This window comes from Streptomyces vilmorinianum, assembly GCF_005517195.1.
Lineage (GTDB): Bacteria > Actinomycetota > Actinomycetes > Streptomycetales > Streptomycetaceae > Streptomyces > Streptomyces vilmorinianum.
Genome location: NZ_CP040244.1, coordinates 2,705,244 through 2,762,043, shown reverse-complemented (window position 1 = coordinate 2,762,043; position 56,800 = coordinate 2,705,244). Strand labels below are relative to the sequence as shown.

The window sequence follows — 56,800 nt, the reverse complement described above, 5'->3', positions numbered from 1 at the left end:
CAGTACGGCGGCATCGGCTATCTCAACACCGACTGGGCGTACCACTACTTCCGCGGCTCGATGCCGGCCGGCCGGATCAACATCGGTCTGCCCTACTACACCCGCGGCCACAAGAACGTGCAGGGCGGCACCGACGGACTCTGGGGCAAGGCGGCGGCGACCACCTGTCCGGCCGGGTCCGGGCTGACCAAGTGCGGTGACGGCGCCGTCGGCATCGACAACCTGTGGCACGACAAGGACACCAACGGCGTCGAGTCGCCGGCCGGTTCCAACCCGATGTGGCACGCGAAGAACCTGGAGAAGGGGATCGTCGGCGACTACGTCACGCAGTACGGCTTCCCGGCCAACACCACGCTGACCGGCACCTACGCCCGCAAGTACGACGCGACGCTGGTCGCGCCGTGGCTGTGGAACGCCGAGAAGAAGGTCTTCCTGTCGACGGAGGACGAGCAGTCGGTGGCCGCCAAGGCGGACTACGTCGTCAGCAAGGGCATCGGCGGCACGATGGTCTGGGAGATGGCCGGCGACTACGCCTGGAACGCGGGCAAGGGCCAGTACGAGATGGGTTCCACGCTCACCTCGCTGATGTACGACAAGTTCAAGGCGGCCGCTCCGTACGGCGCGAAGAAGTCGAACGCGGCGCTGCCGGCGCAGGCCGTGAACGTGGGCGTGGAGTTCACCGAGTTCAAGCTGGGCGACTCCAACTACCCGATCACCCCGAAGATCAAGATCACCAACAACACCTCCGTCGCACTGCCGGGCGGCACGGAGTTCCAGTTCGACTACGCGACCGCCGCTCCGGGCAACGCCTCCGACCAGTCCGGCTTCGGTACGAAGGTGATCAGCAGCGACCACACCGGCAACAACGTGGGCGGTCTGAAGGGCGACTTCCACCGGGTGTCGCTGAAGCTCCCGGCCTGGCAGTCGCTGGCCCCGGGCGCGACGGTGGACGTGGCGTTCAACTACTACCTGCCGGTCTCGACCCCGTCGAACTGGACGGTGAACATCAGCGGCACGACGTACGCGCTCGCCGGTGACCTGGCGCGCGGTACGACGGTGGTGGAGCCGGGAACCGGCTCCACTCCCACCCCGACGCCGACCCCGACGCCCACGCCCACGGGCCCGACCCCGACGCCGACTCCGACGGGTGGCACCTGCACCGCGCCGGCGTACGTGGCCGGCACGGTCTACACCGGCGGCAGCGAGGTCTCGCACAAGGGCCACACCTGGAAGGCCCAGTGGTGGACCCAGAACGAGGAGCCGGGCACGACCGGCGAGTGGGGTGTCTGGAAGGACCTCGGCGCCTGCTGATCCCCGGCACCCCTGACAGAAACGCCCGGCGGCGGTCTCACGGCCCTTGCCGCCGCCGGGTCCTCCCCCGCCTTCGCCGCGGCCCGCCTGTGCGGGCCGCGGCGAAGGCGTTTCACGGCGGGGGCGGACGACGAGCGCCGAGCGCGGCGGGCCGGACGCCCCTCACGCGGCGGGCCGGACGCGCGTCAGGGGAAGAGCGCGTCCTGCGCCGCGTCGCGGGCGGCCAGGAGGGCGCCGCGGAGCACGGCAGTGTCGCCGAGTTCGGTGGCACGGACCGCGGTGCGCAGGGGGGAGAGCGCCGCGAGTTCGGCCTCGACGCGGGCGGCGAGTTCCGGGCCGCCGCGGTGGCCGGTCTCGCCCCCGAGGACCAGGCAGCCCGGGTCGAGGACGGAGGCGACGGCCGCGGCGCCGACGGCGAGGCGGCGGGCGAGGGCGTCGAGGAAGGGGCCGTGGCCGGAGGCGAGCGCGCCCGCCGGGTCCAGGCCGTGCTCGACGGCGAGGGCCTCGACCGCGGCCGCGCAGGCCAGCTCGTGGAAGCCGCCGTCGCAGCCGGTCGCGGACGGCAGTCCGGAGGTGCCGGGCACCGGAAGGAAGCCCAGTTCGCCCGCGCCGCCGGAGGCACCGCGGCGCAGCCGCCCGTCCAGGACGACGGCCGCGCCCACGCCCTGGCCGAGCCAGAGCAGGACGAAGGTATCGCGGTCGCGGGCGGCGCCGGCGCGCTGTTCCGCGACGGCCGCGAGGTTGGTCTCGTTCTCGACGAGCACGGTCGCGGGCAGCCGTTCCTGCAGCGTGGCGATCAGCCTGCGGTGCCACTCGGGGAGCTTCGCGGAGTCGCGCAGCTCGCCGGTGTCCGGGTCGATCAGTCCGGGCGCCCCGACGGCGACGCTGTGCAACTGCTCCACGCCCGCCGACTTCGCGGTGTGCTCGAGGAGCGCGACGGCCTTCTCCACCGCGGGTCCGGTGCCGTCCTCCCCGCCGATCGGGGCCGAGGCCTCGGCGAGCGTGGTGCCCAGGAGGTCGGCGACGGTGAGGGAGACCGAGCTGGTGCGCACGTCGAGCGCGGCGAGATGGGCGCGGTCGGCGACGATCCCGTACAGCTTGGCGTTGGGGCCGCGCCGCTCCGCCCCGGACTCCCCCACGACCCTGACGAGTCCCGAGCCCTGGAGCCGTTCGACGAGGTCGGCGACGGTGGGCCGGGAGAGGCCGGTCAGGGTCTTCAGCTGAGTCGCCGTCAACGGGCCCTCGTCCTGGAGCAGTCGCAGGGCGAGCCGGTCGTTGATGGCCCGGGCGGTGCTCGGAGATGCGGCCATGCCGGGATCCTCTCAGACTTTCGTACGCGGTCTCTGCCACCGATCTATTTATCAGGCAGGGTTCCTGATAGTTTACGGCCCACCACACTCAGGGAGGGCACATGGCGGGCGAGACCGTCTTCAGTACCGAGCGGCTGCGGCGGGCCCGATACGCCGTCGCCGCGGTCTTCTGCGTCCACGGCGCGGTCACCGGTAGTTTCGCCACCCGCATCCCATGGATCCAGGACCACGCCGGCGTCAGCGCGGGCCAGCTCGGGCTCGCCCTCGCCTTCCCCGCCATCGGCGCCTCGCTCGCGATGCCGCTGGCCGGGGCGATCAGCCACCGGTTCGGGGCCCGCACGGCGCTGCGCGGACTGCTCGCGCTGTGGACGATGGCCCTCACCCTGCCGTCCCTCGCCCCGAACATCTACGGGCTGTGCGCGGCGCTCTTCGTCTTCGGCGCCACCGCCGGCATGTCCGACGTGGCGATGAACGCGCTCGGCGTCGAGGTCGAGAACCGTCTCGACAAGTCGATCATGTCCAGCCTGCACGGCATGTGGAGCGCGGGCGCGCTCCTCGGCTCCGCGGCCGGCACCGTCGCCGCCCACCTCGGCGGGGACGCCCGGCTCCACCATCTGATCGCCGCGCTCGTCCTGACCGCGCTGGGCCTCGCCCTCTGCCAGGGCGTACTCGATCTGCAGAGCGCCCCCGACGAGGAGCCGCCGCCGCGCTTCTCGCTGCCGCCGAAGTCCGCCCTGATCATCGGCGTGATCGGCTTCTGCGGGGTCTTCGCCGAGGGAGCGAGCCTGGACTGGTCGGCGGTCTACCTGCGGGACGAGCTCGGCTCGTCGGCCGGGGTCGCCGCCGCCTCCACCACCGCCTTCGCGCTCACCATGGCCGTCGCCCGGCTGGTCGGCGACCGGGTCGTGGACCGGTTCGGAGCCGTCCGTACGGTACGGGTCGGGGGCGTCGCCGCGACCCTCGGCGGGCTCCTGGTCGTCCTCGCGCCGCACGCCGCCCTCGCGATGACCGGTTTCGGTCTCATCGGCCTCGGGGTCGCGGTCGTCGTCCCGCTCGCCTTCGCCGCCGCCGCGCGCAGCGGCCCGAACCCCAGCCAGGCCATCGCGGGCGTCGCCACCATCACGTACACCTCGGGTCTCATCGCCCCCTCGGCGATCGGCGGCATCGCGGACGCGACCTCGCTGGTGTTCTCCTTCGGCCTGGTGACGCTGCTCGCGTTCGGTCTCGTGCTCGGCGCCGGGGTGCTCAGGACGGGACCCCGTCCGGCGACCCGGGGCGCGGACGCGGCGCGGGAGGCGAGCGCGAGGACGCCCTCCTGACAGGGGCTCGGGGGCCGGTGGCGCATTACCATGTGGCTGATCATTTTCGGCCCTGACGCGGCCGACGACACCGGAGAACTGGAGCGACCCCATGAACCTCGGCGTGCGCTGGACCCTGCACGGCGACGGACGAACACCCGCTCCAGGCGCCGTCGTCCGGCCGGACGAGCGGCTCTCCTGGCCCCGTACGGCCGGCCTCGGCGCGCAGCACGTGGTGGCGATGTTCGGCGCGTCCTTCGTCGCCCCCGTACTCATGGGCCTCGACCCCAACCTCGCGATCATGATGTCCGGTGTCGCGACGGTGATCTTCCTGCTCGCGACCCGCGGCACGATCCCGAGCTATCTGGGCTGTTCGCTCTCCTTCGTCGGTGTCGCGGCGGCCATCCGGGCCTCCGGCGGCGACAGCGCGACCGTGACCGGCGCGGTGCTCGTCGTCGGCGCGGTGCTCTTCCTCGCCGGTCTGGCGGTACGGAGGTTCGGCGCGCGGATCATCCACGCGGCGATGCCGCCGATCGTCACCGGCGCCGTCGTGATGCTGATCGGCTTCAACCTCGCCCCGGTCACCGCCGCCACCTACTGGCCGCAGGACCAGTGGACGGCGCTGCTGGTCATGCTGTTCACCGGTCTGGCCGTGGTCTGCCTGCGGGGCTTCTGGTCGCGGATCGCGATCTTCCTCGGCCTGATCTTCGGATACGCCATCTCCTGGGTCTTCGACCTCGCCTTCGGCAAGATCCACTCGATGTCCCCGGGCGGCCAGGTCACCGACCACTGGCGACTCGACCTCTCCGGCGTCTCCCAGGCCGACTGGATCGGCCTGCCCACCCTCCACGGCCCCGGTTTCGAGTGGTCGGCGATCCTCGTCGCGCTGCCCGTCGTCATCGCGCTGATCGCCGAGAACGCCGGTCACGTCAAGGCCGTCGGCGAGATGACCGGCGACCCGCTGGACGACAGGCTCGGCACCGCGATCGCGGCCGACGGCGCCGCCTCCATGCTCTCGACCGCCGTCGGCGGCCCGCCGAACACCACGTACTCCGAGAACATCGGCGTCATGGCGGCCACCCGCGTCTACTCCACCGCCGCCTACTGGGCCGCGGCCGGCTTCGCGCTGCTCTTCGGCCTCTGCCCCAAGTTCGGCGCGGTCGTCGCCGCGATCCCGGGCGGGGTGCTCGGCGGCATCACGGTGATCCTGTACGGCATGATCGGCCTGCTCGGCGCCCAGATCTGGATCAACGCCGGGGTGGACCTGCGCAACCCGCTCAACCTGGTGCCGGCGGCGGCGGGCATCATCATCGGCGTCGGCGGCGTGAAGCTGACCTTCACCGACACCTTCGAGCTCGGCGGGATCGCGCTGGGCACGCTCGTCGTGATCACCGGCTACCACGTGCTGAGGGCCTTCGCCCCGGCGCACATGAAGGAGCAGGAGCCCCTGCTGGACTCCGGCACCAGCTCGTATGAGACGAGCACGGACGAGACCGGCACGGACGAGGTCGGCACCGACGCCGCGTCCGCCACCAAGTCGTAGGGGTATTCGCCCGTTCTGGGGAAGCCGGGCCCGGACAGTTCCCTCCCGGGCCCGGCTGCTGAAACGCTGCCCTCATGGCGCAGACCCAGCAGATCGGTCAGTTCACCGCGATCGACCCGGTGGTGGAGCGGATGCGTACCATCCGCTCGGCCTGGCATCCGACCGACGGCGTCGCCGTCTTCAACCGTGTCTACCTGACCGTGACGGAGGAGATCGGCCGGGCCATCGAGTCGGGCACCTTCGCCGACCGGCAGGCGGCCGCGACCCTCGACGTCCGCTTCGCCGAGCGCTATCTCGCGGTCGTCGACGCCGTCGCCACCGGCGGCCCCGCCCCGGCCTGCTGGCGGCCGCTCTTCCACTACCGGCGTCACCCCGGCGTACGGCCGCTGCAGTTCGCGCTGGCCGGGATCAACGCGCACATCGGTCACGATCTCGCTCTGGCCGTGGTCGACACCTGTCAGGCGCTCGACTGCTCGCCCACGGACCTGGAGGACGAGTTCGACCGGGTCGGCGACATCCTCGTCCTCCTCGAGGAGCGCATCCGCGAGGAGGTGATGCCGGGCCCGGACCTGCTGGAGATCACGGATCCGCTGACCCATCTGCTGGGCTGCTGGAGCCTGGACCGGGCGCGCGACGGGGCCTGGCTGGCGGCCCGGTCGCTCTGGCAGCTGCGGGAACTGCCCGACCTGGCCGAGGAGTTCCGGGAACGCCTCGACCGGTCGGTGGGTCTGGTGGGGCGGATGCTGCTGACGCCGCTCGCACGGCACGGCTGACCACTCTCGCGGCCGCTCGCACGCCGGTGCTGTCCGCCCCACTCCCCCAACGGGACCGGCCCCCGGGAAGTTCCACGGGGGCCGGTCTGTGTGCGCGGGACGGGGGTCAGTCCTCCGGAAGCTCCACCGGGGCGATCTCGTCGTACACGTCGCCCGGGCCCGGGTTGGTGCCGTCGGTCGCGCCGCCGAAGTGGTGCATCACGCCCCACACGGCGTTCAGCGCGGTCTGCACGGCGCCCTCGGCCCAGCCGGCCGTCCAGGAGATGTCGTCGCCCGCGAGGAAGATGCCCCGCTTGTCCTCCGGCAGCCGGTCCTGCATGAAGTGCGTGAACAGGCGGCGCTGGTAGCGGTAGTGACCCGGCAGGTTGGCCTTGAAGGCGCCCATGAAGTAGGGCTCGTTCTCCCAGGAGACCGTCACCGGGTTGCCGATGATGTGCTTCCGGATGTCGACCTTCGGGTAGATCTCGCCGAGCGACTTCAGCATGACCTCCATCCGCTCGTTCGCGGACAGCGGCAGCCACTTCAGGCTGTCGTCGCACCAGGTGTACGAGAGGCAGATGACGGCCGGCTTGTCCGGGCCGTCGTCCAGCAGGTACGTGCCACGGGTCATCCGGTCGGTCAGCGTCATCGACATGACGTCACGGCCGGTCGGATTTCCCCTGTCGTCGACGGCCTTGTCCAGCCAGAACGGCCGGTCCACGGGGACGAAGAGCTTGGACGACTCCATGTAGTGGGTGCGCTCGATCGCCGTCCAGTGGTCGATCGGGAAGAGCGAGTCGTCGCAGGCGATCTTGGAGAGCAGCATCCACGACTGGGCGGTGAAGATCGCCGCCTGGTACGTGCGGATGTCGCCGGACGCGTCGGTGACCGTGATCCGGTTGCCGACGGTGCGGTTCAGCCGGGTCACGGCCGGCTTCGGGTCGCCCTCGTGCAGGGACTTCAGGGACGTGCCCTGCGCCCAGTGGACGATCTTCTCCGGCTCGCGCTCCCACAGGCGCAGCGGCAGCTGCTGCGAGCCGCCCACGATGCCGCGGTGGTGGTCGTCGGCCTCGGTGTAGACGACCCGGAGGATCTCCAGGATGGAGTTGGGGAAGTCGGTGTCCCAGCCGCCGGTGCCGAAGCCGACCTGGCCGAAGATCTCACGGTGCCGGAAGGACTTGAACGCCTCCGACTCGCACAGGAAGCCGTAGAAGGTCTGATTGTCGAGCTTCTCGACGAGCTTCGCCCAGATCTCGCGGATGCGCGGGACGTCGCGCTCGCGCATGGCGCGGTTCATGTCGGAGAAGTCGGCGCCCTCGTCCAGGCAGGCGTTCCACGCGTTCATCACGTCGCGGTAGACCTGCGGGAGGTCGTCGACGGTCACCGCGTAGTGCGACTCGCCCTTGAGGTCGACGACGGTCGACGGGGTGGACTCGGCGAGCGGGTTCGGGAAGGGCTTGGTCTTCAGGCCCACCAGGTCGATGTAGTGCTGCAGCGCCGTGGAGGAGGGCGGAAAGCGCATCGCGCCCAGCTCGCAGTTCAGCTCCTCGGTGCCCGTGCCCTCGAAGCCGACGGTACGCAGCCGGCCGCCGATCTGGTCGGCCTCGTAGACGACGGGCTTGAGGCCCATCTTCATCAGCTCGTAGGCGGCGATGATGCCGGAGAGCCCGCCGCCGATGACGGCGACCTCGGTGCCGTGCTCGGTCGCGGGTATCTGGCCGAGCCCGGCCGGGTGGGCCAGGAAGTCGTCGTAGGCGTACGGGAAGTCCGGACCGAACATGGTGATCGGCGGCTGCGCGTCGGTGTGCTGGACGGCGGTGGGCACCGTGGACGTCATGGGGTACGGACTCCTTGCACGGAAAACTGGGGAGGGCGGGGCGGGAGGCGGCAGAGGTCGCTGCAGGCGGGGAGGGCGGCTCAGACGAGGGAGCCGTAGAGGCCGGGGCGGCGGTCGCGCAGATAGGGGTTGTTCTCGCGGGAGGCCGCCAGGAAGTCGGCGTCGACCTCGCCGAAGACCAGGTCCTCGCCGCGTCCGGCGCGGGCGCGGGAGGTGCCGTCGGGGCCGGCGAGCGTGGAGAGGCCGACGAACTCGAACTCGCCCTCGGGCCCGGTCCGGTTCACGTACGCCACGTACATCTGGTTCTCGAAGGCGCGGACCGGGACGACGGACTCGGCGACGAACTGGAAGGGGTGCATCTGCGCGGTCGGGACCACGAGGAAGTCGGTGCCGGCCAGGGCGTGCGAGCGGACGTTCTCCGGGAACTCGACGTCGTAGCAGATCATCATGCCGAGCCGGACGCCGTCGAGCTCGGCCTGGACGACCGTCTCCTCGCCGGGCGTGAACCACTTCTGCTCGAAGCAGCCGAAGAGGTGGGTCTTGCGGTAGTTCGCGAGCCGGGCGCCGTCGGCGCCGATCAGCTGCGCGGAGTTGTACAGGACCCCGTGCCGCTCGGTGTCCCGCTCCGGGTAGCCGTAGACGATCGCGAGGCCGTGGCGCGCGGCGAGGGCGCCGATCGCCTGGGCGGAGGGCCCGTCGGCGGGCTCGGCGAGCCGGGGGACGTCCTCGCCGATCGCGTAGCCCGTGAGGAAGAGCTCGGGCGCGATCAGGAGGCGGGCTCCGGCGGCCGCGGCGCGGCCGGCGGCCTCCTCGAGGACGGCGAGATTGGCGGCCACGTCACCGGGCTGTCCGGAGCTCTGGAGCAGGGCGGTGCGCAGCGGCGGCATCGGCGGGTCCTCTGTCAGGTGCGGGAGGGCGGGTAGGGCGTCGGGGAGACGTCAAAAACGGTACGTTTCCGGGCTCGGCCGGGACAAGGCGCGACCGTTGCGGACCGACCGTCGAACCGTTGCGCGATACCCGGAGGCCGCGGCGATTCGTTGCGCACCCCTCCTGCTCGGGTCGCAGGGCTCCCCCGCCGCACGGCGGAGAGCAGGACCGTTCTCCGGCGCGACGCCCTGCGGCGGGCCGGGCGGAAGAGTGGTGGCTGCCCGCAGGACACCGGGCCGACCTGCCGAAAGGACCGACATGAACCGCCGTACGAAGATCGCCGCCCTGGCCGCCGCTCTGCTGATCACCACGGGGGCCGCGGGCTCCGCCGTCGCCTCGGGGGACGGCGAGGGCGGCATCCGCGAGGCGGCCGCGCTGACCGGGACCGCGAAGCTCTACCGGCCGGCCGGGGACGACATCACCTTCACGTTCGACGCGCATCTGGCGGCGAAGGACCAGCGGGACCCGGCGAAGGCGACGGGCACCTTCAGCTTCAGCCACTACATCGGGGACTTCGCGGCCTCGGCCGACGTGAAGGTGGACTGCCTGGTGACGGGCGGCAAGGTCGCGACAGTCACGGGGGTGATCACCCGGGCGGACGGTCTGCTGGCGCCGTCCCTGGGCAAGCGAGTCGGCATCTCGGTGCACGACCTGGGGAAGCACGACCGTCTCGGCTACAGCTGGATGGCGTCCAACGACCCGTCGGAGGACGAGGTGCCGAAGTGCACCAGCGCCGCGCCGTTCGAGAAGACGAAGGCGGGCACCGGTGACTTCAAGGTCCTGCCCTGGCAGGTCCCGTACAACTAGGGCGACCAGGGCGAGGGGCGCGGCGGCGGTGCGGGAACCACGGCCCGCACCGCCCTTCGGCTCCTGCCGCCCGCCAGGGCTACGCGGGCGAGCCGGAGGAGAAGCGCCGCAGCAGCGGCGAGAGCACCAGGACGGACTTGGTGCGCTCCACGAACGGCTCGCCCGCGATCCGCTCCAGGACGCGCTCGAAGTGGCGCATGTCGGAGGCGAAGACCTGCACGACGGCGTCCGCGTCGCCGGTGACGGTCGACGCGGACACCACCTCGGGGTAGCGCTCCAGGCCTCGCCGGATGTCGTCCGGCGAGGTGTTGTGGCGACAGTAGATCTCGACGAACCCCTCGGTCTCCCAGCCGAGCGCCGCCGGGTCCACCCGTACGGTGAAGCCGGTGATGGCGCCTTCGGCCCGCAGCCGGTCCACGCGCCGCTTGACGGCGGGCGCGGAGAGCCCGACGAGCGAGCCGATGTCGGCGTACGAGCGGCGGGCGTCCTCCGCGAGGGCGTGGACGATGCGTTCGTCGAGGTCGTTGAGTCGCACTACGGGTGGATCACTTCTCTGCGTCTGTGGCCAGTCGGGAGCGGCGCATGCCGTACAGGAAGTAGAACACGAGGCCCGCGGCCATCCAGGCACCGAAGTACGCCCAGGTGATCAGGTCGAGCTTGTACATGCTGTATCCGCAGCAGAGGAAGCCGAGGGCCGGGAAGAGCGGTCCGAACGGCACCTTGAAGGAACGGTCCATGTCGGGCCGCTTGTAGCGCAGCACCACGACGGCGACGTTGACCAGGGCGAAGGCGAAGAGTGTGCCGATGCTGGTCGCGTTGACCAGCTCGCCGAGCGGGACCGCCGCGGCGAGAACGCCGCAGAAGAGCGAGACGATCACCGTGTTGGTCCGGGGGGTCCCCGTCTTGGGGTTGACCTTGCCGAAGACCTTGGGCACGAGGCCGTCGCGGGACATCGCGAAGAGGATGCGGGTCTGGCCGTAGAGCACGGTCAGGACGACGCTGGCGATGGAGATGACCGCGCCCGCGGCGAGGAGCGTGCCCCAGAAGCTCTGGCCGGTGACATCGTTCATGATCGCGGCGAGCGAGGCTTCGGAGCCGGCGAACTTCTTCCAGTCCCACGCGCCCACGGCGACGGCCGCGACGAGCACGTACAGCGCGGTGACGATCAGCAGCGAGAGCATGATCGCCCGGGGCAGGTCACGCTTGGGGTTCTTGGCCTCCTCACCGGCGGTGGAGGCGGCGTCGAAGCCGATGTACGAGAAGAAGAGAATCGCGCCGGCGGCGCCGATGCTGCCGACGCCGAGCGGCATGAAGTCCGCGTAGTTGCCGGACTTGAAGCCCATGAAGCCGATCACGCAGAAGAGCACGAGCGAGGCGATCTTGACGAACACCATGATCGTGTTCGCGCGGGCCGATTCCCTGGCGCCGCCGAGCAGGAACAGCATGGCGAGCACGACGACGATCAGGGCGGGCAGGTTGAATATGCCGCCATCACCGGGAGGCGCGGAGAGCGCGGTCGGGAGGGTCACCCCGAGGGTTCCGTCGAGCAGTTCGTTCAGGTAGTCGCCCCAGCCGACGGCCACGGCCGCGACCGACACGCCGTACTCGAGGAGCAGACACCAGCCGCACACCCAGGCGACGACTTCACCCATCGTTGCGTACGCATACGAGTAGGAGGAGCCGGCGACGGGGATGGTACCGGCCAGTTCTGCGTACGAGAGCGCCGAGAACAGCGCCGTGAGGCCGGCGAAGACGAAGGCGACGGTGACCGCCGGACCGGCCAGCGGAACCGCCTCGCCGAGGACGACGAAGATGCCGGTGCCGAGCGTGGCACCGATGCTGATCATGGTCAGCTGCCACATCGAGAGCGAGCGGCGAAGCGAGCCGCCCTCACCCTGGCCACCCTCGGCGACCAGGCGTTCTACCGGCTTGCGCCGGGTCAGGGCGGAGAGCCCGGAAGACTTGGGGACGGTCGGCTCGGTGGCCGGCGGGGCTGCGCCGTGATCCAGCACTGCGGGGGCTCCTTGATCGCTGCCTGTTGAAAAGCGACGACCACGGCGGTGCGCGGACATGACGAACAAGTCCGCGAGGGATGGGGGAACCGCCGAGCAGGCGGTCGCCGCCACTCCTGGTACGAGGCATGAGCCTAAGCCCCAGACTTCGCGCTCGTAATGCAGGGTTGTTGCGCACCTGCGGATGATCATTGCGCACTTGCGGCACAGACGGGGAAACATTGCGCTCCCCCGCATGAATCGACACATTGGGTGTGTGAAGCGCCCTCCGCATGCGCATTGACTCCTCATGCCGGATGACCGACTCTGCGAGCCCGCTGCGTCACCTGGATCGGAGGCATCGGTGGGCTGGCTGGATCCGGAACCGTTTCTGCGGGGCACGGCCTGGCTCGACGGGGGCCGTCCGGTGCGGGCCGACCCCGCCGACCTGGCCCGGCTGCCCTGGGACACCGCCGAGCGGGCCGCTCTACCCATCGGCGTACGGGTCGAGTTCACGGCCGCGCCCGGCACCCGGGCGGTGGAGCTGCGCTACCGGGCGGACGCGGGCGGGGAGCTGCCGCACTGCTTCGCGCTGTGGCAGGGCCTGCGATGCGTCGGCGAGGTCTTCACCGAACCGGTCGAGGAGCAGTCGGTCGTGCTCCGACTCCCTTCCCAGGGCGGCCCGTTCACGGTGTACGTGCCCGAACACCGGGCGCCCGTCGTCCTGGGCCTGCGGGCGCACGGCGGCTCGGTCGCGCCGCTCCCCCGGCGACCGCGCTGGCTCGTGCACGGCGACTCGATCACGGAGGGCTGGTGGTCCACCCGGCCCGCCCTCTCCTGGCCGGCCACGGCCGGGCGCGCGCTCGGCGTGGACGCGGTGAACCTCGGGTACGCGGGCGGGGCGCGCGGCGAGCTCCCGCTGGCCGAGCAGCTCGCCGGCCTGCCGGGAGAGCTGATCACCCTCGCCTTCGGCACCAACTGCTGGTCGGCGGTCCCCAGTTCGGCGAGCCTGCTCTACGAGACGACCCGGGCCTTCGTCACGCTGGTGCGCCGCGGCCACCCCGACACCCCGCTGCTCGTCCTCTCCCCGGTGCTGCGCCCGGAGGCCGAGACCACCCGGAACGCCCTGGGCGCCACTCTGGACGATCTGCGCACGGCGATGGAGCACGCGGGCCGGGACCTGGCGGCCGAGGGCGACGAGCGGCTTCTGGTGCTCTCCGGACGTGCCCTGCTCGGCCCCGAGGACCTGGCGGACGGGCTGCACCCCGACGACCGGGGACACGCGCGGATGGCGGCGGCCGTCGCGGATGCGCTGCGCCCCCACGTACGGGGCTGAGTACGGCGAAGGCCCCCGCGAGGCGACTCGCGGGGGCCTTCGCACGAAGGACTAGCTCCAGCTGGCGTGCAGCGGCTTGCCCTCGGCGTAACCGGCGGCGCTCTGGATGCCGACCACGGCCTTCTCCTCGAACTCGGCCAGGGAGGCCGCGCCCGCGTAGGTGCACGAGGAGCGGACGCCCGCGATGATCGAGTCGATCAGGTCCTCCACGCCCGGACGGGCCGGGTCGAGGAACATCCGGGAGGTCGAGATGCCCTCCTCGAACAGACCCTTGCGGGCCCGGTCGTACGCGGACTCCTCGCTGGTGCGGTTGCGCACGGCACGCGCCGAGGCCATGCCGAAGGACTCCTTGTACGCCCGCCCCTGGGCATCGTGCTGCAGGTCGCCCGGGGACTCGTACGTCCCGGCGAACCACGAGCCGATCATCACGTTGGACGCGCCGGCGGCGAGCGCCATGGCGACATCGCGCGGGTGCCGGACACCGCCGTCGGCCCAGACGTGCTTGCCGTACTTCTTCGCCTCGGCGGCGCACTCCAGGACGGCGGAGAACTGCGGGCGGCCGACACCGGTCATCATGCGCGTGGTGCACATGGCGCCGGGGCCCACACCGACCTTGATGATGTCCGCGCCGGCCTCGATGAGGTCGCGCACACCCTCGGCGGCGACGATGTTGCCGGCCACGATCGGGACGTGCGGGTCGAGACCCCGGACGGCCTTGATCGCGGCGATCATCGACTCCTGGTGGCCGTGCGCGGTGTCCACGACGAGGGTGTCCACACCGGCGTCGAGGAGCTGCTTGGCCTTGCCCGCCACGTCGCCGTTGATGCCGACGGCGGCGGCGATGCGCAGCTTGCCGCTCGCGTCGGTCGCCGGGGTGTACAGGGTCGCGCGGAGGGCGCCCTTGCGGGTCAGGATGCCGACCAGACGGCCGTCCTTGTCGACGGCCGGGGCGTAGCGGCGGTTGGCGTGGTCGAGCGTGTTGAACGCGTCACGCGGCTCGATGTCGGCGTCGAGGAGCAGCAGGTCCTTCGACATGACCTCGGACAGCTGGGTGAAGCGGTCCACGCCGTTCAGGTCCGCGTCGGTGACGACACCCACCGGACGGCGGTCCTCGTCGACGACGACACCGGCGTCGTGCGCCCGCTTGGGGAGCAGCGAGAGCGCGTCGGCGACGGTCTGGTGGGGTTCCAGGACGATGGGGGTGTCCAGGACGTGGTGGCGGCTCTTCACCCACGAGATGACGTCGGTGACGACCTCGATCGGAATGTCCTGGGGGATGACGACGAGGCCACCGCGGCGGGCGACGGTCTCGGCCATGCGGCGGCCGGCGATCGCGGTCATGTTGGCGACGACCAGAGGGATCGTCGTGCCGGTACCGTCCGGCGAGGCGAGGTCCACGGCCTGGCGGGAGCCGACGGCCGAGCGGCTCGGCACCATGAACACATCGTCGTACGTCAGGTCGTACGGCGGCTTGACGTCATTGAGGAAACGCACGTGCTGAATCCCAGTCGATCGGAGTGGCCCCTAGGCATTTCAGCCAGGGGAAAAAGCACGTAGTTCATTGTCCCACGGCCGTGTACATACCCGACCCGGGCGATTCATCCGAGGCTTGCGGGACCCTCTTCGTCCGATCCTCCAAGGGCGAGGAGGACCGTGAGGCCGGTGGGGCTGGTGTCGGCGGCCGTGGCGAACACCTCCTGGGCGATCTCCCAGTCGCGCGGCCGGGCCTGGGCGTAGGCCTGCCAGCCGGTGACGACGAGGGCGAGCGGTTCGGGGAGATCGGTCAGGGAGTCGGCGAGGGCGTCCCAGTTCCGCCCGAACCAGCCGGGGAGCCCGAGGACGGTGGCGCAGCGGTCCATGAAGGCGGCCTTGTCCACGACCCCGCGCAGATCGAGGACGAGCGCGTCATCGAGCTTCATCGGGCAGGACCTCCCGGAAGGTCTCGTAGTGGTCGTTCGTGTAGTAGGTCTCGCCACCCTGCCCGGTGACGATCCGCCGGGCGCCGCGGTCGCGTTCGCCGGGGGTGCGGACGGTGTACTCGCGGTAGTAGCCGCGCTTGTGCTGCGGCAGGATCCGCTCGAAGTTGGAGAAGGTCGCGCCGTCCTTCTCGTACGGGAAGGGCCCGCCGCGCTCGATGAGGCCGAGGGTCGTCCGGGCCTCGGCCGGGAGGTCGGCGACCCTGACGGTCTCGAGTCCCGAGGAGCCGGTGGGGGCGGGGGCGCGGTCGCTCGCCGCGGACGAGCAGCCGACGAGCGCCCCGAGGCACAGGAGCAGCAGCGCGAGGAGGCCGCGCAGGGGCCGGAGCAGCATGCCCCGAAGGTACGCCGCGGCCGCCCGCCCCGCTCGCGGGCCGCGCGGCGCGGGCGTGTGGCACGGGCCGCGCGGCGCGGGCGTGTGGCGCGGGCGTGTGGCGCGGGCGGGCGACCCTTCGGGGTCAGACGTCGTCCGGGTCCTTGCGCTCCAGCGCCGGACGGGCGCCGGGGGCCGACTCTGTCAGCAGGTAGTCCGCCGCGGCGCGGTCGGTCACGAGGCTGGTGACGAGGCCCGAGCGGAGGACCGCCCCGATGGCCGCCGCCTTGCGCTGCCCGCCCGCGATCGCCACGACCTCGGGGATGCGGCGCAGCCGGTCGGCCTCGACGGTGATGCAGCGCTCGCCCAGGTCACGCCCCACGCGGCGGCCGTCGGCGTCGAAGAGGTGCGCGGACATCTCGGCGGCGACGCCGAGGGAGGCGTAGTGCGCGCGCTCCTCGTCCGAGAGCATGTCGTGGACGGTCGAGATGCCCGGCTCCCAGGAGCCGATGGACACACAGGCGACGGTGACCTTGTCGAAGTACTCGAAGGCCCGCGCGATGCCGGTCTGGTTGCGCAGCGCGGCCGCCGTGGCGGGGTCGGGCAGGAGCATCGGCGCGTAGATGGGGTGCGCCTCGCCGCCGGAGACCTGGGCGGCACGCCGTACCGCCTCGACCGAGCCGCGCTCGGCGGTCCCGGCGTCGTACACGCCCGTGAGCTGCACGACGGTGCACGGGGGCAGCCGGTCGAGGGCCGCGGCCATGTGGATCGTCGAGCGGCCCCAGGCCAGGCCCAGGACGTCGCCCTCGTTGACCAGCTCGCCGAGCAGGTCGGCCGCCACCTCGCCGAGGTTCTCCGGGTCGGGCGACTCGTCCTCGCCCTCTGCCGGGGACTCGACGACGACGGCGTGGCGGAGCCCGTAGCGGGCGCGGAGCGCGTCCGAGCGCTCGGCGTCCAGCTCGGCGGGTACGCGGATCTCGATCCGTACGAGGTCGCGTTCGAGGGCGGTCTCCAGGACCCGGGCCACCTTGAAGCGGCTCACGCCGAACTCCTCGGCGATCTGGATCTTGGACTTGCCCTCGAGGTAGAAGCGACGCGCCATGGCCGCCGCCTGCACCAGCTCCGCGGGTCCCATCCGCAGGGCTGACCGTCCCGCCGAGATTCCCGCCACCGCGATCTCCTCACTGCTGTTCACGTACCGCTGGTTCACTTGCTGCCGTTCACACTCTGGACCCGGAGTTCATCCTGTCAGATACGGCGGGCCCTGATCAGTCCTGTCGGTCCTCCGACGGACCGCGTTCATCTGCGTGAGGCTCAGTGGCCACACGCCCACGCCGCCGAAGCGGTCGCGGACTCGGCCTTCGCCCGGAGCGAGCGGACGGCTTCGGCCGGGTCCCCGGCGCCGTAGACCGCCGATCCGGCGACGAAGACGTCGGCGCCGGCCTCGGCGCACCGCTCGATGGTGGATTCGGCCACCCCGCCGTCGACCTGCAGCCACAGCTCGAGGCCGTGCTTGGAGATCAGCTCACGGGTGCGGCGGATCTTGGGGAGCATGATGTCGAGGAAGGCCTGCCCGCCGAAGCCGGGCTCGACGGTCATGATCAGGAGCATGTCGAGCTCGGGGAGCAGGTCCTCGTACGGCTCGATCGGCGTCGCGGGCTTCAGCGCCATCGACGCCCGTGCGCCCTTCGCCCGGATCTCGCGCGCCAGCCGCACGGGCGCGGCCGCCGCCTCGACGTGGAACGTGACGGACCCGGCGCCGGCCTCCACGTACTGCGGGGCCCAGCGGTCGGGGTCCTCGATCATCAGGTGGCAGTCCAGCGGCGTGTCCGTGGCCCGGCTGAGCGACTCGACGATCGGCACGCCGAGGGTCAGGTTGGGCACGAAGTGGTTGTCCATGACATCGACATGCAGCCAGTCGGCACCGTCGACGGCCTTCGCCTCCTCGGCGAGGCGGGCGAAATCTGCGGACAGGATGCTGGGGTTGATCTGCGCCATGTGCCAAGCCTGCCATGCTCTTGGCCACTTCTTTGCCGCGGACCGGTTTCGGACCGGGATCGGACCGGGATCGGTGGGCTTTCGGTGGGCCTCCGGGGCCGTGAGGGCCCGGAAAGGCCGGGCATTCCCGGCCTTTCCGGCACACCGTTCCTCAGGCCGTGCGGCGCAGCAGCGCCAGGTACATCGCGTCCGTGCCGTGCAGGTGCGGCCACAACTGGACATCCGGGCCCTCGCCGAGCGCGGGCACACCGGGCATCAGCGGGCGGACGTCGATCCACTCCGCCTCGACGGCCGGGCCGCCACGGCCCTTGAGGACGTCCTCGACGACCACGCGGGTCTCGGCCAGGTGCGGCGAGCAGGTCGCGTACCCGACGACTCCGCCGACGCGGACCGCCTGCAGCGCCTCGCGCAGCAGACCGCGCTGCAGCGGAGCGAAACCGTCCAGGTCCTCCGGGCGGCGGCGCCAGCGGGCCTCGGGGCGGCGGCGCAGCGCGCCGAGACCCGAGCAGGGGACGTCCATGAGGACCCGGTCGAAGGAGCCGGGCCGCCACGGCGGGCGCGTGCCGTCGGCGGCGATGACCTGGTACGGGCCCGGGTTGCCGGCCAGGGCCCGCTCGACCAGACGGGCGCGGTGCGGCTGCTTCTCGGAGGCGAGCAGCGCGGCGCCGCGCTCCGCGGCCAGGGCGCCGAGCAGCGCGGCCTTGCCGCCGGGGCCGGCGCAGCCGTCGAGCCAGCGCTCGTCGCGGCCCTCCAGGGGGGCGTTGGCCAGCGCGATGGCGACCAGCTGGCTGCCCTCGTCCTGGACTCCGGCCCGGCCCTCCTTCACCGCCTCGATGGCGCCCGGCTCGCCGCCCTCTGCCAGCCGTACCGCGTACGGCGACCAGCGCCCGGGCAGCGTGTCGTCACCGGTGAGCTCCTCGGTGGTGGCGCGCCCCGGCCGGGCGACCAGGGTGACCTCGGGCCGCTCGTTGTCGGCCTCCAGCAGGTCCTCGATCCCGGCCCGGCCGCCGCCGAGCGCGTCCCAGAGCGCGGAGACCACCCAGCGGGGGTGGGAGTGGACGATCGCGAGATGGTCCTCGGCGTCCTTCTCGTACGGCGGAGCGACCTGCTTGACCCAGGTGTCGAGGTCGTGCTGCGAGATCTTCCGCAGCACGGCGTTCACGAACTTGGCCCGCCCGTCCCCGAGCACCACCCGCGCCAGCTCCACACTGGCCGAGACGGCCGCGTGCGTCGGGATACGCGTCCCGAGCAGCTGATGCGCCCCGAGCGACAGCACGTCGAGCACCGGCGGATCGACCTCGCGCAGCGGCCGGTCGATGCAGGCCGAGACGATCGCGTCGTACGTCCCCTGGCGCCGCAGCGTCCCGTACACCAGCTCGGTCGCGAGCGCCGCGTCCCGCCCGTCGAAGTCGCCCTTCTCCCGGGCCTTCTTGAGCAGCGGCGGCAGCACGAGGTTCGCGTACGCGTCCCGCTCGTCGACCGCCCTGAGCGCCTCGAAGGCAAGGATCCGGACGGGGTCCTTCTTGGGGCGCCGGTACGGCTTGGGGGGACGGCGACGTGCCTGCTCGCTCAAAAGGTGCTCCGCTGACGAAAGTGAGAGTGTCGAACCCTCTCAGCCTAATCCCTTCGTCAGCGCGGTCCCTGGGCCGCTGGTGGGGGTGGCGGGGGCGGCTCGGGCGGCTCCACCGCCGGCAGGAGCGGCCCGCCCGCGCGCAGCCGGCGGCGTGCCCGCGGGCCGTCGTCGCGTTCGTGGACGAGCCGGACGCCGTGGTAGCCGAGCGCGTGGGCGATCTCCTCGATCCGGGTGCGCTGGGAGGCTGTGGCATGGCCGGGCCGCAGCTTGACGCGGCCACGGCCGGCAGCCACCACCACCCCTGGGCACCCTGGGCACCCTGGGACGACGGTGCTACGCGCCGACTCGCTCACCCGGGGCGATCCGCACGCCCCGGGCCCAGTCGGCGGCCTTCATCGGCTTCTTGCCCTGCGGCTGGACCCAGAGCAGTTCGACAGCGTGCGAGCCGGTGCCGACGTACACGTTGTTCTTGCCGGCCGCGAGCTCGCCGGGTGCCAGGTCGGTGCGGTCCTGGACGAGCGCGGCCTGGATCAGCTTGAGGCGCTCGCCGCGGAAGACCGTCCAGGCGCCGGGGGCGGGCGTGCAGCCGCGTACGACGCGGTCCACACGCAGCGCCGGGGCCTTCCAGTCCACGTGCGCGTCCTCGACCTGGATCTTGGGCGCGAGGGTGATGCCCTCGGACGGCTGTGGGACGGCCTTCAGGGTGCCGTCCTCGATGCCGTCCATGGTTGCGGCGAGCAGGCCGGCGCCGGCGAAGGCGAGCCGGGTGAGCAGGTCCCCGCTGGTGTCGGTGGGGCGGACGTCCTCGGTGATCACGCCGTAGACCGGTCCGGAGTCGAGCCCCTCCTCGATCTGGAACGTGGACGCGCCCGTCACCTCGTCGCCCGCCATCACGGCGTGCTGCACGGGCGCCGCGCCGCGCCAGGCGGGCAGCAGCGAGAAGTGCAGGTTGACCCATCCGTGCGCGGGGATGTCGAGGGCGACCCGGGGCAGCAGGGCGCCGTAGGCGACGACCGGGCAGCAGTCCGGGGCGATCTCGCGCAGTCGCGCGAGGAAGCCCTCGTCGCGCGGCGTCGCCGGCTTGAGCACCTCGATCCCGGCCTCCTCCGCCCGCTCGGCGACCGGGCTCGCGACCAGGCGCCGGCCACGGCCCGCGGGGGCGTCGGGACGGGTGACGACGGCGGCCACCTCGTGCCGGCCGGAGGCGAGCAGGGCGTCCAGGGCGGGTACGGCGACCTCGGGGGTGCCTGCGAAGACCAGCTTCACTCGGAAAAACCTCGCATGTCGGGGCGGTGGCGGGCAGCGCACCAGTCTAGGGGCCGGGGCGCGAGGGGGCGTACGTCAGCATGAGCGCCCCGCGCATATGCGTGTACGCCCCCGCAGCGTGACCCAACCACGGGTAGCGCGTTGGTCAAGAGAGATTGACCGAAGCGGGCCGCCCTCCTCGTCGCGGCCCGACCCTTTTCCACGCCGGTTCGAGAGGCTTTCACATGGCCGACCACGCAACCCACGACGCCCAAGCCCGGGCAAGTCTGCATCTGTTGGTGCGGGACATCGAGCGGGTCCGGCGGCAGGTGGACGCACTGCGCACGCTCACGGCCCAGTTGGGCAATGTCTACCGCCCGCGCCGCTCCGGCCCGTCGACGGGCTTCGTCGTCTACGGGCGGGCGCCTGCCCCGACCGTCCGCCTCGCGCAGGAGCTGCGGGACAGTGTCGAGACCCTGGTGACGGCGGCGGTCGACTTCGACCGCTCCCTCGGGTTCTCGTGGGACGCGGTGGGCTCGGCGCTCGGGGTCACGAAGCAGGCCGTCCACCGCCGCTACGGCGCTCGGCGCGCGCCCCAGCCGGGCGTGGTCGTCGAGCAGGAGCGCACCCCGGAGCCGGGCACGACCCGCACGCTCCCGGTGGTCCCGCCGGCCCGCACGATGCCCCCGCAGCCCACGCCCGCCGCCCAGTCCCTCCGCGAGGACCCCAGGCCCCCGGCCCTCCCGGGCCCCCGCAACGGCTGACGCGCCGCCTACCCCGCCCAGGGTTGTGGGCAGGCGTCCCACAGGCCGGCGCCCTCCCCCTCCCGGGTTGTGGGCAGGCGTTCCCCTGGGGGGAGGAACGGGTGGGCACAACCCACGACGGCGCCGCACCCGTGGGCACCGCAGGCACGGGGAGCCTGGGCCCGGCAAGGGCGCCGTCCCGTGTGCCCACCGGTCCCGCCCTGCGGGACGGTTGCCCACACGGGCGGGGGCGGGCACCGGCCCGGCGGAACGAGTGGCCACCACGGGGGGGCACGCCCGGGTCCTGGGGGACGTCAGCCGATGTCCGGGGGGTCCACCCGTACCCGCACCGGCTCCCCGCCGCCCCGCGCCAGCCGTGCCGCCTGCGCCTTCTTCAAGGCGGCGGCCAGCGCCGCCCCGTTGCCCGGCGGGACCCGGACGAGCGCCCGTTCCCACTGCTCCCCCGGCGGCGCGTCGCCCGGCCTGCGCGGCCCACCGCCCCGTACGACGGGCAGCGGCACGGGCCCCAACACCTCGGCGTCGCCGGGCAGTTCGGCCGTCGCGAGGAACGCCTCCACCGCCTCCGGCGGGCCCGAGACCGCCGCCATGCGCGACACCGGCGGGAAGCCGAGCTCCGCCCGCTCCGCGAGCTCGCGCTGGGCGTGACCCACGGGGTCCCAGCGCACGAGCGCCTGCACCGGTCGCTGTGTGGGCTCGGCAACCACGACCACAACGCCGCCCGTGCCGCCCTCGCCCTGCCCCCGTACCAGCGAGGCCGCGTCGATCCAGCGCCGCAGGGCCTCCTCGCCGGCGCGCAGGTCGGGCCGGCCGAGCATGGCCCAGCCGTCGAGGAGCAGCGCGGCCGCGTAGCCGCCCTCGGCGACGGGCTCGGCGCCCGGGGTGGACACCACGAGCGCGGGCCGCCCGGGAACGGTGTCCAGGACGTGGTCCCGCCCCGACGTCCGTACCGGCACCGCCGGGAACGCCCTGCCCAGCTCCTCCGCCGTCCGGCGCGCGCCCACGACCTGGGCCCGCAGCCGCGTCGCACCGCACGCCACGCAGTGCCAGTCCGGCGCACCCCGCCCGCACCAGCCGCACCGCAGCTCCTGCTGCTCGGGCGCTTCCAGGGGCCCGGCGCAGTGCCGGCACCGGGCGGGCGTGCGGCAGCGCTCGCAGGCCAGCCTCGGCACGTACCCCCGCCGCGGCACCTGGACGAGCACCGGCCCGCTCTTCAGGCCCTCCCGTACGGCCTGCCAGGCCAGCGAGGGCAGGCGTGCGGCGCGGGCGGCCTCGTCACGGGCCAGGTCCGTGTCCCCGACCGTCCGTACGAGCGGGGCGGCGGCCCGCACCTGGTCGCGGCCCGCGACCAGCGGCGCGGCCCAGCCGGACTCGACGAGCTGCGCGGCCTCGACCGTGCAGCTCGTGGAGCCGAGCAGAAAGGCGCACTTGTCGTGGGCGGCGCGCAGCAGCAGCACGTCGCGCGCGTGGGGCTGCGGGGCGTGCGGCTCGCTGTGGCTGCCGTCCCCGTCGTCCCAGATGGCGACGAGGCCGAGGTCGCGGACGGGTGCGAACATCGCGGCCCGCGTGCCCACGACCGCCCGCACGGAGCCCCGGCGTACCGCGAGCCACTGGGCGTACCGCTTCTCGGGCCCGGCCTCGGCGGTGAGCAGCGCGTGCCGCCCCGGTCCCAGGAGAGCCGTCAGCGCCGCGTCCACGCGCGCCGCGGCCCGCCCGTCGGGTACGACGACGAGCGCGCCGCGCCCGGAGGCGAGCGTCGCGCCCACGGCCCGGGCCAGCTCCTCGGCCCAGTACGGCCCCGGCAGCGCGTTCCACACCGCACGCGGTGCCCCACCGCGTGCGAGGGACTCCACGAACGCGGCCCCCCGTTCGTACCGCCCCCAGGTGCCCGCCTCCGGCGCCTGTGGCGGCGGCAGCGGCTCCGGCGACGTCCTGCCCTCCGCCCGGGCGCTCCGGGGCGGGACCGCCAGCTGGAGCACGTCCGCCAGACTCCCCGCGTACCGGTCGGCGACGGCCCGCGCGAGCCCGAGCAGCTCGGCGCCGAGCACCGGCTCGGGTGAGACCACGTCGGCCAGCGCGGCCAGGGGCCCCGCGTAGTCCGACTCGGCCCGCCGCTCGACGAGGAACCCGTCGATCAGCCGCCCGCCCTCGCGCCGCCCGTCCCTGACCTGATGCGCCCCGGCCCCGAACCGCACCCGCACCCGCACCCCGGGCTGCGCCACGGCGTCCAGCTCCTCCGGCACCGCGTAGTCGAAGAACTGGTCGAGATGCAGCACCCCCTTGTTGACCACCACCCGCGCCACGGGCAGCTCCTTGGCCACCGCGGCCCCCCGCCACGTCCGCGGCTTGGCCCGCGGCACCTTCGCCTTCCGCACGGTCTCCCGAATGAGCGCGAGCTGCTCATGCGACTCACCGGCCGCACCCTCGGTGGCCGCACCCTCGGGCGACTCGTTCTCGCTGCTCACAGCCAAATTCCTACCAGACCCCACTGACAGCGGAACGCGCGGAAGCCCGGCCCCCCACAGGGTGCCGGGCTTCCGTCACGTACTGCCGTCGCTTACAGGCCCGCCTACAGGCCCGCGGCCTTGCGCAGCGCGTCCACGCGGTCCGTGCGCTCCCAGGTGAAGTCGGGGAGCTCGCGGCCGAAGTGGCCGTACGCCGCCGTCTGGGCGTAGATCGGGCGGAGCAGGTCGAGGTCGCGGATGATCGCGGCCGGGCGGAGGTCGAAGACCTCGCCGATCGCGTTCTCGATCTTCTCGGTCTCGACCGCGTTGGTGCCGAAGGTCTCGACGAAGAGGCCCACCGGCTCCGCCTTGCCGATCGCGTACGCGACCTGGACCTCGCAGCGCGAGGCGAGGCCGGCGGCCACGACGTTCTTGGCGACCCAGCGCATGGCGTAGGCGGCCGAGCGGTCGACCTTGGACGGGTCCTTGCCGGAGAAGGCGCCGCCGCCGTGGCGGGCCATGCCGCCGTAGGTGTCGATGATGATCTTGCGGCCGGTGAGGCCGGCGTCGCCCATCGGGCCGCCGATCTCGAAGCGCCCGGTCGGGTTGACCAGCAGGCGGTAGCCCTCGGTGTCCAGCTTGATGCCGTCCTCCAGGAGCTGCTGCAGGACGTGCTCGACGACGAACTCGCGGATGTCGGGCGCGAGCAGCGACTCGAGGTCGATGTCCGAGGCGTGCTGCGAGGAGACCACGACCGTGTCGAGACGGACGGCCTTGTCGCCGTCGTACTCGATGGTGACCTGGGTCTTGCCGTCGGGGCGCAGGTACGGGATCGTCCCGTTCTTGCGGACCTCGGTCAGGCGGCGGGAGAGCCGGTGCGCGAGGTGGATCGGGAGCGGCATCAGCTCCGGGGTCTCGTCCGACGCGTAGCCGAACATCAGGCCCTGGTCGCCGGCGCCCTGCTTGTCGAGCTCGTCGTCATCGCCCTCGACGCGGTTCTCGTACGCCGTGTCGACGCCCTGTGCGATGTCCGGGGACTGCGACCCGATGGAGACCGAGACGCCGCAGGACGCGCCGTCGAAGCCCTTCTTCGAGGAGTCGTACCCGATCTCGAGGATCTTGTTCCGTACGAGGGTGGGGATGTCGGCCCACGCCTTCGTGGTGACCTCACCGGCGACGTGCACGAGGCCGGTGGTGATCAGCGTCTCGACGGCGACACGGGACGTGGGGTCCTCGCGCAGGAGCGCGTCGAGAATGGTGTCGCTGATCTGGTCAGCGATCTTGTCGGGGTGACCCTCGGTCACGGACTCCGAAGTGAACAGACGACGGGACACAATGCTCCCTGGGGTTGCAGCGGCTGCTGGCTGAACAATGTCGGACGGCAGGGGGCTGCGCCCCGCGTCGTACCAAGAACAGTCTATCGGGCGTGGTCGGGCATTGGGCCAGGTGTCTCGCAAGGTGGGAGCCGGACGCTCGTCGAATCCGGCCTCTCCCGTCTCACGAACACCCGTTCCGGTCGCCCGATGGGACCGGATTCACGGGATTTCACTCGGCCGGACCGGTGAAATCCGGCCGCGCGCGAGATTTCTCGGAATTCTCCGCGGGCATGGACCGCAGGCGCGGTGCGACGAGGTCCCAGACCGTCTCCGCGAGGGCTTCCTTCGGCCCGTACGGTACGGGCGTGTCGGCGCCGTCCGCCGCGAGCACCACGGCCTCGTTCTCCTCGGAGCCGAAGGTCTTGCGCTCGCCCACCTCGTTGACGACGAGCAGGTCGCAGCCCTTGCGGCGCAGCTTCTCGCGGCCGTTGGCGAGGACGTCGTCGGTCTCGGCGGCGAAGCCGACGATCACCTGTCCCGGCAGGGCGCGCTTGGCGGAGATCTCGGCGAGGATGTCGGGGTTGCGGACGAGCTCGACGGTCGGCGCCTCGACGTCGTCGCGCTTCTTGATCTTGCCCGGGGCGTACGCGGCGGGGCGGAAGTCGGCCACGGCCGCGGCCATGACCACGGCGTCGGCGTCGGCCGCCGCCTTGAGGACGGCCTCGCGCAGTTGGACGGCGGTGCCGACGTGGACCACGTCGACGCCTGCCGGGTCGGGGATGCCGGTGTTGGCCTCGACGAGGGTGACCCGTGCGCCGCGGGCGGCGGCGGCCTTGGCCAGGGCGTAGCCCTGCTTGCCGGAGGAGCGGTTGCCCAGGTAGCGGACCGGGTCGAGGGGCTCCCGGGTGCCGCCCGCGCTGACCACGACATGGCGGCCGGCGAGGTCGGGGGCGGCGGTGCCGCGGGCCAGACTGTGCCGATTCAGGACGAGCCGGCAGACCTCGAAGATCTCGGCCGCCTCGGGCAGCCGTCCCTTGCCGGTGTCGACGCCGGTCAGGCGGCCGACGGCGGGCTCGATGACGACCGCGCCGCGCCGGCGCAGCGTGGCGACGTTCTCCTGGGTGGCGGGGTGCTCCCACATCTCGGTGTGCATCGCGGGGGCGAAGACGACCGGACAGCGGGCGGTGAGCAGCGTGTTCGTCAGCAGGTCGTCGGCGAGTCCGTGGGCGGCCTTGGCGAGCATGTCGGCGGTGGCCGGGGCCACGACGACGAGGTCGGCAGCCTGCCCGATCCGTACGTGCGGGACCTCGTGGACGGACTCCCACACCTCGGTGGAGACGGGGTGGCCGGAGAGGGCGGACCAGGTGGCCGCGCCGACGAAGTTCAGGGCGGAGTCGGTCGGCACGACGCGTACGTCGTGGCCCGACTCGGTCAGCCGCCGGAGCAGCTCACAGGCCTTGTAGGCGGCGATGCCGCCGCTGACCCCCAGAACGACCTTCGGCTTGGTCACCACTGCCACTCCCCGCACTCGGACGCGCACTCGGATACGTCCCCTAGGCCCAGGGGGCCTGGGGAGACCCCAACGACTCCATGAGACACCACAGGCCCGGCGGATGTTCCGCCGGGCCTGTGGTGAGAAACGTTACGTGCTTACTGCGCCGGGCCCTCGATGGCCTCGGAGGTCAGCAGACCCGCGTTGATCTCGCGCAGGGCGATCGAGAGCGGCTTCTCGTGGACGTGGGTGTCGACGAGCGGACCGACATACTCGAGCAGGCCCTCGCCGAGCTGCGAGTAGTACGCGTTGATCTGGCGAGCGCGCTTGGCCGCGTAGATCACGAGGCTGTACTTCGAGTCGGTGGCCTCGAGCAGCTCGTCGATCGGGGGGTTGATGATGCCCTCGGGCGCGGTGATGGAAGAGGACACTCTCTTGCCTTCCGAAGAAACTTCTGGGTGAGCTGATCCGGGTGATCAGATCCAGGCGATCAGAAAAAGATCAAACAACGTTCATCAAGGCTAGCAGCTCACGCGCCACGTCCTCGACGGAGGTGTTGACCAGGGTGGTGTCGAACTCCGTCTCGGCGGCCAGTTCGATCTTGGCGGCCTCCAGCCGGCGCTCGATGACCTCGGGCGACTCGGTGCCGCGGCCGGTGAGCCGGCGGACCAGCTCGTCCCAGCTCGGCGGGGCCAGGAAGACCAGCTGCGAGTCCGTCATGGACTCCTTGACCTGCCGGGCGCCCTGGAGGTCGATCTCCAGGAGCACGGGCTCGCCCGCCTCCAGGCGGTCGAGGACCGCGCGACGCGGCGTGCCGTAGCGGTTGCCCGCGAACTCGGCCCATTCGAGGAGTTCCCCGTTGGCGACCAGCTTGTCGAATTCGTCGTCCGTGACGAAGAAGTACTGGACGCCGTGCTTCTCGCCGGGGCGCGGCTTTCGTGTCGTGGCCGACACCGAGAGCCAGACCTCGGGGTGGACCTTGCGCATATGAGCGACGACCGTGCTCTTGCCGACCCCTGAGGGGCCGGAGAGCACGGTCAGCCGCGGACGTACCTCTGCTGCCATGCAGCGATTATTCCAGCTTTACGGGGGTGCCTGGGACGGCAGTCCCGTCTCAGGCGCCGGTGCTGCCGAACTCGCGCTCCAGGGAGGCGATCTGGTTGGAACCGAGCCCGCGCACACGCCGGCTCTCGGAGATGCCGAGTCGCTCCATGATCTGCTTGGCGCGGACCTTGCCCACGCCGGGCAGGGACTCGAGCAGCGCGGAGACCTTCATCTTGCCGATGACGTCGTTCTCCTGGCCCTGCTTGATGACCTCGTGGAGGGAGGCGCCGGAGTGCTTGAGTCGATTCTTGACCTCGGCCCGCTCCCGGCGAGCCGCGGCGGCCTTTTCGAGCGCGGCTGCGCGCTGTTCAGGGGTAAGGGGCGGAAGAGCCACGCCTACGTCACCTCGGATGTCGAACTGTCGGATACGGACCGGTGGGGAACCTAGTCGCCCCACACCAGTGGAGCAACGATCAACGTGAGTGACCGCTGAACGCTGACTCTGCCCCGGAGACTAGCGGCCAATGCCTCTCCAGTCAGCGAGAACAAGCGAAAAGTCCTGGTCAGCATCGACCGACCAGGACTTTTCGGGCATATAGACCGGGTTTTCGGCCGAGTTCTTGCCAAGGAGTGAGACGGCTCCGACCTGCGGATTGGCCGGGCGGGCGGTCAGACGGCGACGGCCTCGCGGATTTCCGTCGCGTAGCGCTCCGCGGAGGCTCGCAGGGCGGCGGCGTCCGGACCGTGCTTCAGGACACCCCGGCTGACGTTCGGGACGACGTTGCGGACCGCCGCGCCGAAGACCGCCGGGAGGTCGGCCGGGGTCGCGCCCTGGGCGCCGAGGCCGGGGGCCAGGAGCGGGCCGTTGATGTCCAGGTCGAAGGAGGACAGGTCGCCGAGCGTCGCGCCGACGACCGCGCCGAAGGAGCCCATGGGGGTCTCCCCCGCGTTCTCCTCGGCCAGGTGGGCCAGCATGGTCGCGCCGATCGTCCGGCCGTCCTCGCGGACGGCCCGCTGGACCTCGGCGCCCTCGGGGTTGGAGGTGAGGGCCAGGACGAAGAGACCGGCGCCCGACTCCCTCGCCAGGTCGACGGCCGGCTTCAGCGAGCCGTAGCCGAGGTACGGCGAGACCGTCAGGGCGTCGGAGAAGAGCGGGGAGTCCTTCCGGAGGAAGGTCTCGGCGTAGGCGGCCATGGTGGAGCCGATGTCGCCGCGCTTGGCGTCCATGACCACCAGACCGCCCGCGGCCCGCAGATCGGCCACGGCGCGCTCCAGGACGGCGATGCCGCGCGAGCCGAAGCGCTCGAAGAACGCGGACTGCGGCTTGAAGACGGCGACGGTGTCGGCGAGCGCCTCGACGACCGTGAACGTGAAGCGCTCCAGGCCCGCGATGTCGTCGTTCAGCCCCCAGGCGTCGAGCAGGGCGGCGTGCGGGTCGATGCCGACGCAGAGCGGACCGCGCTCGTCCATGGCGGAGCGCAGACGGGTACCGAAGGAGAGGGTCACTGGGCGGCCTTTCGGGAGTCGGCGCCGACGGCCTCGGCGAGGGTGGCGTACGGGGAGGCGGCGAGGCGTGCCGCGAGGCCCTTGTGGATCGCGCGGGCGTAGAACGGACCCTCGTAGATGAAGGCGCTGTAGCCCTGGATCAGGGTGGCGCCGGCCAGGATGCGCTGCCAGGCGTCCTCGGCGTTCTCGATGCCGCCGACACCGACGAGGACCAGCCGGTCCCCCACGCGCGCGTACAGGCGCCTGAGCACGGCCAGGGAGCGCTCCTTGACCGGCGCGCCGGACAGCCCGCCCGTCTCCTTGATCAGCGCGGGGTCGGACGTCAGGCCGAGGCCCTCGCGGGCGATGGTGGTGTTGGTCGCGATGATGCCGTCGAGTCCCAGCTCCAGGGCGAGGTCGGCTACCGCGTCGACGTCCTCGTCCGCCAGATCGGGGGCGATCTTGACCAGGAGGGGGACCCGGCGGTCGGTGACGGTGCGGTCGGCCGCCTCCCGTACCGCCGTGAGCAGCGGGCGCAGCGACTCGGTGGCCTGGAGGTTGCGCAGGCCGGGGGTGTTCGGGGAGGAGACGTTGACGACCAGGTAGTCGGCGTACCGGGCGAGGCGCTCGGTGGACTTCACGTAGTCGGCGGCCGCCTCGGCCTCGGGGACGACCTTCGTCTTGCCGATGTTGACGCCGACGACGGTCCTGAAGACCGGCACGCGCGCGTGGAGGCGCTCGGCGACGGCGGCGGAGCCCTCGTTGTTGAAGCCCATGCGGTTGATCAGGGCGCGGTCCGGGACCAGCCGGAAGAGGCGCTTCTTGGGGTTGCCGGGCTGGGCCTCGCCGGTGACCGTGCCGATCTCGATGTGGTCGAAGCCGAGCATCGACATGCCGTCGATGGCGACGGCGTTCTTGTCGAAGCCGGCCGCGAGACCGAAGGGGCCGTGCATCCGCAGGCCGAGGGCCTCGGTGCGCAGCTCCTTGTGGCGGGGCGCGAGGACGGCGGCGACGAGGGTGCGCAGGACCGGGACGCGGGCGGCCAGGCGGATCCAGCGGAAGGCCAGGTGGTGGGCCTGCTCCGGGTCCATCCGCTTGAAGACGAGGTTGAAGAAGAACTTGTACATGTGGGGTGTCCTCACCAAGAGGGGGACACCGTTTCCGGTGTCCCCCTCTTGGGTTGCTAGTCGCGGGCCGCGGTCAGGTGTTCCGCGTGTTCCTGGAGCGAGCGGACGCCGACATCGCCGTGGTTGAGCGCGTCGATGCCCTGGACGGCCGCGGCGAGCGCCTGGACCGTGGTGAGGCACGGGACGGAGCGGGCCACCGCCGCCGTACGGATGTCGTAGCCGTCGAGGCGGCCGCCGGTGCCGTACGGGGTGTTGACGATGAGGTCGACCTGGCCGTCGTGGATCAGCTGGACGATCGTCTTCTCGCCGTTCGGGCCCTCGCCCTCGGACTGCTTGCGCACGACCGTGGCGTTGATGCCGTTGCGCTTGAGCACCTCGGCCGTGCCGGAGGTGGCCATCAGCTCGAAGCCGTGGGCGACCAGCTCACGCGCCGGGAAGATCATCGAGCGCTTGTCGCGGTTGGCGACGGAGATGAACGCGCGTCCCTTGGTGGGCAGCGGGCCGTAGGCGCCGGCCTGCGACTTGGCGTACGCCGTGCCGAAGACGGAGTCGATGCCCATGACCTCGCCGGTGGAGCGCATCTCCGGGCCGAGGACGGTGTCCACGCCGCGGCCGTGGATGTCGCGGAACCGCGTCCACGGCATCACGGCCTCCTTGACGGAGATCGGCGCGTCGAGCGGCAGGGTGCCGCCGTCGCCGGTCTTCGGCAGCAGGCCCTCCTCGCGCAGTTCGGCGATGGTCGCGCCGAGCGAGATGCGGGCGGCGGCCTTCGCGAGCGGCACGGCGGTCGCCTTCGAGGTGAAGGGGACGGTCCGGGAGGCGCGCGGGTTCGCCTCCAGGACGTAGAGGATGTCGCCGGCCATCGCGAACTGGATGTTGATCAGGCCGCGGACGCCGACGCCCTTGGCGATCGCCTCGGTGGAGGCGCGCAGGCGCTTGATGTCGAAGCCGCCCAGCGTGATCGGGGGCAGGGCGCAGGCCGAGTCGCCGGAGTGGATGCCGGCCTCCTCGATGTGCTCCATGACGCCGCCGAGGTAGAGCTCGGTGCCGTCGTAGAGGGCGTCGACGTCGATCTCGATGGCGTCGTCGAGGAAGCGGTCGACCAGGACCGGCCGGGTGGGGCTGATCTCGGTGGACTCGGCGATGTACGACTCCAGGCGGGCCTCGTCGTACACGATCTCCATGCCGCGGCCGCCGAGCACGTACGACGGGCGTACGAGGACGGGGTAGCCGATCTCGTCGGCGATGGCCTTGGCGCCGGCGAAGGTGGTCGCGGTGCCGTGCTTGGGGGCCGGGAGCCCGGCCTCGGCGAGGACCTGGCCGAAGGCGCCGCGGTCCTCGGCGGCGTGGATGGCCTCCGGGGAGGTGCCGACGACCGGCACGCCGTTGTCCTTGAGCGCCTGCGACAGGCCCAGCGGGGTCTGGCCGCCGAGCTGGACGACGACACCGGCGACGGGGCCGGCCAGCGTCTCGGCGTGGACGATCTCCAGCACGTCCTCGAGCGTCAGCGGCTCGAAGTACAGGCGGTCGGAGGTGTCGTAGTCCGTCGAGACGGTCTCCGGGTTGCAGTTGACCATCACGGTCTCGTAGCCGGCGTCGCTGAGCGCGAAGGAGGCGTGGACGCAGGAGTAGTCGAACTCGATGCCCTGGCCGATGCGGTTCGGGCCGGAGCCCAGGATGATCACCGCGGGCTTCTCGCGCGGGGCGACCTCGCTCTCCTCGTCGTACGAGGAGTAGAAGTACGGGGTCTTGGCGGCGAACTCGGCGGCGCAGGTGTCGACCGTCTTGTAGACCGGGCGGACGCCGAGCGCGTGCCGGACCTCGCGGACGACGTCCTCGCGCAGGCCCCGGATCTCGGCGATCTGGGCGTCGGAGAAGCCGTGGCGCTTGGCCTCGGCGAGCAGCTCGGGGTCGAGCTTCTCGGCGGCGGCGAGCTCGTCCGCGATCTCCTTGATCAGGAAGAGCTGGTCGACGAACCACGGGTCGATCTTCGTGGCGTCGAAGACCTCCCGCGGGGTGGCACCGGCGCGGATGGCCTGCATGACGGTGTTGATGCGGCCGTCGGTCGGGCGGACGGACTCGCGCAGCAGCTCGTCCTTGTCGCCGGGCTCGCCGACGAAGGTGAACTGCGAGCCCTTCTTCTCCAGGGAGCGCAGGGCCTTCTGCAGCGCCTCGGTGAAGTTGCGGCCGATCGCCATGGCCTCGCCGACCGACTTCATGGTCGTGGTCAGCGTGGAGTCGGCGGAGGGGAACTTCTCGAAGGCGAAGCGGGGCGCCTTGACCACGACGTAGTCGAGCGTGGGCTCGAAGGACGCCGGGGTCTTCTCCGTGATGTCGTTCGGGATCTCGTCCAGCGTGTAGCCGACGGCGAGCCGGGCCGCGATCTTGGCGATGGGGAAGCCGGTGGCCTTGGAGGCGAGCGCCGAGGACCGGGAGACACGCGGGTTCATCTCGATGACGATGATCCGGCCGTCGTCCGGGTTGACCGCGAACTGGATGTTGCAGCCGCCGGTGTCGACGCCGACCTCGCGGATGATCGCGATGCCGATGTCCCGCAGCCGCTGGTACTCGCGGTCGGTGAGGGTCATCGCCGGGGCGACGGTGATCGAGTCACCGGTGTGGACGCCCATCGGGTCGAAGTTCTCGATGGAGCAGACGACCACGACGTTGTCGTGCTTGTCGCGCATCAGCTCCAGCTCGTACTCCTTCCAGCCGAGGATGGACTCCTCCAGGAGCACCTCGGTGGTGGGAGACAGGGTCAGGCCCTGGCCGGCGATGCGGCGCAGCTCCTCCTCGTCGTGGGCGAAGCCGGAGCCGGCGCCGCCCATGGTGAAGGAGGGGCGGACGACGACGGGGTAGCCGCCGAGCGTCTCGACGCCCTGGAGAACGTCGTCCATGGAGTGGCAGATCACGGACCGGGCGGACTCGCCGTACCCGATCTTGGCCTTGACGGCCTCGACGACGCCCTTGAAGAGGTCGCGGTCCTCGCCCTTGTGGATGGCCTCGACGTTGGCGCCGATGAGCTCGACGCCGTACTTCTCCAGGACGCCCTGCTCGTGCATGGAGATCGCGGTGTTGAGCGCGGTCTGGCCGCCGAGGGTGGGCAGGAGGGCGTCGGGGCGCTCCTTGGCGATGATCTTCTCGACGAACTCGGGGGTGATCGGCTCGACGTAGGTGGCGTCGGCGATCTCCGGGTCGGTCATGATCGTGGCCGGGTTGGAGTTGACCAGGATCACCCGCAGGCCCTCGGCCTTGAGGACGCGGCAGGCCTGGGTGCCGGAGTAGTCGAACTCCGCGGCCTGGCCGATGACGATCGGGCCGGAGCCGATGACCAGGACGGACTGGATATCGGTGCGCTTAGGCACGCTCGGCCTCCATCAGGGATACGAAGCGGTCGAAGAGGTACGCGGCGTCGTGCGGGCCCGCGGCCGCCTCGGGGTGGTACTGGACGGAGAAGGCCGGCTGGTCGAGCAGCTGCAGGCCTTCCACGACGTTGTCGTTCAGGCAGACGTGCGAGACCTCGGCACGCCCGTAGGGGGTCTCGGAGACCTTGTCGAGGGGCGCGTCGACGGCGAAGCCGTGGTTGTGCGCGGTGACCTCGACCTTGCCGGTGGTGCGGTCCTGCACCGGCTGGTTGATGCCGCGGTGGCCGTACTTCAGCTTGTAGGTGCCGAAGCCGAGCGCGCGGCCGAGGATCTGGTTGCCGAAGCAGATGCCGAAGAGCGGCGTCCCGCGCTCCAGGACGGCCTGCATGACGGCGACGGGGCCGTCGGCGGTGGCCGGGTCGCCCGGGCCGTTGGAGAAGAACACGCCGTCGGGGTTGACGGCGTAGACGTCCTCGGCGGTGGCGGTGGCGGGCAGCACGTGGACCTCGATGCCGCGCTCGGCCATGCGGTGCGGGGTCATGCCCTTGATGCCGAGGTCGACGGCGGCGACGGTGAACTTCTTCTCGCCGATCGCGGGGACGACGTAGGTCTCCTTGGTGGCGACCTCGGCGGAGAGGTTCGCGCCCTTCATCTCGGGCTGCTGGCGGACCTCGGCGAGCATCACGCCCTCGTCGGGGAGCGCGCTGCCGGAGAAGATGCCGACGCGCATGGCGCCGCTCTCGCGCAGGTGGCGGGTGAGGGCGCGGGTGTCGATGCCGGAGATGCCGACGACGCCCTGGTGGCGCAGCTCCTCGTCCAGGGAGCGCTGGGCGCGCCAGTTGGAGGAGACGCGGGCGGGGTCGCGGACGACGTAGCCGGAGACCCAGATCCGCGAGGACTCGGGGTCCTCGTCGTTGACGCCGGTGTTGCCGACGTGCGGGGCGGTCATCACGACGACCTGGCGGTGGTACGACGGGTCGGTGAGGGTCTCCTGGTAGCCGGTCATGCCGGTGGAGAACACGGCCTCGCCGAAGGTCTCCCCCACGGCCCCGTAGGCGCGGCCGCGGAAGATGCGGCCGTCCTCCAGGACGAGTACGGCGGGAACCTTGCCAGTTCCCCTGGTGGAGGTCGTCATCGTGCGGTGCCTTCCGTCGTCTTGATCATGCTGTTCAGGGTCTCGACCCAGGTGGCGTGCTCGGCCGCCCGGTCGGACCGGAAGCCGGAGTCGAGGAGCTTCTCGCCGTGTGCCCAGGTGACGATCAGCAGCCCGCCCTCGGCGAGGACCTTCCCGGCGATGCCCTTGTCGAGCCGGGCTTCGCGCAGGGCCGCGGCCGGGATGAAGAAGTCGGTGGCGCCGGGGCGTACGACCTCGATCCCCGCGTCCGTGAGGGTGAGCTCGACGCGGCTGCGGGTGCCCAGACCGTGGGCGACGATCCGGTCGAGCCACTGCCCGGCCGTGGTCGAGCCGTGGTAGCGCCCGCTCAGAGTCAGTTTCGCCTCGCCGCGCGGGTCCGGCGCGGTGGGCAGCTCGGGGAGGTCCGACTGGAGGCTGCCGCGCCACTTCCATCCCTGGCGCATCAGCCAGTAGACGAAGGCGATGAAGAGCAGGAGTCCGGCGACCCAGCCGAGCCGTCCGGCCCAGTCGGTGACCTCGGCCGACTTCTGCTCGGCGGCCAGATTGATGAGTGCAGGTGTCACGCCAGCTTCCCGTCCACGACCGTTGCCCGGCCCCGCAGGAAGGTGTGGGTGACGCGTCCCGGCAGCTCGCGGCCCTCGTAGGGGGTGTTGCGGCTGCGGGAGGCGAAGCCCGCGGGGTCCACGGCTCCACGGTATGCCGGATCGACCAGGGTCAGGTTCGCGGGCTCACCTGCCGAGACGGGGCGTCCGTGGCCCTTGGCCTGCCCGATCTGCGCGGGCTTGACGGACATGCGGTCGGCGACGCCGGCCCAGTCGAGCAGTCCGGTCTCGACCATCGTCTCCTGGACGACGGAGAGCGCGGTCTCCAGGCCGACCATGCCCATGGCGGCCGCGGCCCACTCGCAGTCCTTGTCCTCGTGCGGGTGCGGGGCGTGGTCGGTGGCGACGATGTCGATGGTGCCGTCGGCGAGGGCCTCGCGCAGCGCCATGACGTCACGCTCGGTGCGCAGCGGCGGGTTGACCTTGTAGACCGGGTTGTAGCTCCGTACCAGCTCGTCGGTGAGGAGCAGGTGGTGCGGGGTGACCTCGGCGGTGACGTCGATGCCGCGGGACTTGGCCCAGCGGACGATCTCGACCGAGCCGGCCGTGGAGAGGTGGCAGATGTGGACGCGGGAGCCGACGTGCTCGGCGAGGAGGACGTCGCGCGCGATGATCGACTCCTCGGCGACGGCGGGCCAGCCGCCGAGGCCGAGCTCGGCGGAGACGACGCCCTCGTTCATCTGGGCGCCCTCGGTGAGGCGGGGCTCCTGGGCGTGCTGGGCGACGACGCCGCCGAAGGCCTTCACGTACTCCAGGGCGCGGCGCATGATCACGGCGTCGTCGACGCACTTGCCGTCGTCGGAGAAGACGGTGACGCCGGCGGCGGAGTCGTGCATGGCGCCGAGCTCGGCGAGCTTCTTGCCCTCCAGGCCGACGGTGACGGCGCCGATGGGCTGCACGTCGCAGTAGCCGGACTCCTTGCCGAGCCGGTAGACCTGCTCGACGACGCCGGCGGTGTCGGCGACGGGGAAGGTGTTGGCCATGGCGAAGACGGCGGTGTAGCCGCCGGAGGCGGCGGCCCGGGTGCCGGTGAGGACGGTCTCGGAGTCCTCGCGGCCCGGCTCGCGCAGGTGGGTGTGGAGGTCGACCAGGCCGGGGAGGAGGATCCGCCCCTCGGCCTCGATCACCGTCGCGCCCTCGGCGGAGAGGTCGGTCCCCACCTCGGCGATGGTCTCGCCGTCGATCAGGACGTCCTGCGCCTCGCCGCCCAGTACCTTCGCACCGCGGATAAGGATCTTGCTCATGGTCTTACTTCTCCTCGGTACGAGTGGTCTGGGATTCGTTGCCGCCGAGCAGCAGGTAGAGGACGGCCATCCGGATCGACACGCCGTTGGCGACCTGCTCGACGACCGTGCAGCGGTCGGAGTCGGCCACCTCGGCGGTGATCTCCATGCCGCGGACCATCGGTCCGGGGTGCATGACGATGGCGTGCTCGGGCATCTTCGCCATCCGGTCGCCGTCGAGCCCGTACCGCCGCGAGTACTCGCGCTCGGTCGGGAAGAAGGCCGCGTTCATCCGCTCTCGCTGCACACGCAGCATCATCACCGCGTCGGACTTCGGCAGCACGCTGTCGAGGTCGTAGCTGACGGCGCAGGGCCAGGTCTCGACGCCGACCGGGACCAGGGTCGGCGGGGCCACCAGGGTGACCTCGGCGCCGAGGGTGTGGAGCAGGTCGACGTTGGAGCGGGCGACGCGGCTGTGCAGGACGTCACCGACGAGGGTGATGCGCTTGCCCGCGAGGTCCTGGCCGAGGCCGGCGTCGCGGCCGACGAGGCGGCGGCGCATGGTGAAGGCGTCGAGCAGGGCCTGGGTGGGGTGCTGGTGGGTGCCGTCGCCGGCGTTGATGACGGGGGCGTCGATCCAGCCGGAGGTGGCGAGCCGGTAGGGGGCACCGGAGGCGCTGTGGCGGATGACGACGGCGTCGACGCCCATCGCCTCCAGGGTCTGCGCGGTGTCCTTGAGGGACTCGCCCTTGGAGACGCTGGAGCCCTTGGCCGCGAAGTTGATCACGTCGGCGGAGAGGCGCTTCTCGGCGGCCTCGAAGGAGATCCGGGTGCGGGTGGAGTCCTCGAAGAACAGGTTGCAGATCGTCCGGCCGCGCAGGGTGGGCAGCTTCTTGATCGGCCGGTCGGCCACCCGGGCCATCTCCTCGGCGGTGTCGAGGATGAGGACGGCGTCGTCGCGGGTGAGGTCGGCGGCCGAGATGAGGTGACGCATCATCGGTTTTCGCTCCGTGGTGGGAGGTGGGAGGGCATGCGGGCGCGCAGGGGTGTGCCCTGGACCCGTCGGAAGTCCGGGCCCCGCCGGTCGGCTAGGCGGTGGGCTTGCTGCCGAGCAGGACGGTGTCGCGACCGTCCTCTTCGGCGAGCTGGACCTTGACCGTCTCCCGCAGCGACGTGGGGAGGTTCTTGCCGACGTAGTCGGCACGGATCGGAAGTTCGCGGTGACCGCGGTCGACGAGGACCGCGAGCTGGACGGCGCGGGGGCGGCCGATGTCGCCGAGCGCGTCGAGCGCGGCGCGGATGGTGCGGCCGGAGAAGAGCACGTCGTCGACGAGGACGACCAGGCGGCCGTCGACCCCGTCACCGGGAATCTCGGTGCGGCCGATGGCGCGGGCGGGCTTCATCCGCAGGTCGTCGCGGTACATGGTGATGTCGAGGGAGCCGACCGGGATGGTGCGTCCGGTGATCTCGGCGAGCTTGTCGGCCAGCCGGCGGGCGAGGAAGACGCCGCGCGTGGGAATGCCGAGGAGGACCACGTCGTCGGCGCCCTTGGCGCGCTCGACGATCTCGTGGGCGATGCGGGTCAGTACCCGCGCGATGTCGGGGCCCTCGAGAACAGGGCGTGCCGCATCGGTGTGCTGCTGTGCGTCCATATGAAACGGACCTCCTTCTCCGCCTCACGGGACGGACCTTAAAGGACGTCGGAATTGCGCCCTCGACTCTACCAGGGGCGGGCGACTCCCCAGCTCACCACCCTGTCGCCACTCCGGGCGCCGTCCCCCGGGAGGGGGCGGTATGGACCATTCGGCTTGACGGGGAAGAGTAACGCTGCGTAACCTCACAGTGAGTTACCAGCCAGGCGGCGGAGCCGCACGTTGTCTACAGCGTCCAGCGTCCGGGGAGCTATATGTCCAGCGAATACGCAAAGCAGCTCGGGGCCAAGCTCCGTGCCATCCGCACCCAGCAGGGCCTTTCCCTCCACGGTGTGGAAGAGAAGTCCCAGGGCCGCTGGAAGGCCGTCGTGGTCGGCTCGTACGAGCGTGGTGACCGCGCCGTGACGGTGCAGCGCCTCGCCGAGCTGGCGGACTTCTACGGCGTGCCGGTGCAGGAGCTCCTGCCGGGCACGACCCCGGGCGGAGCCGCCGAGCCGCCGCCGAAGCTCGTTCTCGACCTGGAGCGCCTCGCCCACGTCCCGCAGGAGAAGGCCGGCCCGCTGCAGCGCTACGCGGCGACGATCCAGTCGCAGCGCGGCGACTACAACGGCAAGGTGCTGTCGATCCGCCAGGACGACCTGCGCACGCTCGCCGTCATCTACGACCAGTCGCCTTCGGTGCTGACCGAGCAGCTGATCAGCTGGGGCGTTCTGGACGCGGACGCGCGCCGCGCGGTCGCCCACGAGGAGAGCTGACCGCCTCCGCGAAGGATTCAGCAGAAACGTTGCCGCCGGGGTGGCGGAAGGCCTGTGAGCCCTCCGCCACCCCGGCGGTTTCTTGTGCGTCCCGGTTCCCAGGCGCTCCAGGGGGCCTGGGAACGGCGAAGGGGCTCGCAGCACTGTGTGGTGCTGCGAGCCCCTTCGACTGCCGGGAGAGCGCCGCTCAGGCGTCCCGGCGAAGGCGCGGCTTCAGGTCCTTGAAGCGGGCCAGGAGGCCGTTGACGAACGTCGGGGACTCGTCCGTGGAGAACTCCTTGGCGAGCTGCACCGCCTCGTCGATCGCCACGGCGTCGGGCGTCTCGTCCAGCCAGATCAGTTCGTACGCGCCGAGGCGCACGATGTTCCGGTCGGCGACCGGCATCCGGTCGAGGTCCCAGTCCACCGCGTAGGTGGCGATGAGCTCGTCGATGCGGTTCGCGTAGTCCGCGTACCCCTCCACCAGCTGCATCGTGAACTCGTTGACCGGCGGCTGACGGTCGTCGGACCGTGCGTGCCGAACCCAGTCCGCGAGGACCTCCTGCACGGACGCGCCGCGCTGGTCGGCCTCGAAGAGGATCTGGAAGGCGCGCTTACGGGCCTTGCTCCGAGCAGCCACGGTTAGTCGTTCACCCGACCGAGGTAGTCGCTGGTGCGCGTGTCGACCTTGATCTTCTCACCGGTGGTGATGAAGAGCGGGACCTGGATCTCGTGGCCGGTCTCCAGCGTGGCGGGCTTGGTGCCACCGGTGGAGCGGTCGCCCTGGACACCCGGGTCGGTGTGCTGGATCGTCAGCGTGACGGCGGCCGGGAGCTCGACGTAGAGCACCTCGCCCTCGTGCTGCGCGACGGAGGCGGTGAAGCCCTCGATCAGGAAGTTGGCGGCGTTGCCGACGGCCTTGCGGTCGACGTGCAGCTGGTCGTAGGTCTCCATGTCCATGAAGACGAAGTAGTCGCCGTCCATGTAGGAGAACTGCATGTCGCGGCGGTCGATGGTGGCGGTGTCGACCTTCACGCCGGCGTTGAAGGTCTTGTCGACGACCTTGCCGGACAGCACGTTCTTGAGCTTGGTGCGCACGAAGGCCGGGCCCTTGCCGGGCTTGACGTGCTGGAACTCGACGACGGACCAGAGCTGGCCGCCTTCGAGCTTGAGCACCATGCCGTTCTTGAGGTCGTTCGTGGAAGCCACGGTTGCGGAATCTCCTGGACTGACGTGGGACCAGGGAGGCGTACGCGCCTCACAGCGCGAGCAGCTCCTTGGTCGTAATGGTGAGTAGCTCGGGTCCGCCGTCCGCCTCCTGGCGCACGACGAGCGTGTCATCGATCCGGACCCCGCCCCGGCCCGGGAGGTGGACCCCCGGTTCGACGGTGACCGGCACACAAGCGTCCAGTTTACCCATGGCCGAGGGTGCGAGCTGCGGGTCCTCGTCTATTTCCAGGCCCACGCCGTGCCCGGTGAGCGGCGGAACGGCCTCTCCGTGCCCTGCCGCGTCCAGGATGTGGCGTGCCGCGCGGTCCACGTCGCGGTACTCGGCGCCGGGTGCGAGCGACTCCCGGCCGGCCCGCTGAGCGGCGAAGACGAGGTCGTACAGCTCGATCTGCCAGTCCGCAGGGGTCGTACCGATGACGAAGGTACGGCCGATCTCGCAGCGGTAGCCGCGATAGTTGGCGCCGAGGCAGACGGAGAGGAAATCTCCCTCCTCGACCCGCCGATCGGAGGGCCGGTGGCCGCCGCGGCCCGAGTTCGGGCCGGTGGCCACGGAGGTCGGGAACGCCGCGCCGTCCGCGCCGTGGTCGACGAGCCGCCGCTCCAGCTCCAGGGCGAGGTGCCGTTCGGTCCGGCCGACCAGGATGGATTCGAGGAGCTCCCCCAGCGCCTGGTCGGCGATCTCGGCGGCGATCCGCAGACAGGCGATCTCGTCCTCGTCCTTGACGATCCTCAGCTGTTCGACGGCTCCGCCGAGATCGGCGAGCTGGAGCTGCGGTGCGACGGAGCCCATCGCCCGGTGGCGGGCCACGGTCAGATGGTGCTCCTCCACGGCGAGGGCGTCCGCTCCGGCCTTGCGGGCGAAGTCGACGGCCGCCACGGCCGGATCACCACCCGCCGCGGGCAGCACGGTCTGCCGGAGCAGCTCGTCGAGCCGCCCGTGGGCCGGATCACCTCCGGGCGCGGTGGGGCAGAGCAGGACGTCCTCCGTCGGGCCGAGCAGGAGTACGGCGCCGGGGGGCGAACCACCCGCGAGATAGCGGACGTTGGCGGGGCGGGAGACCAGGGCCGCCGGGCTGCCCGCTGCCGCGCACCGGTCGCGCAGCCGCACACGGCGGTCCGCATACACCTCTGACATGTTCCGAGCCTACGAGGGCTGGGCCGCCGTGGCCTGCTCAGCGCGGCCGACCGGGCCACCGGCGGCCGTTTCGCGCCATCACCAGGAGGGCGGGCTCGCCAGGGATCGGGCCAGGACCTCGTCGAGGACACGGGCGGTGGTCTCGACGTCGTACGTGGAGTTGTCGATGATCGGCAGCCCTGAGCCGTACCAGCCGGCCATCCGGCCGTGTATGGAGGCGACCTCCTCGTCCGAGAGGCGGCGGTTGCCGCTGCGCTCGGCGTTCCGCTCCAGGACGATCTCCAGGCCGGGCAGCAGGACCACCGGCAGCAGTCCGGGGCCGACGTGCCGCTTCCACCCGCCGAGGCCGACGACGGGGCGGTCGGGGAAGACGGCGTCGTCGAGGATGCAGGAGATTCCGTTGGCGAGGAAGTTGCGGGCCGCGAAGCCGCAGGTCCGGCGGGCGAGGCGGTACTGGGCCTCGGAGTGCTCGTTCCATCCCGACTGGGGGTCGGCGAAGCCGGAACACACCCACTCACGGACGTCGTCGAGGCTGATGTGCGCGGTGGGCACGCGGCGGCGCTTGGCCCAGTGCCGGGCGACGGTCGTCTTGCCGGCGCCCGCGGGGCCGATGAGCAGGACCGCCAGGGTCGCCGTGCCGGTGCCCGGCTCGGCGGGCGGCGGTACGGGCATGGCCATGGGCGGCAGCTGGACGTGCCCGGTGGTGTCGCGCGGCGGCGGGGCGGGCTGTCCGGGGTGCGGGGGTATGCCTCCGGCGACCCAGCCGGGGGCGGGCGGCGCGGAGTGCGGGGCGGCGGGAAGGGGGGCCGACGGGGGCGGGGGTACGGGGTGCGGGTGCTGTGCCTGGTGTCCGCCCTGCCCCCATCCCGCGTTGTCGGGCGGTGGCATCGGCGCCCCCACTGCGTGCTGCATCCGGTGCCACTCCGTCTCGTACGGCCGATACTCCAGGGAACGTTACCGCCCCCGGCTCCCACAGGGGGAACGGCCGGGGGCGGTCCGGAGTGCCCACTGGCCGGTGTCAGCCGGTCAGTTCCTCGGCCAGCGCCCGCAGGGCGAGTCGGTAGGAGCCGATGCCGAAGCCGGCGACGGTCCCGGTCGCCACGGCGGCGACGACCGAGGTGTGCCGGAATTCCTCGCGGGTGTACGGGTTCGAGATGTGCACCTCGATCAGCGGCGCGGTCCGCTGGGCGGCCGCGTCGCGCATCCCGTACGAGTAGTGCGTGAACGCCCCCGGGTTGAGAACGACGGGAATCGAACCGTCGGCCGCCTCGTGCAGCCAGCGGATCATCTCGCCCTCGTCGTTGGTCTCCCTGACCTCCACGTCGAAGCCGAGCTCCTCGCCCAGCGTCCGGCAGGACTCCACCAGGCCCTTGTACGACGTGGCGCCGTAGATGTCGGGCTCGCGGGAGCCGAGCCGGCCGAGGTTGGGGCCGTTGAGCACGAGGACGCGGCGGAGGTCGCTCACGCGGACACCTCGCCGTAGGCCGCGACGAGCACCGCCGGGTCGGGGCCTTCGAGGACGGTCGGCTTGCCGAGCCCGTCGAGGACGATGAAGCGCAGCAGGTCGCCGCGGGACTTCTTGTCCACCTTCATGGTCTCCAGGAGCTTGGGCCACTGGTCGCCGCGGTAGGTGAGCGGAAGGCCGACGGCCTCCAGGATCGTGCGGTGCCGGTCGGCGGTGGCGTCGTCGAGCCGCCCGGCCAGCCGGCCGAGCTCGGCGGCGAAGACCATGCCGACGGAGACGGCCGCGCCGTGGCGCCACTTGTACCGCTCGTTCTTCTCGATCGCGTGGGCGAGGGTGTGACCGTAGTTGAGGATCTCGCGACGGCCCGACTCCTTGAGGTCGCCGGAGACGACCTCGGCCTTGACCTTGATCGAGCGGACGAGCAGTTCGGCGGTGTGCGGGCCGGCCGGGGTACGGGCGGCCTGCGGGTCCTCCTCGATGAGGTCGAGGATCACCGGGTCGACGATGAAGCCGGCCTTGATGATCTCCGCCAGACCGCTGACGTAGTCGTGCACCGGCAGCGAGTCCAGCGCGGCCAGGTCGCAGAGCACGCCGGCGGGCGGGTGGAAGGCGCCGACGAGGTTCTTGCCCTCGGCGGTGTTGATGCCGGTCTTGCCGCCGACGGCCGCGTCGACCATGGCGAGGACCGTCGTCGGTACGGCGATCCAGCGCACGCCCCGCAGCCAGGTCGCGGCGACGAAGCCGGCCAGGTCGGTGGTCGCGCCGCCGCCCACGCCGACGATGACGTCGGTACGGGTGAAGCCGGTCTGGCCGAGCGCCTTCCAGCAGTACGCGGCGACCTCGACGGTCTTGGCCTCCTCGGCGTTCGGCACCTGGATGGCGACGGCCTCGTAGCCCTGGTCGGCGAGGTCGGCGCGCAGGGCCTCGCCGGTCTCGGCGAGCGCCTCCGGGTGGATCACCGCCACCCGCTTGGCCTTCTCGCCGATCAGGGCGGGCAGCTCACCGAGCAGCTGCCGTCCGACCAGCACCTCGTACGGATCCGTGCCCGCCGAACCGCCGACCTGGATTCGGGTCACTTCCTGGTCCGTCATACGTCCTTCTTCAGCTCCAGAGCGTCGAGGACCGCGTCCGCGACCTCTTCGGGGGTGCGGTCGTCGGTGGCGACGACGACCCGTGCGACTTCGGTGTAGAGGTGGCGGCGCGCCTCCATCAGTTCGCGCCACTGGCGGCGCGGGTTGACGGCGAGCAGCGGTCGCGCGGTGTTGAGACCGACGCGGCGGACGGCCTCCTCGACATCCATCGAGAGATAGGCGACGGGCAGCCCGCTGAGCAGTTCGCGGGTGCCGGCGTCGAGGATCGCGCCGCCGCCGAGCGAGAGGACGCCCTCGTGTTCGGCGACCGCGGTCCGTACGGCTTCCCGTTCCAGGACGCGGAAGTGCTCCTCGCCGTCCTCGATGAAGATGTCCGCGATCTCACGGCCCTGGGCGGCGACGATGTCGGCGTCGGTGTCCCGGTAGGGCGCGCCCAGGCGCTCGGCCAGGAGCGCGCCCACCGTGGACTTGCCGGAGCCCATCGGCCCGACCAGGACGACTCGGGGTCCGGTCACCGGATCTGGAGGTTGTCGAGGTACGACTGCACGTTGCGGCGGGTCTCCGGGACGCTGTCGCCGCCGAACTTCTCGACGACGGCGTCCGCGAGGACGAGCGCGACCATGGCCTCGGCGACGATGCCGGCGGCGGGGACGGCGCAGACGTCGGAGCGCTGGTGGTGGGCCTGGGCGGCCTCGCCCGTGGCGACGTCGACGGTGGCGAGCGCGCGCGGGACGGTGGCGATGGGCTTCATCGCGGCGCGGACGCGGAGCAGTTCACCGGTGGTCAGGCCGCCCTCGGTGCCGCCGGAGCGGCCGGAGGTGCGCTTGATGCCGTCCTCGGTGTTCACGATCTCGTCGTGGGCCTGCGAGCCGGGCACGCGGGCCAGCTCGAAGCCGTCGCCGACCTCGACGCCCTTGATGGCCTGGATGCCCATGAGCGCGGCGGCGAGGCGGGCGTCGAGGCGACGGTCCCAGTGGACGTGCGAGCCGAGCCCGACGGGCACGCCGTACGCCAGTACCTCGACGACGCCACCGAGGGTGTCGCCGTCCTTGTGGGCCTGGTCGATCTCGGCGACCATCGCCTTCGAGGCGTCGGCGTCGAGGCAGCGGACCGGGTCGGCGTCGAGCTTCTCGACGTCGGCGGGGGTCGGGTAGACGCCGTAGGGGGCCTTGGCGGCGGCGAGCTCGATCACGTGCGAGACGATCTCGATGCCCGCGGCCTCCTTGAGGAAGGACCGGGCGACGGCACCGAGGGCGACGCGGGCGGCGGTCTCGCGTGCGGAGGCGCGCTCCAGGATCGGCCGGGCCTCGTCGAAGCCGTACTTCTGCATGCCGGCGAGGTCGGCGTGGCCGGGGCGGGGCCGGGTCAGGGGCGCGTTGCGGCCCGTCTCCTTGAGCTCGGCGGGGTCGACCGGGTCGGCCGACATGACCTTCTCCCACTTGGGCCACTCGGTGTTGCCGACCATCACGGCGATCGGGGAGCCGAGGGAGAGTCCGTGCCGGACACCACCCAGGAAGGTGACCTCGTCCTGCTCGAACTTCATCCGGGCGCCACGCCCATAGCCGAGGCGCCGCCGCGCGAGGTGGTCCGCCACCAGCTCAGTGGTGACCGGGACGCCGGCGGGAAGGCCCTCCAGCGTCGCGACCAGCGCGGGTCCGTGGGATTCCCCAGCGGTCAGCCAACGCAACCTGCTCAACGATGCTCCTCATGCTCGCGCCTGGAACTGCTGCGGCGCGACCGGGTGCGCGGCCCTGGCCCGCCGTACCCGATCCTCCCACGTCCGGGGAGCACGACCGGCCCCTGGTCCAGCTATCGGACGCCCGTCTCACCGGAAGGAGCGCTTTCCAGCCCTCCGCCGGGCCGCGTGACGGCGCCTGAGCGAGGAGGCCGCGAGGACGAGGAACGTCCACTTCACCCGGTCGGGCAGGTAGTGACCGATTCTCGCCGGTCGGGAGCCTACCGGGAGGCCAGGGCCCGCTCTCCCGCCGCCCGCATCGCCGCGAGCGGCGCCGGGGCGCGGCCCGTCATCTGTTCGACCTGGAGCACGGCCTGGTGGACGAGGAGGTCCAGGCCGCCGAGGACCGTACCTCCGTGGTCGGACCAGGCCGCGGCGAGTCGGGTCGGCCAGGGGTGGTAGAGGACGTCGAAGAGGGTGCCGGGGGCAACGGGGACGGCCGGGGCCAGGTCGTCCGTCGTGCCGGCGGGGGTGGTCGCGATCACGAGCGGGGACGCGAACGCCTCGGCCGCGCTCCCCCAGTCCGCGGTACGGACGTCCACCCCGAGCCGCTCGCCCCAGCCGCGCATCTCCTCGGCCCGGGCCTCGCTCCGTACGTACGCGGTGACGGGGCCGGAGCAGATCCGCGCGAGCGCGGCGAGCGCGGAGGAGGCGGTGGCGCCGGCGCCGAGGACGGCGGCGGACTCCACCTTCTCGACGCCTCGTTCACGCAGGGCCGCGACCATGCCGGGGATGTCCGTGTTGTCGCCGACGCGGCGGCCGTCCTCGGTGAGGACGACGGTGTTCACGGCCTCCACCGAGGCGGCCGTGTCGCTGATCTCGTCGAGCAGCGGGATGATCGCCCGCTTCAGCGGCATGGTCAGCGACAGACCGGCCCAGGAGTCGTCGAGCCCGGCGACGAAGCCGGGCAGCCCGGCCTCGTCCACCTCGAAGCGGTCGTACGACCAGCCCTCCAGGCCGAGCGCGGCGTAGGCCGCCCGGTGCAGGACCGGGGAGAGCGAGTGGGCGATGGGCGAGCCGAGGACGGCCGCCCGGTGGTGCGTACTCACTGGCCCGAACTCTCCCGCTGCTTCTCGTACTCCGCCACGTTCTTGTTGTGCTCTTCGTTGGTGACGGAGAAGACGGTCTTGTTCTCGTTGATCGACACGAAGTAGTACCAGGGTCCGGGCGTCGGGTTCATCGCCGACTTGAGCGCCTCGGCGCCCGGGTTGCTGATCGGACCGGGGATGAGGCCCTTGATGTCGTAGGTGTTGTACGGATCCTTGATCTTCCGCAGATCCTCGACCGTGCCGACGTCGAGCGTGCTCTGGCCCTTGATGTAGTTGATCGTCGAGTCGAACTCCAGGCGACCCACGGTCTCCAGGTTGTTCGGCTTGAGCCGGTTGTAGACGACGCGCGAGACCTTGTCGAAGTCGTGCTTGTACTTGCCTTCGACCTGCACGAGGCTCGCGACGGTGACCAGCTCCCACGGTCCGCTGAGCCCGAGCTCCTTCGCCTTCGACTCCAGTTCGAGCTTCCCGTACTCCTGGTTCGCACGCGAAACCATCTTGCGCAGCACGTCCTCGGGCTTCTGACCCCTGGCCACCGGGTAGCTCGCCGGGAAGAGGAAGCCCTCCAGCGGGTCCTTCACGTCGGCGTGGTTCTTCGCCCAGTCCGGTAGGCCGAGATCGTTCGCCTTCGCCTTCGCGATGCCCTGCGTCGTACCGGCCTTGAGTTCGAGCTTCTTGTCGATCTCCTCGTAGACCCAGACGTTTCGTTTGCCCTCGGGGATCACGAAGTTCGCCTGGCTCGCCGGGTTGAGCATCAGCGCGACAGCGCTCTCCGCCGACATCTCCTTCTTCAGCGTGTAGACGCCGGCCTGGATCAGCGTGCCCTTGGGGTTCTTCTGCTGTGCGGAGACGAAGGCATCGACGCTCTTGACGACGCCGGCCTTCTTCAGGATGTTGCCGATGTCGTAGCCGAGAGCTCCCCTGGGGATCTCGACCTGCACCGAGCCGCTGCCTTCGCCCGCGTAGTCCGGCGCGGCGCCGAACTGGCCCTGCCAGAACTGGTAGCCGAAGTAGCCGACGCCGCCGACACCGCCCGCGAGGACGAGGGCGACGACCAGACAGGCGCAGCCGTTCTTGCTCTTCTTCTTGCCTTTGCCCTTGCCCCGGCGCTCGCGGCCGCCCGTGCGCGAGCGGCTCTCCGCCGGGTCGTCGTCGTACTCGTCGTCCCGGTCGTCGTCCTCACCGGTGAAGAAGGGGTGCTTCTCCTCCTCCGGTGCCTCCGCGTCCCAGTCGGTCGCGGGCTCGGGCACACGCGGGGCCTGCCGCCGGCCCGGGGGCTGCGGCGGCGGGTACGCCTCGGGGGTGCCGTAGAGGTCCGGGTTCTGGCCACCGTACGGATCCGCGGGAGTCGTGCCGTACGGCATGGCCGCCTGGCCCGTCTCCCAGCTCGCGTCGTACTGCTGTGCGGGGTACCCGGGCGTGTCGTAGCCCTGCCCGGGGTGCCCCTGCTGCCCGCCGTACTGCTGGGGGTGCTGAGGGTGCTGAGGCTGTTGCGGATTCTGCGGATACGGCTGCTGGTACTGCGGGTCGTACCCCTGACCGCCCTGACCGTAGACGTCCTGGCCGTACGGGTCCTGCTGACCGTACTGCTGCGCCTGCTGCGGGTACTGCTGCTGGCCTCCCCATCCCTGGTCCCCGTACAACGGGTCCGCGGGATGCCACGGTTCGGAGCCAGAGCCCCGGCCATACTCAGTCATCGATCCCCAAAACAGCCGCGAGGCTTCCGGACGATCCGCCTCTACGTTGTGCGGCAGCTGTTCGAACACCGCCGCATCGCGCGGAACGTTACCGTATCGCGATCAGATGACCACTTCGACGCCCTCGCCGGGCGGATTACCTGATACCCGTTCGGACTCAAGAGCGTTCTGAAGGATGATCACCGCGGCGGCCTGATCGATGACGGACCGCCCCTTCTTCGCCTTCACCCCCGAGGCCCGCAGCCCCTGCGTGGCCGTCACCGTCGTCATCCGCTCGTCGACCAGGCGGACCGGCACCGGGGCGATGCCCTTCGCCAGCTCCTGGGCGAAGCGCCGGACCTTGGCCGCGGCCGGGCCCTCGCCCCCGGAGAGGGAGCGAGGGAGGCCGACCACGACCTCGATCGGTTCGTACTCCTCGACGATCTGCCTCAACCGCCGGTGGGCGGCCGGGACGTCACGTCCCGGCACGGTCTCCACCGGCGTGGCGAGGACCCCGTCGGGGTCGCACGAGGCGACCCCGATCCGGGCGTCCCCGACGTCGATCGCGAGACGACGACCGCGGCGCATCGTCACGCCCCTCCCCCATTGTTCGCTTCTCCGCCCGAGCGGCGCACCAGTGCGGGCATCGTCGTCGACCGCGACCCGGTGGCCGCACGGACGTCGCTCACGAGGTCTCCACCACGGCACGCTCGACAGCCTCGATGGCCTCGCCGATCGCCTCGGGGTTCTGGCCGCCGCCCTGGGCGACGTCCGGCTTGCCGCCACCGCCGCCGCCGAGGGTCTTCGCGGCGGTACGGACCAGCTCGCCGGCCTTGAGACCGCGCTCGCGGGCGGCCTCGTTGGTGGCGATGACCGTCAGCGGGCGGCCGTTGGCGGTGGTGAACAGGGCCACGACGGCCGGGCGGTCGCCCGCCCCGGAAAGATTGTCCAGCCGGCCGCGGACGTCGAGGACCAGCTTGCGCAGGTCGTCGGCGGACGTGCCGTCCGGAACCTGGCCGGTGACGAGCGCGACGCCGCGGATGTCCTTGGCGCCCTCGACGAGACCGGCGGCGGCCTGCAGGACCTTCTCGGCGCGGAACTTCTCGATCTCCTTCTCGGCGTCCTTCAGCTTGCCGAGCATGGAGGAGATCTTCTCCGGAAGCTCCTCGGGACGTCCCTTGACCAGCTCCTGGAGCTGGGCGACGACCGTGTGCTCACGGGCGAGGAAGTTGTACGCGTCGACACCGACGAGGGCCTCGACACGGCGCACGCCACTGCCGATGGACGACTCGCCGAGCAGCTTCACCAGGCCCAGCTGGGCGGTGTTGTGGACGTGCGTACCGCCGCACAGCTCCTTGGAGAAGTCGCCGATGGTGACGACGCGGACCTTCTCGCCGTACTTCTCGCCGAACTCGGCGATGGCACCCTGGCGCTTGGCCTCGTCGATCGGCATGACCTCGGCGTGCACGTCGAGCTCGCGGGCGAGGACCTCGTTGATCTTCTGCTCGACGTCCGTCAGGACCGCGCCGGGCACGGCGTTGGGCGAGCCGAAGTCGAAGCGGAAGCGGCCGGGCGAGTTCTCCGAGCCGGCCTGGGCGGCCGTCGGGCCGAGCGCGTCGCGCAGCGCCTGGTGCGTGAGGTGCGTGGCCGAGTGGGCGCGGGCGATGGCCCGGCGGCGGCGGACGTCGATGGCGGCGTAGGCGGTGGAGCCGATGGTCACCTCGCCGACCTGGACGGAGCCCTTGTGCACGGAGACGCCGGGGACCGGCTGCTGCACGTCGCGGACCTCGATGACGGCGCCGCTGTGCAGGCGGATGCGGCCCTGGTCGGCGAGCTGGCCGCCGCCCTCGGCGTAGAACGGGGTGCGGTCGAGGACGACCTCGACCTCGTCGCCCTCGGAGGCGGCCGGCGAGGGGACACCGTTGACCAGCAGGCCGACGACGGTGGTCTCGCCCTCGGTGTTGGTGTAGCCGGTGAACTCGGTGGCGCCGTTGCCGTCCGCGATCTCGCGGTAGGCGGCGACGTCGGCGTGGCCGGTCTTCTTGGCCTTGGCGTCGGCCTTGGCCTTGTCCCGCTGCTCCTGCATCAGGCGGCGGAAGCCGGCCTCGTCGACGGAGAGACCCTGCTCGGCGGCGATCTCCAGGGTCAGGTCGATCGGGAAGCCCCAGGTGTCGTGGAGCAGGAACGCCTTGTCGCCGGGCAGGACGGTGCTGCCGGCGGCCTTGGTCTCGTTGACGGCGCCGTCGAGCACGTTCGAGCCGGCGTTGAGCGTCTTGAGGAAGCGGGCCTCCTCGGCCAGCGCGACGGTCTCGATCCGCTTGCGGTCGGTGACGAGCTCCGGGTACTGCTCGCCCATGGTGTTGATGACCACGTCGACCAGGTCCTGGACGACCGGGCCCGTGGCGCCCAGCAGGCGCATGTTGCGGATGGCGCGGCGCATGATGCGGCGCAGCACGTAGCCGCGGCCCTCGTTGCCCGGGGTGACGCCGTCGCCGATGAGCATCACGGACGTACGCATGTGGTCGGCGACCACGCGCAGCGAGACGTCGCTCTCGTGGGCCTTGCCGTAGGCGACGCCGGTGAGTTCGGTGGCCTTGTCGATGACGACCTGGAGGGTGTCGGTCTCGTACATGTTCTGTACGCCCTGCAGGATCATCGCGAGGCGCTCGAGGCCGAGGCCGGTGTCGATGTTCTTGGACGGCAGCTCGCCGAGGATCGGGAAGTCCTCCTTGCCGGTGCCCTCGCCGCGCTCGTACTGCATGAAGACCAGGTTCCAGATCTCCACGTACCGCTCGTCGTTGACGGCCGGGCCGCCCTCGACGCCGAACTCGGGGCCGCGGTCGTAGTTGATCTCGGAGCACGGACCGCAGGGGCCGGGGACGCCCATCGACCAGTAGTTGTCCTTCTTGCCGAGGCGCTGGATGCGCTCGGCGGGGACGCCGACGACGTCGCGCCAGATCTGCTCGGCCTCGTCGTCCTCCTGGTAGACAGTGATCCAGAGCTTCTCCGGCTCCAGCCCGTAGCCGCCGTGCTCCACCGCGGTGGTCAGCAGCTCCCAGGCGAGCTTGATGGCGCCTTCCTTGAAGTAGTCGCCGAAGGAGAAGTTGCCGCACATCTGGAAGAACGTGCCGTGACGGGTGGTCTTGCCGACCTCCTCGATGTCCGGCGTGCGCACGCACTTCTGCACGCTGGAGGCGCGCGAGAACGGCGGCTTCACCTCGCCGAGGAAGTACGGCTTGAAGGGAACCATGCCGGCGGGGACCAGAAGCAGAGTCGGGTCGTCCGCGATGAGCGACGCCGAAGGCACGACGGTGTGCCCGCGCTCCTCGAAGAAGCTCAGCCAGCGGCGGCGGATTTCAGCCGACTCCATCAGTGGTCCTCATTCCGGTTGTACGAATACGTGGTCGTGGTGGTGTTCGGGGTGGGGGCGAGCGCGGACCTGCGGCGCGGCCCCGGGAGCTCTCGGTTCACGGGAGCGTCGACCGGTGCCTCCAGGCCGAGCGCCTCGCCCAGTTCGGCCTCCCGCTGGACCATGCCGGCCCTCACGTCGAGGGCGAAGTCCTTCAGGCGGTGGCCGGTCTCGATCGCCTTGTTCGCCGCCTGCGCGGCGAGGCTCTCCGGGGTCAGCTGCTTCAGCTTCCGGTTGACCTTGGTGGTGGCCCACACGCCGGCTGCGGCGCCTGCGGTGAACCAGAACGTGCGGCGGAACATCGCGGCTCAGCCCTTCTGCTTCCGGCGCCTCGCGGCCGGCACGGTACGACCGACGACGACGGTACGGCGCGCGGGCGCCGGCGGCGCGTCCTCACGGCTGCGGCCGAGCGCCCTGCGCACCCCGTAGCCGAAGGCCGCGACCTTGACGAGCGGGCCGCCGAAGGTGGAGGCGACGGTGGTGGAGAGCGCCGAGGCGTTGGAGGTGACCTCCTGGACGTCCGAGGCGATCGCGTCGACCCGGTCGAGCTGGGTCTGTGCCGACCGCACGGTGGCGGAGGCGTCGCTGAGCAGCGGGACGGCCTGCTCGGTCACGTCCGCCACCAGCTTGGTGGTCGCCTTGAGCGTCTGCGCCAGCCTCACCAGAACCACGGCGAGGAAGGAGACCAGAATCGCCCAGAACACGGCCACCAGAATCCCGGCAACCTCTCCACCGGTCACTCCGCACCGCTCTCTGCTGTCGTTGGGCCCTTGCCAAAAGTCGTCCTCCGACCCTATCGCGCCCGCGGTCTTTCCCCGTACCGCATTAGGGGGGTGCATCGCGGCTCCCGAGCGGGGACTTGCCCGATCCGATTGTACGGAGTGCGTGCGGATGAGTACGCTCCGTGTTCCATGCGAAGGAGCAATCTCCCGGCGGAGCTGAACCGGTTCATCGGGCGGGCCGGCGAGTGGGACGAACTGCACCGGCTCCTCGGGGACTTCCGCCTGGTCACGGTCGTCGGGGTGGGCGGTGTCGGCAAGACCCGGCTCGCCCTGGGAGCCGCCTCCGCGGCGGCGAAACGGTACGTCGACGGGGTCTGGCTGGCCGATCTCTCGGCGCTGCGCGACCCGGATCTGGTGGCCCTCGCCCTGGTCGAGGCGCTGGGGCTGACCGACCACACGCTGCGCCCGCCGCTCAAGACGCTCACCGACCATCTCGCGGAGCGCCGGCTGCTCCTGGTCGTGGACGGTTTCGAGCACCTCGTCGAGGAGTGCGCCCCGCTGGTACGGGAGCTGCTGCGGCGCTCCCCCGGGCTCACCGTGCTCGCGGTGGGCCGCCGCCCGCTGCGCGTGGACGGGGAGGCGGTGTTCACGCTGGCGCCGATGGGCGACGAGGACGCGGTGCGTCTCTTCGGGGACCGCGCGGCGGCCGCCGGAGGCCCGGGCGGCGCGACCGGGACCTTCGAGAGCGCCGCCGTGCTCGAGCTGTGCCGGCGGCTCGACGGGATTCCGCTGGCGCTGGAGCTGGCGGCCGCCAGGATGCCCCTGCTCACGGTGGAGGGGATGCTGGACCGGCTCCACGACCGGTTCCGGCTGCTCACGGACGGGGCGCGCGGGGCGCTGCCCCGTCATCAGACGCTGCGGACGGCGATCGGCTGGAGTCATGAGCTGTGCACGCCGGAGGAGCGGCTGCTGTGGGCGCGGCTCTCGGTCTTCGCCGGGCCGTTCGACCTGGAGGCGGTGGAGTACGTCTGCGGCGGTCCGGATCTTCCTCCGGAGCGGGTCCTGGAGGCGCTCGGCGGCCTGCTCGCCCAGTCGCTGGTCGCGCGGGAGGACACCGCGGCGGGTCCGAGATATCGGATATTGGATACGGTCGCCGCGTACGGCGCGGAGTGGCTCGCGGCCCTCGGCGACACCGAGCGCATGCGCCGTCGGCACCGCGACTGGTACATGGGGCTGGCCACGTGGTGCGAGCTGGAGTGGTTCAGCCCGCGCCAGGCCGAGGTCGCGGCCTGTACGGACGCGGCGCTGCCCAATCTGCGCGCGGCCCTGGAGCTCTGTCTGGAACGGCCGGGCGAGGCCCATCTGGCGCAGCATCTCGCGGGGACGCTCTGGTTCTCCTGGGTGGGGTGCGGGCGTCTGTCGGAAGGCCGGCACTGGCTGGAGCGGGCGCTGGCTCTCGGACCGGAGCACTGCGAGCACGCGGACGCCCGGCTGAAGGCGCTGTGGGTGCTCGGCTATGTGGCGATCCTGCAGGGGGACGGCACGGCGGCCGTGGCGGCGCTGCACGAGTGCGGCGAGCGGGCCCGCTCGGCCGGGAACGCGGTGGCGGAGGCGTACGCCACGCATCGGATGGGCTGTCTCGCGCTGCTCTCGGACGACATGCCCCGGGCGGAGGAGCTGATCGGCCGGGCCCTGGAGCAGTACCGGGAGCTCGGCGAGCTGAACAGCAACGTGCTGATGGGGCAGGTCGAGCTGGCGATGGCCCGGGTCTTCCAGGGCGATCTGGAGGGCGCGGTCGCGCTGTGCGCGGAGGTACGGGAGATCTGCGAGGAGCGTGGCGAGCGCTGGACCAGGGCGTACGCGCTCTATGTGCTGGCGTACGCGGCGTGGACCGGGGGCGATCACGGCGAGGCGCGGGAGCTGCTCACCGAGTGCGTCACGATCAACCACACCTTCCACGATCTGGTGGGTCTGGTCCTGGCGATCGAGCTGCTGGCGCTGGTGACGGCGAGCGAGGGCGATCCGGCGGAGGCGGCGGTGCTTCAGGGCGCCACGTTGCCGGTGTGGGACTCGGTGGGCCTGCAGCTGTTCGGCTCGGGTCACTTCAACGGGGCGCGGGCGCTGTGCGAGCGGCAGGCGGGTGAGCTGCTCGGGGCGGAGCGCTACGGGGCGGCGGTGCGGGAGGGGCAGCGGCTCTCGCTGGACGCGACGGTGGAACGGGCGCTGAGCAAGCGGTGGAATCCGGCCACACACCGCGCGGGTCCGCACTCGCCGCGGCCGTTCCGTACGACGACGGTCCTGGCCCCGGGAACGCGGAAGCCCGCCGGCTCCCCCACCGGTAAGGGCGGGGAAGCGGCGGGCTGAACACCGCGTGGGTGGTACTGAGCCGGCTGGATCAGCGGGCGTAGTACTCGACGACCAGCTGCTCGTCGCAGATGACCGGGATTTCCTTGCGGTTCGGGTCGCGGTCGAGGCGGAAGGCCAGGGCCTTCAGGTTGACCTGCAGGTAGCGCGGGGTCTCACCGTCGGCGGCGAAGCCACCCTCGCGGGCAACCTGGAACAGGGGCTTCTCGCGGGAGCGCTCGCGGACCATCACGACGTCGTCCGGACGGACGCGGAAGGACGGCTTGTCGACCTTCTGGCCGTTGACCTGGATGTGACCGTGCACGACCATCTGGCGGGCCTGGTAGATGGTGCGGGCGATGCCCGAACGCAGGACCAGGGCGTCGAGGCGACGCTCGAGCTCGACGACCAGCGCCTCGCCCGTCTTGCCTTCGGCCTTCTTGGCGCGGTCGTAGGCGCGCGCCATCTGGCGCTCGCTGATGTCGTACTGAGCGCGCAGGCGCTGCTTCTCGAGCAGACGGACCTTGTAGTCCGAGTTCTGCTTGCGGCCACGGCCGTGCTCGCCCGGCGGGTACGGGCGGGCTTCGAAGTACTTGACAGCCTTCGGCGTCAGCGCGATACCGAGCGCGCGAGACTTCTTGACCTTGGGACGCGACTGGTTAGGCACGTTCTCCAGACCTCCGTTGTAGGTTAGGTTAGGCTCACCTTACTCAAGGAGATCGCATGTCTCGCCCTGGGAACACCAGTCGCATCACGGACATCACGAAGAAGGTCGATTCCGTGGAAGGAACCGACGACGCCGGCCTCCCCGCAGTACGCGGGGCCGACGCCGGCTCTCATGGAGCCGGTCACGTGACGGAGGTCCGATCAGCTCATGGTCAGCCGCGTCCCAGCGGGCTTGAAATCGCGCGGATGCCGTCAGCAGCCGAGCGCACACGAACTCTCGTACAGAGTACATGCTCCGCGGTGCTGTTGATTCCGGGGGCCGACGCCACCCGCCCCGAGCAGCTGACCCCGGAGGCCCGCGCGGTCGGACCGGACGGCGAGATCTTCCTGCTCTTCCCCGCCGACGCCCCGCCGGTGCGGGCCGCCACGCACGCCCAGGACGACGAGCTGCCGGTCGTCCTGGAGCTCACCGACGTGGCACCGGTCTCCGTCCCCCACCGTATCCGCGGCCGCGCCTGGGTCTCCGGCTGGCTCACCTGCCTGCCGGGCGTCGCCGAACCCGGCCGGATGATGCTGCGCCTGGAGGTGAGCGAGGCCAGCGTGGACGATCTGTGGGGCGCCGGCGAGGTGCAGCCGGAGGAATTCGCCGCGGCCTCCCCCGATCCCCTGCACGCCCACGAGACCGAATTGCTGCAGCATCTGCACGCGGCCCACGGGGAGCAGGTGCGCGAGCTGAGCGGTCTGCTCGGCGAGCGCTCGGCGGCCCTCGTGCCGACGCGTGACGTGGCCCCGCTGGCGCTCGACCGCTTCGGGCTGCGCATCCGCTTCAGCGCCGGGCCGCACCACTGCTTCGACGCGCGCTTCGACTTCCCCGAGCCGGTACGGGACGTCAGCGAGCTGCGGCGCGAGATGCACCGCCTCTTCGAAGCGGCCCGCTCCTGAGGTCCGGCGTCAGCCGCCCTCGCCCCGCAACCGCTCCCGCACCTTCTCCACCACGTCCGCGTACCGCGCCTCCGCGCCGTAGCGGGTCGGCTCGTAGTAGCGCCTGCCGTGGACGGCGTCCGGGGCGTACTGCTGGGCCGCGATGCCGCCCGGGACGTCGTGCGGATAGACGTACCCCTGGGCGTGGCCCAGTTTGGCCGCGCCCTTGTAGTGGCCGTCACGCAGGTGCGGCGGGACCGGGCCCGCCAGGCCGTTGCGGACGTCCGCCTGGGCCGCGGAGATCGCGAGGGTCGCCGCGTTCGACTTCGGGGCCAGGGCCAGGGCGATCGTGGCATGGCTCAGCGTCAGCGCGGCCTCGGGAAAGCCGATCATGGCGACGGCCTGGGCCGCCGCCACGGCCGTGGGCAGGGCGGTCGGGTCGGCCAGGCCGATGTCCTCGCTGGCCGAGATCATCAGGCGGCGGGCGATGAACCGGGGGTCCTCCCCCGCCTCGATCATCCGGGCCAGATAGTGCAGCGCCGCGTCCACGTCCGAGCCGCGGATCGACTTGATGAGCGCACTGGCCACGTCGTAGTGCTGGTCGCCGTCCCTGTCGTACTTCACGGCCGCCCGGTCGACGGTCTCCTCGACCGTCTGGAGCGTGATCTCCGGCTCGCGCTTGGCGATGGCCGAGCCCGCGGCCGCCTCCAGGGCGGTCAGCGCCCGCCGCGCGTCGCCGCCGGCGATCCGCAGCAGATGCG

53 protein-coding genes (2 of these 53 only partly in view) are annotated in these 56,800 nt (G+C 71.6%); 10 read left to right on the top strand and 43 right to left on the bottom strand.

Features of this window, described 5'->3' with window-relative positions:
- Positions 1 to 1,311: the 3' portion of a chitinase C-terminal domain-containing protein gene (locus FDM97_RS12955; protein WP_137990563.1), read on the top strand. Its footprint begins 1,047 nt before the window's first position; 1,311 of the gene's 2,358 nt are visible here — the last part of the coding sequence; the start codon falls outside the window, past its left edge; the stop codon is at positions 1,309 to 1,311.
- A gap of 185 nt (positions 1,312 to 1,496) precedes the next feature.
- On the opposite strand, the gene FDM97_RS12950 is transcribed toward FDM97_RS12955, so the two are convergent.
- Entirely contained in the window at positions 1,497 to 2,621 is a 1,125-nt protein-coding gene (locus FDM97_RS12950) for an ROK family transcriptional regulator (protein ID WP_137990562.1), read from the bottom strand.
- 101 nt (positions 2,622 to 2,722) lie between these two features.
- Between FDM97_RS12950 and FDM97_RS12945 the strand changes: the two genes are divergently transcribed.
- The 3 genes from FDM97_RS12945 (at position 2,723) to FDM97_RS12935 (ending at position 6,235) form a co-directional block, all read left to right on the top strand.
- The gene (locus FDM97_RS12945) at positions 2,723 to 3,940 is read left to right on the top strand and encodes an MFS transporter (protein ID WP_254705571.1); all 1,218 of its coding nucleotides are present in this window, start codon (positions 2,723 to 2,725) and stop codon (positions 3,938 to 3,940) included.
- A gap of 91 nt (positions 3,941 to 4,031) precedes the next feature.
- Complete coding sequence (locus FDM97_RS12940) at positions 4,032 to 5,462, top strand: uracil-xanthine permease family protein (RefSeq protein WP_137990561.1); 1,431 nt, start codon at positions 4,032 to 4,034, stop codon at positions 5,460 to 5,462.
- A gap of 74 nt (positions 5,463 to 5,536) precedes the next feature.
- Positions 5,537 to 6,235: a DUF5995 family protein gene (locus FDM97_RS12935; RefSeq protein WP_137990560.1), complete on the top strand. Its 699-nt coding sequence runs from the start codon at positions 5,537 to 5,539 to the stop codon at positions 6,233 to 6,235.
- A 106-nt stretch (positions 6,236 to 6,341) separates the two neighbouring features.
- Here the strand turns inward: FDM97_RS12935 and FDM97_RS12930 are convergent, their stop codons facing one another.
- Together FDM97_RS12930 and FDM97_RS12925 are read right to left on the bottom strand one after the other, a co-directional pair.
- The gene (locus FDM97_RS12930; RefSeq protein WP_137990559.1) at positions 6,342 to 8,051 is read right to left on the bottom strand and encodes a flavin monoamine oxidase family protein; all 1,710 of its coding nucleotides are present in this window, start codon (positions 8,049 to 8,051) and stop codon (positions 6,342 to 6,344) included.
- 80 nt (positions 8,052 to 8,131) lie between these two features.
- Positions 8,132 to 8,938 carry a carbon-nitrogen hydrolase family protein gene (locus tag FDM97_RS12925; RefSeq protein WP_137990558.1) on the bottom strand — a complete coding sequence of 269 codons (807 nt, stop codon included), beginning with the start codon at positions 8,936 to 8,938 and terminating at the stop codon, positions 8,132 to 8,134.
- Positions 8,939 to 9,236: 298 nt separating this feature from the next.
- On the opposite strand from FDM97_RS12925, the gene FDM97_RS12920 reads away from it, so the two are divergent.
- Complete coding sequence (locus FDM97_RS12920; protein ID WP_137990557.1) at positions 9,237 to 9,785, top strand: Repetin; 549 nt, start codon at positions 9,237 to 9,239, stop codon at positions 9,783 to 9,785.
- A gap of 79 nt (positions 9,786 to 9,864) precedes the next feature.
- On the opposite strand, the gene FDM97_RS12915 is transcribed toward FDM97_RS12920, so the two are convergent.
- Positions 9,865 to 10,320 (bottom strand): Lrp/AsnC family transcriptional regulator, encoded by a 456-nt coding sequence (locus tag FDM97_RS12915; protein ID WP_015032260.1) that lies wholly within the window; start codon positions 10,318 to 10,320, stop codon positions 9,865 to 9,867.
- 10 nt (positions 10,321 to 10,330) lie between these two features.
- Entirely contained in the window at positions 10,331 to 11,797 is a 1,467-nt protein-coding gene (locus tag FDM97_RS12910; RefSeq protein WP_137990556.1) for an amino acid permease, read from the bottom strand.
- A 343-nt stretch (positions 11,798 to 12,140) separates the two neighbouring features.
- Between FDM97_RS12910 and FDM97_RS12905 the strand changes: the two genes are divergently transcribed.
- On the top strand, positions 12,141 to 13,112 hold the full coding sequence (locus FDM97_RS12905) for a GDSL-type esterase/lipase family protein (RefSeq protein WP_254705570.1): 972 nt from the start codon (positions 12,141 to 12,143) through the stop codon (positions 13,110 to 13,112).
- 51 nt (positions 13,113 to 13,163) lie between these two features.
- Here the strand turns inward: FDM97_RS12905 and FDM97_RS12900 are convergent, their stop codons facing one another.
- The 8 genes from FDM97_RS12900 to fmt all read right to left on the bottom strand — a co-directional run bounded on the left by FDM97_RS12900 (position 13,164) and on the right by fmt (position 20,238).
- Positions 13,164 to 14,606 carry a GuaB1 family IMP dehydrogenase-related protein gene (locus FDM97_RS12900; RefSeq protein WP_175439105.1) on the bottom strand — a complete coding sequence of 481 codons (1,443 nt, stop codon included), beginning with the start codon at positions 14,604 to 14,606 and terminating at the stop codon, positions 13,164 to 13,166.
- Positions 14,607 to 14,710: 104 nt separating this feature from the next.
- Entirely contained in the window at positions 14,711 to 15,031 is a 321-nt protein-coding gene (locus FDM97_RS12895; RefSeq protein WP_137990553.1) for a barstar family protein, read from the bottom strand.
- Complete coding sequence (locus FDM97_RS12890) at positions 15,018 to 15,422, bottom strand: guanyl-specific ribonuclease (RefSeq protein ID WP_137990552.1); 405 nt, start codon at positions 15,420 to 15,422, stop codon at positions 15,018 to 15,020. Before FDM97_RS12890 ends, FDM97_RS12895 begins: the two co-directional genes overlap by 14 nt.
- A 124-nt stretch (positions 15,423 to 15,546) precedes the next feature.
- Entirely contained in the window at positions 15,547 to 16,596 is a 1,050-nt protein-coding gene (locus tag FDM97_RS12885; protein ID WP_137990551.1) for a sugar-binding transcriptional regulator, read from the bottom strand.
- Between the two features lie 119 nt (positions 16,597 to 16,715).
- A complete protein-coding gene (rpe, locus tag FDM97_RS12880) occupies positions 16,716 to 17,399 on the bottom strand; it encodes a ribulose-phosphate 3-epimerase (RefSeq protein ID WP_137990550.1) in 684 nt (227 codons plus the stop codon).
- A gap of 151 nt (positions 17,400 to 17,550) precedes the next feature.
- On the bottom strand, positions 17,551 to 18,972 hold the full coding sequence (locus FDM97_RS12875; protein WP_137990549.1) for an RsmB/NOP family class I SAM-dependent RNA methyltransferase: 1,422 nt from the start codon (positions 18,970 to 18,972) through the stop codon (positions 17,551 to 17,553).
- A gap of 56 nt (positions 18,973 to 19,028) precedes the next feature.
- Positions 19,029 to 19,265: a hypothetical protein gene (locus FDM97_RS12870; protein ID WP_137990548.1), complete on the bottom strand. Its 237-nt coding sequence runs from the start codon at positions 19,263 to 19,265 to the stop codon at positions 19,029 to 19,031.
- Between the two features lie 40 nt (positions 19,266 to 19,305).
- A complete protein-coding gene (fmt, locus tag FDM97_RS12865; RefSeq protein ID WP_137990547.1) occupies positions 19,306 to 20,238 on the bottom strand; it encodes a methionyl-tRNA formyltransferase in 933 nt (310 codons plus the stop codon).
- Positions 20,239 to 20,462: 224 nt separating this feature from the next.
- Between fmt and FDM97_RS12860 the strand changes: the two genes are divergently transcribed.
- On the top strand, positions 20,463 to 20,981 hold the full coding sequence (locus tag FDM97_RS12860) for a hypothetical protein (RefSeq protein ID WP_137990546.1): 519 nt from the start codon (positions 20,463 to 20,465) through the stop codon (positions 20,979 to 20,981).
- Positions 20,982 to 21,274: 293 nt separating this feature from the next.
- Here FDM97_RS12860 and FDM97_RS12855 read toward each other — a convergent pair whose 3' ends face one another.
- From FDM97_RS12855 to pyrR, 14 genes are all read right to left on the bottom strand, one after another.
- Complete coding sequence (locus FDM97_RS12855) at positions 21,275 to 23,443, bottom strand: primosomal protein N' (protein WP_137990545.1); 2,169 nt, start codon at positions 23,441 to 23,443, stop codon at positions 21,275 to 21,277.
- 104 nt (positions 23,444 to 23,547) lie between these two features.
- Positions 23,548 to 24,756: a methionine adenosyltransferase gene (gene metK / locus FDM97_RS12850; RefSeq protein ID WP_137990544.1), complete on the bottom strand. Its 1,209-nt coding sequence runs from the start codon at positions 24,754 to 24,756 to the stop codon at positions 23,548 to 23,550.
- Positions 24,757 to 24,967: 211 nt separating this feature from the next.
- Complete coding sequence (coaBC, locus tag FDM97_RS12845) at positions 24,968 to 26,248, bottom strand: bifunctional phosphopantothenoylcysteine decarboxylase/phosphopantothenate--cysteine ligase CoaBC (protein WP_137990543.1); 1,281 nt, start codon at positions 26,246 to 26,248, stop codon at positions 24,968 to 24,970.
- Between the two features lie 140 nt (positions 26,249 to 26,388).
- Positions 26,389 to 26,661 carry a DNA-directed RNA polymerase subunit omega gene (gene rpoZ / locus FDM97_RS12840; RefSeq protein WP_005319902.1) on the bottom strand — a complete coding sequence of 91 codons (273 nt, stop codon included), beginning with the start codon at positions 26,659 to 26,661 and terminating at the stop codon, positions 26,389 to 26,391.
- Positions 26,662 to 26,731: 70 nt separating this feature from the next.
- Positions 26,732 to 27,295: a guanylate kinase gene (gene gmk, locus FDM97_RS12835; protein WP_137990542.1), complete on the bottom strand. Its 564-nt coding sequence runs from the start codon at positions 27,293 to 27,295 to the stop codon at positions 26,732 to 26,734.
- Between the two features lie 49 nt (positions 27,296 to 27,344).
- Entirely contained in the window at positions 27,345 to 27,668 is a 324-nt protein-coding gene (locus FDM97_RS12830; protein WP_026246651.1) for an integration host factor, read from the bottom strand.
- 275 nt (positions 27,669 to 27,943) lie between these two features.
- Complete coding sequence (gene pyrF, locus FDM97_RS12825) at positions 27,944 to 28,780, bottom strand: orotidine-5'-phosphate decarboxylase (RefSeq protein WP_137990541.1); 837 nt, start codon at positions 28,778 to 28,780, stop codon at positions 27,944 to 27,946.
- The gene (locus tag FDM97_RS12820; protein WP_137990540.1) at positions 28,777 to 29,886 is read right to left on the bottom strand and encodes a quinone-dependent dihydroorotate dehydrogenase; all 1,110 of its coding nucleotides are present in this window, start codon (positions 29,884 to 29,886) and stop codon (positions 28,777 to 28,779) included. Before FDM97_RS12820 ends, pyrF begins: the two co-directional genes overlap by 4 nt.
- A 56-nt stretch (positions 29,887 to 29,942) precedes the next feature.
- Positions 29,943 to 33,251: a carbamoyl-phosphate synthase large subunit gene (carB, locus tag FDM97_RS12815; protein ID WP_137990539.1), complete on the bottom strand. Its 3,309-nt coding sequence runs from the start codon at positions 33,249 to 33,251 to the stop codon at positions 29,943 to 29,945.
- Positions 33,244 to 34,386: a glutamine-hydrolyzing carbamoyl-phosphate synthase small subunit gene (gene carA, locus FDM97_RS12810; RefSeq protein WP_137990538.1), complete on the bottom strand. Its 1,143-nt coding sequence runs from the start codon at positions 34,384 to 34,386 to the stop codon at positions 33,244 to 33,246. The genes carB and carA overlap by 8 nt, the downstream gene beginning before the upstream one ends.
- On the bottom strand, positions 34,383 to 34,949 hold the full coding sequence (locus tag FDM97_RS12805; RefSeq protein ID WP_137990537.1) for a PH-like domain-containing protein: 567 nt from the start codon (positions 34,947 to 34,949) through the stop codon (positions 34,383 to 34,385). Before FDM97_RS12805 ends, carA begins: the two co-directional genes overlap by 4 nt.
- Complete coding sequence (locus FDM97_RS12800) at positions 34,946 to 36,232, bottom strand: dihydroorotase (protein ID WP_137990536.1); 1,287 nt, start codon at positions 36,230 to 36,232, stop codon at positions 34,946 to 34,948. Before FDM97_RS12800 ends, FDM97_RS12805 begins: the two co-directional genes overlap by 4 nt.
- Positions 36,233 to 36,236: 4 nt before the next feature.
- Entirely contained in the window at positions 36,237 to 37,208 is a 972-nt protein-coding gene (locus tag FDM97_RS12795) for an aspartate carbamoyltransferase catalytic subunit (RefSeq protein WP_137990535.1), read from the bottom strand.
- A gap of 91 nt (positions 37,209 to 37,299) precedes the next feature.
- Complete coding sequence (pyrR, locus tag FDM97_RS12790) at positions 37,300 to 37,863, bottom strand: bifunctional pyr operon transcriptional regulator/uracil phosphoribosyltransferase PyrR (protein ID WP_137990534.1); 564 nt, start codon at positions 37,861 to 37,863, stop codon at positions 37,300 to 37,302.
- Positions 37,864 to 38,117: 254 nt separating this feature from the next.
- Here pyrR and bldD point away from each other — a divergent pair, with 254 nt between their 5' ends.
- Complete coding sequence (gene bldD, locus FDM97_RS12785) at positions 38,118 to 38,618, top strand: transcriptional regulator BldD (protein WP_005319862.1); 501 nt, start codon at positions 38,118 to 38,120, stop codon at positions 38,616 to 38,618.
- 187 nt (positions 38,619 to 38,805) lie between these two features.
- On the opposite strand, the gene nusB is transcribed toward bldD, so the two are convergent.
- The 14 genes from nusB to FDM97_RS12710 form a co-directional block, all read right to left on the bottom strand.
- Positions 38,806 to 39,237, bottom strand: a complete 432-nt coding sequence (nusB, locus tag FDM97_RS12780; RefSeq protein WP_137990533.1) for a transcription antitermination factor NusB — start codon at positions 39,235 to 39,237, stop codon at positions 38,806 to 38,808.
- Between the two features lie 2 nt (positions 39,238 to 39,239).
- A complete protein-coding gene (gene efp / locus FDM97_RS12775; RefSeq protein ID WP_137990532.1) occupies positions 39,240 to 39,806 on the bottom strand; it encodes an elongation factor P in 567 nt (188 codons plus the stop codon).
- 49 nt (positions 39,807 to 39,855) lie between these two features.
- Complete coding sequence (locus tag FDM97_RS12770) at positions 39,856 to 40,962, bottom strand: aminopeptidase P family protein (protein WP_137990531.1); 1,107 nt, start codon at positions 40,960 to 40,962, stop codon at positions 39,856 to 39,858.
- A gap of 78 nt (positions 40,963 to 41,040) precedes the next feature.
- Positions 41,041 to 41,874, bottom strand: coding sequence for an AAA family ATPase (locus tag FDM97_RS12765; protein WP_137990530.1), 834 nt, complete (start codon positions 41,872 to 41,874; stop codon positions 41,041 to 41,043).
- Between the two features lie 106 nt (positions 41,875 to 41,980).
- Positions 41,981 to 42,427 (bottom strand): type II 3-dehydroquinate dehydratase, encoded by a 447-nt coding sequence (gene aroQ, locus FDM97_RS12760; RefSeq protein ID WP_137990529.1) that lies wholly within the window; start codon positions 42,425 to 42,427, stop codon positions 41,981 to 41,983.
- Complete coding sequence (gene aroB / locus FDM97_RS12755; protein ID WP_137990528.1) at positions 42,424 to 43,518, bottom strand: 3-dehydroquinate synthase; 1,095 nt, start codon at positions 43,516 to 43,518, stop codon at positions 42,424 to 42,426. The genes aroQ and aroB overlap by 4 nt, the downstream gene beginning before the upstream one ends.
- Complete coding sequence (locus tag FDM97_RS12750; protein WP_137994788.1) at positions 43,515 to 44,000, bottom strand: shikimate kinase; 486 nt, start codon at positions 43,998 to 44,000, stop codon at positions 43,515 to 43,517. Before FDM97_RS12750 ends, aroB begins: the two co-directional genes overlap by 4 nt.
- A gap of 29 nt (positions 44,001 to 44,029) precedes the next feature.
- Positions 44,030 to 45,214, bottom strand: a complete 1,185-nt coding sequence (gene aroC, locus FDM97_RS12745) for a chorismate synthase (protein ID WP_137990527.1) — start codon at positions 45,212 to 45,214, stop codon at positions 44,030 to 44,032.
- 260 nt (positions 45,215 to 45,474) lie between these two features.
- Positions 45,475 to 46,302 (bottom strand): shikimate dehydrogenase, encoded by an 828-nt coding sequence (locus tag FDM97_RS12740; protein ID WP_137990526.1) that lies wholly within the window; start codon positions 46,300 to 46,302, stop codon positions 45,475 to 45,477.
- A complete protein-coding gene (gene mltG, locus FDM97_RS12735) occupies positions 46,299 to 47,999 on the bottom strand; it encodes an endolytic transglycosylase MltG (protein ID WP_137990525.1) in 1,701 nt (566 codons plus the stop codon). Before mltG ends, FDM97_RS12740 begins: the two co-directional genes overlap by 4 nt.
- 102 nt (positions 48,000 to 48,101) lie before the next feature.
- Positions 48,102 to 48,566, bottom strand: coding sequence for a Holliday junction resolvase RuvX (gene ruvX, locus FDM97_RS12725; RefSeq protein WP_137994787.1), 465 nt, complete (start codon positions 48,564 to 48,566; stop codon positions 48,102 to 48,104).
- Between the two features lie 97 nt (positions 48,567 to 48,663).
- Positions 48,664 to 51,348, bottom strand: a complete 2,685-nt coding sequence (gene alaS, locus FDM97_RS12720; RefSeq protein ID WP_137990524.1) for an alanine--tRNA ligase — start codon at positions 51,346 to 51,348, stop codon at positions 48,664 to 48,666.
- Positions 51,348 to 51,689 (bottom strand): DUF6167 family protein, encoded by a 342-nt coding sequence (locus FDM97_RS12715; RefSeq protein ID WP_137990523.1) that lies wholly within the window; start codon positions 51,687 to 51,689, stop codon positions 51,348 to 51,350. Before FDM97_RS12715 ends, alaS begins: the two co-directional genes overlap by 1 nt.
- A 6-nt stretch (positions 51,690 to 51,695) precedes the next feature.
- Positions 51,696 to 52,127, bottom strand: coding sequence for a DUF948 domain-containing protein (locus FDM97_RS12710; protein WP_137990522.1), 432 nt, complete (start codon positions 52,125 to 52,127; stop codon positions 51,696 to 51,698).
- A gap of 171 nt (positions 52,128 to 52,298) precedes the next feature.
- Here FDM97_RS12710 and FDM97_RS12705 point away from each other — a divergent pair, with 171 nt between their 5' ends.
- Positions 52,299 to 54,473 (top strand): ATP-binding protein, encoded by a 2,175-nt coding sequence (locus tag FDM97_RS12705; RefSeq protein ID WP_137990521.1) that lies wholly within the window; start codon positions 52,299 to 52,301, stop codon positions 54,471 to 54,473.
- 31 nt (positions 54,474 to 54,504) lie between these two features.
- On the opposite strand, the gene rpsD is transcribed toward FDM97_RS12705, so the two are convergent.
- Complete coding sequence (gene rpsD / locus FDM97_RS12700; RefSeq protein WP_137990520.1) at positions 54,505 to 55,119, bottom strand: 30S ribosomal protein S4; 615 nt, start codon at positions 55,117 to 55,119, stop codon at positions 54,505 to 54,507.
- Between the two features lie 245 nt (positions 55,120 to 55,364).
- On the opposite strand from rpsD, the gene FDM97_RS12695 reads away from it, so the two are divergent.
- Positions 55,365 to 56,060, top strand: a complete 696-nt coding sequence (locus tag FDM97_RS12695; protein ID WP_137990519.1) for a DUF2470 domain-containing protein — start codon at positions 55,365 to 55,367, stop codon at positions 56,058 to 56,060.
- Positions 56,061 to 56,069: 9 nt separating this feature from the next.
- On the opposite strand, the gene FDM97_RS12690 is transcribed toward FDM97_RS12695, so the two are convergent.
- Positions 56,070 to 56,800 carry the 3' portion of a replication-associated recombination protein A gene (locus FDM97_RS12690; RefSeq protein ID WP_137994786.1) on the bottom strand. It continues 625 nt past the right edge of the window, so only the last 731 of its 1,356 coding nucleotides appear in the window; its start codon lies off the right edge, out of view; it ends in the stop codon at positions 56,070 to 56,072.

What these genes read in the sequence shown, in the direction of transcription:
- FDM97_RS12950 (WP_137990562.1), bottom strand. Translation starts at nt 2,621, where the DNA reads ATGGCCGCATCTCCGAGCACCGCCCGGGCCATCAACGACCGGCTCGCC.
- FDM97_RS12945 (WP_254705571.1), top strand. Translation starts at nt 2,723, where the DNA reads ATGGCGGGCGAGACCGTCTTCAGTACCGAGCGGCTGCGGCGGGCCCGA.
- FDM97_RS12940 (WP_137990561.1), top strand. Translation starts at nt 4,032, where the DNA reads ATGAACCTCGGCGTGCGCTGGACCCTGCACGGCGACGGACGAACACCC.
- FDM97_RS12935 (WP_137990560.1), top strand. Translation starts at nt 5,537, where the DNA reads ATGGCGCAGACCCAGCAGATCGGTCAGTTCACCGCGATCGACCCGGTG.
- FDM97_RS12930 (WP_137990559.1), bottom strand. Translation starts at nt 8,051, where the DNA reads ATGACGTCCACGGTGCCCACCGCCGTCCAGCACACCGACGCGCAGCCG.
- FDM97_RS12925 (WP_137990558.1), bottom strand. Translation starts at nt 8,938, where the DNA reads ATGCCGCCGCTGCGCACCGCCCTGCTCCAGAGCTCCGGACAGCCCGGT.
- FDM97_RS12920 (WP_137990557.1), top strand. Translation starts at nt 9,237, where the DNA reads ATGAACCGCCGTACGAAGATCGCCGCCCTGGCCGCCGCTCTGCTGATC.
- FDM97_RS12895 (WP_137990553.1), bottom strand. Translation starts at nt 15,031, where the DNA reads ATGAAGCTCGATGACGCGCTCGTCCTCGATCTGCGCGGGGTCGTGGAC.
- FDM97_RS12890 (WP_137990552.1), bottom strand. Translation starts at nt 15,422, where the DNA reads ATGCTGCTCCGGCCCCTGCGCGGCCTCCTCGCGCTGCTGCTCCTGTGC.
- rpe (WP_137990550.1), bottom strand. Translation starts at nt 17,399, where the DNA reads ATGGCGCAGATCAACCCCAGCATCCTGTCCGCAGATTTCGCCCGCCTC.
- FDM97_RS12860 (WP_137990546.1), top strand. Translation starts at nt 20,463, where the DNA reads ATGGCCGACCACGCAACCCACGACGCCCAAGCCCGGGCAAGTCTGCAT.
- gmk (WP_137990542.1), bottom strand. Translation starts at nt 27,295, where the DNA reads ATGGCAGCAGAGGTACGTCCGCGGCTGACCGTGCTCTCCGGCCCCTCA.
- FDM97_RS12820 (WP_137990540.1), bottom strand. Translation starts at nt 29,886, where the DNA reads ATGTACAAGTTCTTCTTCAACCTCGTCTTCAAGCGGATGGACCCGGAG.
- carA (WP_137990538.1), bottom strand. Translation starts at nt 34,386, where the DNA reads ATGACGACCTCCACCAGGGGAACTGGCAAGGTTCCCGCCGTACTCGTC.
- FDM97_RS12800 (WP_137990536.1), bottom strand. Translation starts at nt 36,232, where the DNA reads ATGAGCAAGATCCTTATCCGCGGTGCGAAGGTACTGGGCGGCGAGGCG.
- FDM97_RS12795 (WP_137990535.1), bottom strand. Translation starts at nt 37,208, where the DNA reads ATGATGCGTCACCTCATCTCGGCCGCCGACCTCACCCGCGACGACGCC.
- pyrR (WP_137990534.1), bottom strand. Translation starts at nt 37,863, where the DNA reads ATGGACGCACAGCAGCACACCGATGCGGCACGCCCTGTTCTCGAGGGC.
- bldD (WP_005319862.1), top strand. Translation starts at nt 38,118, where the DNA reads ATGTCCAGCGAATACGCAAAGCAGCTCGGGGCCAAGCTCCGTGCCATC.
- FDM97_RS12770 (WP_137990531.1), bottom strand. Translation starts at nt 40,962, where the DNA reads ATGTCAGAGGTGTATGCGGACCGCCGTGTGCGGCTGCGCGACCGGTGC.
- FDM97_RS12765 (WP_137990530.1), bottom strand. Translation starts at nt 41,874, where the DNA reads ATGCAGCACGCAGTGGGGGCGCCGATGCCACCGCCCGACAACGCGGGA.
- aroB (WP_137990528.1), bottom strand. Translation starts at nt 43,518, where the DNA reads ATGACGGACCAGGAAGTGACCCGAATCCAGGTCGGCGGTTCGGCGGGC.
- FDM97_RS12750 (WP_137994788.1), bottom strand. Translation starts at nt 44,000, where the DNA reads ATGGGCTCCGGCAAGTCCACGGTGGGCGCGCTCCTGGCCGAGCGCCTG.
- mltG (WP_137990525.1), bottom strand. Translation starts at nt 47,999, where the DNA reads ATGACTGAGTATGGCCGGGGCTCTGGCTCCGAACCGTGGCATCCCGCG.
- ruvX (WP_137994787.1), bottom strand. Translation starts at nt 48,566, where the DNA reads ATGCGCCGCGGTCGTCGTCTCGCGATCGACGTCGGGGACGCCCGGATC.
- alaS (WP_137990524.1), bottom strand. Translation starts at nt 51,348, where the DNA reads ATGGAGTCGGCTGAAATCCGCCGCCGCTGGCTGAGCTTCTTCGAGGAG.
- FDM97_RS12715 (WP_137990523.1), bottom strand. Translation starts at nt 51,689, where the DNA reads ATGTTCCGCCGCACGTTCTGGTTCACCGCAGGCGCCGCAGCCGGCGTG.
- FDM97_RS12705 (WP_137990521.1), top strand. Translation starts at nt 52,299, where the DNA reads ATGCGAAGGAGCAATCTCCCGGCGGAGCTGAACCGGTTCATCGGGCGG.
- FDM97_RS12695 (WP_137990519.1), top strand. Translation starts at nt 55,365, where the DNA reads ATGCCGTCAGCAGCCGAGCGCACACGAACTCTCGTACAGAGTACATGC.